53 protein-coding genes and 2 other annotated features (2 of these 55 running past the window's edge) are annotated in these 57,671 nt (G+C 35.3%); of the genes, 11 read left to right on the top strand and 42 right to left on the bottom strand.

The window, feature by feature from the left end; all coding sequences use genetic code 11:
- Positions 1-156, top strand: the 3' end of a protein-coding gene (locus tag IGJ27_RS01355) for a LacI family DNA-binding transcriptional regulator (RefSeq protein WP_178306233.1). Its footprint begins 867 nt before the window's first position; 156 of the gene's 1,023 nt are visible here — the last part of the coding sequence; its start codon lies off the left edge, out of view; its stop codon occupies positions 154-156.
- Between the two features lie 170 nt (positions 157-326).
- Here the strand turns inward: IGJ27_RS01355 and nhaC are convergent, their stop codons facing one another.
- From nhaC to dhaM, 10 genes are all read right to left on the bottom strand, one after another.
- On the bottom strand, positions 327-1,703 hold the full coding sequence (gene nhaC, locus IGJ27_RS01350; protein WP_081128227.1) for a Na+/H+ antiporter NhaC: 1,377 nt from the start codon (positions 1,701-1,703) through the stop codon (positions 327-329).
- A gap of 322 nt (positions 1,704-2,025) precedes the next feature.
- Positions 2,026-3,444 (bottom strand): tyrosine-tyramine antiporter, encoded by a 1,419-nt coding sequence (gene tyrP, locus IGJ27_RS01345; RefSeq protein WP_010720263.1) that lies wholly within the window; start codon positions 3,442-3,444, stop codon positions 2,026-2,028.
- Between the two features lie 513 nt (positions 3,445-3,957).
- Positions 3,958-5,832, bottom strand: coding sequence for a tyrosine decarboxylase (gene tdc, locus IGJ27_RS01340; RefSeq protein ID WP_010736916.1), 1,875 nt, complete (start codon positions 5,830-5,832; stop codon positions 3,958-3,960).
- Positions 5,833-6,121: 289 nt separating this feature from the next.
- On the bottom strand, positions 6,122-7,378 hold the full coding sequence (tyrS, locus tag IGJ27_RS01335; RefSeq protein WP_010736915.1) for a tyrosine--tRNA ligase: 1,257 nt from the start codon (positions 7,376-7,378) through the stop codon (positions 6,122-6,124).
- 94 nt (positions 7,379-7,472) lie between these two features.
- Positions 7,473-7,678, bottom strand: a binding site (T-box leader).
- Positions 7,679-8,052: 374 nt separating this feature from the next.
- A complete protein-coding gene (locus IGJ27_RS01330; RefSeq protein WP_081128230.1) occupies positions 8,053-8,709 on the bottom strand; it encodes an HI_0552 family protein in 657 nt (218 codons plus the stop codon).
- Between the two features lie 121 nt (positions 8,710-8,830).
- Positions 8,831-9,664: a hypothetical protein gene (locus IGJ27_RS01325; protein WP_081128232.1), complete on the bottom strand. Its 834-nt coding sequence runs from the start codon at positions 9,662-9,664 to the stop codon at positions 8,831-8,833.
- A gap of 107 nt (positions 9,665-9,771) precedes the next feature.
- Complete coding sequence (locus IGJ27_RS01320) at positions 9,772-10,863, bottom strand: hypothetical protein (RefSeq protein ID WP_178306235.1); 1,092 nt, start codon at positions 10,861-10,863, stop codon at positions 9,772-9,774.
- Positions 10,864-11,087: 224 nt separating this feature from the next.
- On the bottom strand, positions 11,088-11,690 hold the full coding sequence (dhaL, locus tag IGJ27_RS01315) for a dihydroxyacetone kinase subunit DhaL (RefSeq protein ID WP_010720270.1): 603 nt from the start codon (positions 11,688-11,690) through the stop codon (positions 11,088-11,090).
- 14 nt (positions 11,691-11,704) lie between these two features.
- Positions 11,705-12,688, bottom strand: coding sequence for a dihydroxyacetone kinase subunit DhaK (gene dhaK, locus IGJ27_RS01310; RefSeq protein WP_178306236.1), 984 nt, complete (start codon positions 12,686-12,688; stop codon positions 11,705-11,707).
- Position 12,689: 1 nt separating this feature from the next.
- Positions 12,690-13,085, bottom strand: coding sequence for a dihydroxyacetone kinase phosphoryl donor subunit DhaM (gene dhaM, locus IGJ27_RS01305; protein ID WP_178306237.1), 396 nt, complete (start codon positions 13,083-13,085; stop codon positions 12,690-12,692).
- A gap of 203 nt (positions 13,086-13,288) precedes the next feature.
- On the opposite strand from dhaM, the gene IGJ27_RS01300 reads away from it, so the two are divergent.
- Complete coding sequence (locus IGJ27_RS01300; RefSeq protein ID WP_010720273.1) at positions 13,289-13,609, top strand: putative heavy metal-binding protein; 321 nt, start codon at positions 13,289-13,291, stop codon at positions 13,607-13,609.
- A gap of 579 nt (positions 13,610-14,188) precedes the next feature.
- Here IGJ27_RS01300 and IGJ27_RS01295 read toward each other — a convergent pair.
- The 5 genes from IGJ27_RS01295 to pepV all read right to left on the bottom strand — a co-directional run bounded on the left by IGJ27_RS01295 (position 14,189) and on the right by pepV (position 21,103).
- A complete protein-coding gene (locus IGJ27_RS01295) occupies positions 14,189-14,716 on the bottom strand; it encodes a hypothetical protein (protein WP_237558465.1) in 528 nt (175 codons plus the stop codon).
- A gap of 71 nt (positions 14,717-14,787) precedes the next feature.
- Positions 14,788-14,982 (bottom strand): hypothetical protein, encoded by a 195-nt coding sequence (locus IGJ27_RS01290; RefSeq protein WP_096709693.1) that lies wholly within the window; start codon positions 14,980-14,982, stop codon positions 14,788-14,790.
- A 389-nt stretch (positions 14,983-15,371) separates the two neighbouring features.
- Complete coding sequence (locus IGJ27_RS01285; protein ID WP_373191490.1) at positions 15,372-16,640, bottom strand: hypothetical protein; 1,269 nt, start codon at positions 16,638-16,640, stop codon at positions 15,372-15,374.
- Between the two features lie 472 nt (positions 16,641-17,112).
- Complete coding sequence (locus tag IGJ27_RS01280) at positions 17,113-19,251, bottom strand: hypothetical protein (protein WP_373191488.1); 2,139 nt, start codon at positions 19,249-19,251, stop codon at positions 17,113-17,115.
- Positions 19,252-19,684: 433 nt separating this feature from the next.
- A complete protein-coding gene (gene pepV, locus IGJ27_RS01275; RefSeq protein WP_096709698.1) occupies positions 19,685-21,103 on the bottom strand; it encodes a dipeptidase PepV in 1,419 nt (472 codons plus the stop codon).
- 147 nt (positions 21,104-21,250) lie between these two features.
- On the opposite strand from pepV, the gene IGJ27_RS01270 reads away from it, so the two are divergent.
- From IGJ27_RS01270 to IGJ27_RS01260, 3 genes are all read left to right on the top strand, one after another.
- Positions 21,251-22,099, top strand: coding sequence for an NAD(P)H-hydrate dehydratase (locus IGJ27_RS01270; protein WP_161637967.1), 849 nt, complete (start codon positions 21,251-21,253; stop codon positions 22,097-22,099).
- Positions 22,100-22,101: 2 nt separating this feature from the next.
- Positions 22,102-22,533: an acyl-CoA thioesterase gene (locus IGJ27_RS01265; protein WP_014834326.1), complete on the top strand. Its 432-nt coding sequence runs from the start codon at positions 22,102-22,104 to the stop codon at positions 22,531-22,533.
- A gap of 132 nt (positions 22,534-22,665) precedes the next feature.
- Positions 22,666-22,833 (top strand): hypothetical protein, encoded by a 168-nt coding sequence (locus tag IGJ27_RS01260; RefSeq protein WP_010720280.1) that lies wholly within the window; start codon positions 22,666-22,668, stop codon positions 22,831-22,833.
- A 132-nt stretch (positions 22,834-22,965) separates the two neighbouring features.
- Here the strand turns inward: IGJ27_RS01260 and IGJ27_RS01255 are convergent, their stop codons facing one another.
- Positions 22,966-24,786 carry a DUF3329 domain-containing protein gene (locus tag IGJ27_RS01255; protein ID WP_178306240.1) on the bottom strand — a complete coding sequence of 607 codons (1,821 nt, stop codon included), beginning with the start codon at positions 24,784-24,786 and terminating at the stop codon, positions 22,966-22,968.
- Positions 24,787-26,723: 1,937 nt separating this feature from the next.
- On the opposite strand from IGJ27_RS01255, the gene IGJ27_RS01250 reads away from it, so the two are divergent.
- The gene (locus IGJ27_RS01250; protein WP_178306241.1) at positions 26,724-27,485 is read left to right on the top strand and encodes a hypothetical protein; all 762 of its coding nucleotides are present in this window, start codon (positions 26,724-26,726) and stop codon (positions 27,483-27,485) included.
- 33 nt (positions 27,486-27,518) lie between these two features.
- Here IGJ27_RS01250 and IGJ27_RS01245 read toward each other — a convergent pair whose 3' ends face one another.
- The 6 genes from IGJ27_RS01245 to IGJ27_RS01220 all read right to left on the bottom strand — a co-directional run bounded on the left by IGJ27_RS01245 (position 27,519) and on the right by IGJ27_RS01220 (position 32,655).
- Positions 27,519-28,673, bottom strand: coding sequence for an AbiH family protein (locus IGJ27_RS01245; RefSeq protein WP_178306242.1), 1,155 nt, complete (start codon positions 28,671-28,673; stop codon positions 27,519-27,521).
- Between the two features lie 629 nt (positions 28,674-29,302).
- Positions 29,303-29,662 (bottom strand): 50S ribosomal protein L20, encoded by a 360-nt coding sequence (gene rplT / locus IGJ27_RS01240; RefSeq protein WP_010720283.1) that lies wholly within the window; start codon positions 29,660-29,662, stop codon positions 29,303-29,305.
- Positions 29,663-29,716: 54 nt separating this feature from the next.
- The gene (gene rpmI, locus IGJ27_RS01235; protein ID WP_002289309.1) at positions 29,717-29,917 is read right to left on the bottom strand and encodes a 50S ribosomal protein L35; all 201 of its coding nucleotides are present in this window, start codon (positions 29,915-29,917) and stop codon (positions 29,717-29,719) included.
- Between the two features lie 71 nt (positions 29,918-29,988).
- Positions 29,989-30,513: a translation initiation factor IF-3 gene (gene infC, locus IGJ27_RS01230; RefSeq protein WP_010720284.1), complete on the bottom strand. Its 525-nt coding sequence runs from the start codon at positions 30,511-30,513 to the stop codon at positions 29,989-29,991.
- Between the two features lie 43 nt (positions 30,514-30,556).
- Positions 30,557-30,682, bottom strand: a sequence feature (ribosomal protein L20 leader region).
- 183 nt (positions 30,683-30,865) lie between these two features.
- The gene (locus IGJ27_RS01225) at positions 30,866-31,771 is read right to left on the bottom strand and encodes a magnesium transporter CorA family protein (protein WP_178306243.1); all 906 of its coding nucleotides are present in this window, start codon (positions 31,769-31,771) and stop codon (positions 30,866-30,868) included.
- A gap of 224 nt (positions 31,772-31,995) precedes the next feature.
- The gene (locus tag IGJ27_RS01220; RefSeq protein WP_025480454.1) at positions 31,996-32,655 is read right to left on the bottom strand and encodes a deoxynucleoside kinase; all 660 of its coding nucleotides are present in this window, start codon (positions 32,653-32,655) and stop codon (positions 31,996-31,998) included.
- 314 nt (positions 32,656-32,969) lie between these two features.
- Between IGJ27_RS01220 and mvk the strand changes: the two genes are divergently transcribed.
- From mvk to fni, 4 genes are read left to right on the top strand one after another with little or no spacing between them, the layout of a single operon-like run.
- Positions 32,970-33,917, top strand: a complete 948-nt coding sequence (mvk, locus tag IGJ27_RS01215; RefSeq protein ID WP_010720287.1) for a mevalonate kinase — start codon at positions 32,970-32,972, stop codon at positions 33,915-33,917.
- The gene (mvaD, locus tag IGJ27_RS01210; protein WP_081128251.1) at positions 33,910-34,887 is read left to right on the top strand and encodes a diphosphomevalonate decarboxylase; all 978 of its coding nucleotides are present in this window, start codon (positions 33,910-33,912) and stop codon (positions 34,885-34,887) included. The genes mvk and mvaD overlap by 8 nt, the downstream gene beginning before the upstream one ends.
- A 12-nt stretch (positions 34,888-34,899) precedes the next feature.
- Positions 34,900-35,985, top strand: a complete 1,086-nt coding sequence (locus tag IGJ27_RS01205) for a phosphomevalonate kinase (RefSeq protein WP_010720289.1) — start codon at positions 34,900-34,902, stop codon at positions 35,983-35,985.
- Positions 35,982-37,028 carry a type 2 isopentenyl-diphosphate Delta-isomerase gene (fni, locus tag IGJ27_RS01200; RefSeq protein WP_034699329.1) on the top strand — a complete coding sequence of 349 codons (1,047 nt, stop codon included), beginning with the start codon at positions 35,982-35,984 and terminating at the stop codon, positions 37,026-37,028. Before IGJ27_RS01205 ends, fni begins: the two co-directional genes overlap by 4 nt.
- A gap of 237 nt (positions 37,029-37,265) precedes the next feature.
- Here the strand turns inward: fni and IGJ27_RS01195 are convergent, their stop codons facing one another.
- From IGJ27_RS01195 to tgt, 4 genes are all read right to left on the bottom strand, one after another.
- Positions 37,266-38,324: a hypothetical protein gene (locus IGJ27_RS01195; RefSeq protein ID WP_178306244.1), complete on the bottom strand. Its 1,059-nt coding sequence runs from the start codon at positions 38,322-38,324 to the stop codon at positions 37,266-37,268.
- Between the two features lie 269 nt (positions 38,325-38,593).
- Positions 38,594-41,191, bottom strand: a complete 2,598-nt coding sequence (adhE, locus tag IGJ27_RS01190; protein ID WP_010736883.1) for a bifunctional acetaldehyde-CoA/alcohol dehydrogenase — start codon at positions 41,189-41,191, stop codon at positions 38,594-38,596.
- Between the two features lie 272 nt (positions 41,192-41,463).
- The gene (gene yajC / locus IGJ27_RS01185; RefSeq protein WP_010720295.1) at positions 41,464-41,853 is read right to left on the bottom strand and encodes a preprotein translocase subunit YajC; all 390 of its coding nucleotides are present in this window, start codon (positions 41,851-41,853) and stop codon (positions 41,464-41,466) included.
- A gap of 92 nt (positions 41,854-41,945) precedes the next feature.
- Complete coding sequence (gene tgt, locus IGJ27_RS01180) at positions 41,946-43,091, bottom strand: tRNA guanosine(34) transglycosylase Tgt (protein ID WP_010720296.1); 1,146 nt, start codon at positions 43,089-43,091, stop codon at positions 41,946-41,948.
- Between the two features lie 208 nt (positions 43,092-43,299).
- Between tgt and IGJ27_RS01175 the strand changes: the two genes are divergently transcribed.
- On the top strand, positions 43,300-44,001 hold the full coding sequence (locus tag IGJ27_RS01175; protein WP_010720297.1) for a DUF975 family protein: 702 nt from the start codon (positions 43,300-43,302) through the stop codon (positions 43,999-44,001).
- A 101-nt stretch (positions 44,002-44,102) separates the two neighbouring features.
- Here the strand turns inward: IGJ27_RS01175 and IGJ27_RS01170 are convergent, their stop codons facing one another.
- From IGJ27_RS01170 to IGJ27_RS01095, 16 genes are all read right to left on the bottom strand, one after another.
- Positions 44,103-44,228, bottom strand: coding sequence for a PepSY domain-containing protein (locus tag IGJ27_RS01170; protein WP_081248800.1), 126 nt, complete (start codon positions 44,226-44,228; stop codon positions 44,103-44,105).
- A gap of 49 nt (positions 44,229-44,277) precedes the next feature.
- Entirely contained in the window at positions 44,278-44,730 is a 453-nt protein-coding gene (locus IGJ27_RS01165) for a hypothetical protein (RefSeq protein WP_178306245.1), read from the bottom strand.
- Between the two features lie 291 nt (positions 44,731-45,021).
- On the bottom strand, positions 45,022-45,438 hold the full coding sequence (locus IGJ27_RS01160) for an Ohr family peroxiredoxin (protein WP_010736880.1): 417 nt from the start codon (positions 45,436-45,438) through the stop codon (positions 45,022-45,024).
- 250 nt (positions 45,439-45,688) lie between these two features.
- Positions 45,689-47,110: a flippase gene (locus tag IGJ27_RS01155; protein ID WP_010720300.1), complete on the bottom strand. Its 1,422-nt coding sequence runs from the start codon at positions 47,108-47,110 to the stop codon at positions 45,689-45,691.
- A 5-nt stretch (positions 47,111-47,115) separates the two neighbouring features.
- Positions 47,116-48,282, bottom strand: a complete 1,167-nt coding sequence (locus tag IGJ27_RS01150; RefSeq protein WP_178306246.1) for a nucleotide sugar dehydrogenase — start codon at positions 48,280-48,282, stop codon at positions 47,116-47,118.
- A gap of 3 nt (positions 48,283-48,285) precedes the next feature.
- On the bottom strand, positions 48,286-49,137 hold the full coding sequence (locus IGJ27_RS01145) for an NAD-dependent epimerase/dehydratase family protein (protein ID WP_010736877.1): 852 nt from the start codon (positions 49,135-49,137) through the stop codon (positions 48,286-48,288).
- Positions 49,137-50,282, bottom strand: coding sequence for a glycosyltransferase family 4 protein (locus IGJ27_RS01140; RefSeq protein WP_161652308.1), 1,146 nt, complete (start codon positions 50,280-50,282; stop codon positions 49,137-49,139). The genes IGJ27_RS01145 and IGJ27_RS01140 overlap by 1 nt, the downstream gene beginning before the upstream one ends.
- 16 nt (positions 50,283-50,298) lie before the next feature.
- Positions 50,299-51,375 (bottom strand): EpsG family protein, encoded by a 1,077-nt coding sequence (locus tag IGJ27_RS01135; protein ID WP_178306247.1) that lies wholly within the window; start codon positions 51,373-51,375, stop codon positions 50,299-50,301.
- Positions 51,372-52,412: a glycosyltransferase family 2 protein gene (locus IGJ27_RS01130; protein WP_010720305.1), complete on the bottom strand. Its 1,041-nt coding sequence runs from the start codon at positions 52,410-52,412 to the stop codon at positions 51,372-51,374. Before IGJ27_RS01130 ends, IGJ27_RS01135 begins: the two co-directional genes overlap by 4 nt.
- 5 nt (positions 52,413-52,417) lie before the next feature.
- Complete coding sequence (locus tag IGJ27_RS01125; RefSeq protein ID WP_178306248.1) at positions 52,418-53,404, bottom strand: hypothetical protein; 987 nt, start codon at positions 53,402-53,404, stop codon at positions 52,418-52,420.
- Positions 53,405-53,417: 13 nt separating this feature from the next.
- Positions 53,418-54,542, bottom strand: a complete 1,125-nt coding sequence (locus IGJ27_RS01120) for a glycosyltransferase (protein WP_010720307.1) — start codon at positions 54,540-54,542, stop codon at positions 53,418-53,420.
- Positions 54,543-54,549: 7 nt separating this feature from the next.
- A complete protein-coding gene (locus IGJ27_RS01115) occupies positions 54,550-55,242 on the bottom strand; it encodes a sugar transferase (RefSeq protein ID WP_096709714.1) in 693 nt (230 codons plus the stop codon).
- A gap of 34 nt (positions 55,243-55,276) precedes the next feature.
- Positions 55,277-56,044, bottom strand: a complete 768-nt coding sequence (locus tag IGJ27_RS01110) for a tyrosine-protein phosphatase (RefSeq protein WP_010720309.1) — start codon at positions 56,042-56,044, stop codon at positions 55,277-55,279.
- Positions 56,041-56,766 carry a hypothetical protein gene (locus IGJ27_RS01105; protein WP_228197237.1) on the bottom strand — a complete coding sequence of 242 codons (726 nt, stop codon included), beginning with the start codon at positions 56,764-56,766 and terminating at the stop codon, positions 56,041-56,043. The genes IGJ27_RS01110 and IGJ27_RS01105 overlap by 4 nt, the downstream gene beginning before the upstream one ends.
- Before the next feature lie 148 nt (positions 56,767-56,914).
- A complete protein-coding gene (locus tag IGJ27_RS01100; RefSeq protein WP_010720311.1) occupies positions 56,915-57,598 on the bottom strand; it encodes a class D sortase in 684 nt (227 codons plus the stop codon).
- Positions 57,591-57,671 carry the 3' end of an LPXTG cell wall anchor domain-containing protein gene (locus IGJ27_RS01095; RefSeq protein WP_223603460.1) on the bottom strand. Its footprint extends 498 nt past the window's final position, so the window shows 81 of its 579 coding nt (coding positions 499-579); its start codon lies beyond the right edge, outside the window — the gene reads right to left on this strand; its stop codon occupies positions 57,591-57,593. The genes IGJ27_RS01100 and IGJ27_RS01095 overlap by 8 nt, the downstream gene beginning before the upstream one ends.

Raw genomic sequence — 57,671 nt, 5'->3', positions numbered from 1 at the left:
AGTATCGATATCGATATTTCTGAATTAGGAAGGGTTGCAATGCAAAAATTATACGAATTGATCCACGATGAAATCAGCAGCGGTGTTCGTTTAGTCATTCCTCATCAACTCGTCAAACGAGAAACCGTCGTACCTCGCTTACAAGAAAAAAAATAAAACAACTGTTGAACACACAAATAAACTATTTGTAGTGTCTTCAGTTGTTTTTTTACTATACAGGTTCATTTTTTAAGAATCTACACTCTTCAAATAACTTTTTCATGAAAAAGAAACTGAGTATAAAAAGCTATTTCGCTTCTCGTTCTCAAACCTTGATGGTGCCTAGACTATTCACTGGTACGTTTTTTCATCTTTTGATTAAGCCAGAAACCACTCAAAATCGTAAAAATCGGTGCTAAGATCGAGAAGAAAGTAAATGGTAGATATTGTAATGCACTGACTTTCATCGTGCCCATAATAAAGGTACCACTAACTCCCCACGGAACGAGTGAATTAACGGTTGCTCCAGCATCTGCCAAAGTTCTAGTAAGATACTTTTTATTAACGCCCGCACGATCGAACGATCGCTTAAAGGTTTCGCCTGGTAAAATGATCGACAAGTACTGTTCGCCTACGATCAAATTGATCCCGATACAGCTTAATGCTGTAAAGCCAACCAAGCGAGAAGGCCGATCCATTTTTTCTCGCAATTCCTGAACAATCGTTTCCACAATCGTATATTTGATCAATAAGCCACCCAAAGCTAAAGCTAGAAGAATCAAGCTTGCTGAACCAAGCATACTAACAATTCCCCCTCTTGAAAGCAATTCATTGATTTTAGGGTCTGCTGTATGGGCAACATAGCCGTTCATTAAAATATTAGCTACTTTTGACATCGTTAAATGTGGTTGATTGATGAAGGAAAGAATGATCGCAGCAGTTGAACCAACTAGTAGTGTTGGAATCGCTGGAATTTTTTTAATCGCTCCACCAAACAAGATCACTAATGGGATCAACGTCCACGGAGAGATCCAGAAACCTGCTTTCATGTTTTGGATCATATCCGTGATCGCATGTAGATCCGCTGTGTGACTTCCATTCCCAAGAAAAACATAAAATAACATAGCAATTAAAAATGCCGGCAAATCAGTGTAACGCATTTGAGCGATATGCTCAAATAAATTTACTTCTCCGATCCCTGCCGCCAGGTTCGTAGTATCAGATAACGGAGAACAATTATTTCCTAAAAAAGCCCCCGAAACAACTGCTCCTGTCGTCATCGCATCACTAAAACCTAAAATATGACCGATTCCTAAAAAAGCAATACCGATCGTTGAAATCGTTGTAAATGAGCTTCCAACAGTAATCCCGACGATTGCACAAACAAGAAAAGCAGTCGGTAAGAAAAAGCGAACCGAGATCAATTGGAAACCATAAACCATGATCGTTGGAATCGTTCCAGATAAAATCCACGAAGCTACCAAAACACCAATCAATAGAAAAATCAAAATTGGAATGATCCCTGGAGTAATTCCTTTGACAATCCCATCATGAATCTCATCCCATGAGAAACCTCTAAATCGTCCATAAAATAACAAACACATGAAAGCAATTAGTATAGGAATATGCGGAGACAATTGAAATCCAATAATCAGTATTCCTAATATCGCCAACAATATGAATAAAACTGCCATACTTTCTTTCACAGATATTTTTTTATTCATCGTATCTTCTCCTATTTTTTTACAAAAAAAGCCCTACCTAAAAAAAAGCGTTCTTTTGGTAGGACAACTGGTCATAGCATCATTTTTTTGTTTTAGCGGATAGACGATGCTAATGACGATTATTTTCTCAAATCCGCTGAACCTTATGATTAGCGTTATTTTCGCAAAGGTTCCCTGATTAAAAAGCATACATTTGGCAAACCATGCTGTAACAGACATGAGCTACTTCTGGAACACCGTTTGTTAGGAATAAGGGACTGTGACAAGATTTTTGTCATAGCCCCCTTCCCTATTTACATTTTTTACTTGCTTCTTATTTATTCTATTCTTTTAAACTCTTTTCTACTTCGCTTCCCCAAGAATCATTTTTAAAACGATTGATGATCAAAGGAATGACAAACATAACGATTGCAATAACTGCTACCAATAATGCATCCGTCAAGGTAGATGTTCCTAAAGTGGATACAACTACTGCAATGATAGAGAAAATCAACATGCAGCTAACTACCCAAGCCATTCCATTTCCTTTTTTACCAATTCGATAAGGACGTTCTAAATCTGGATGGCTTTTTCTCATTTTGATCAATGAAACAGCAATCAAAATATAGACGATACAATAAATAACAGTTGTAGCATTTGTTAATGTTAAGAATACAGCACTGACGTCATCCATTACGCCGTAAAGTAAAGCGAATAATGAAATAACGATTGATTGAGTTAATACGACATTACGAGAAACACCATATTCATTTTCTTTATGGAATCCAAATTTAGGTGGTAAGAAACCTTCACGTGCTACTTGGATAATCGTTTTAGATGGTCCAGTTACCCATGCAGATAATTGAAGTAACACACCGATAAACACCATAAAGCTGAAGATGTTCCCAATAATTGTTGGTAAGCCAAGGATTTGGCAATAAATCAAGATTGGTTGCGTAATGTTTGCTAATTCCATTTTTCCATTTGGTACAACATTGGCAACTAACATTGCATTGATCACGTTCAATAAAACAAGACCAATCAACGCAATAAAGACCCCTTTAGTGTAGTTTTTCGTTGCATCTTTTAAACGAGGCATGTAAACAGAACTCATTTCGATACCAACAAAAATAAATGTGATACCTGCAAGATATTTCAATGATTCACTATGTTGTAAATCTGGGAAAGCTTTTGACCAAGAAAAATCTCCTAAGTAACCATTAGATACTAGACCCACTTTGAATGCGGCGAATAAACCAAGGACAAACATGATGACCACTGGGATATACACACCTAACCAAACGCCGATGTTCCCACCAACTTTGGCCATATCAAATTTCAAGTTCAAAATTGTAATGATCCAATAAATAACTAAAATACAACCTAGTACAAATAAATGATTATTGCCTAATTCTACGTTCCCGAATGTATTTCCTAATAATGGACCTAATGTTGATGCAACCATAACCATCCCTGGGAACATTTGAACCCAAAGCAACCAAGCAACAACAAATCCCCATTTACTTCCTAAGGCAGTTTTGACCCATAATTGTGGTCCACCTTCTTGTGGAAGCATCGTAGAAAGCTCACCAGAAACCATCGAAATAGGACCGGCAAAAAACAGTACGGCAAAAATTGAATAAAAAATCAATGTCCAACCAACGGCTGCTAAAGTCGGAATACTCCGAACTGTCGCACACAAAGCCATCGTCAGACCGACAAAGGTCCCAAGACCCATTTTACTTACTTGTGATTTACTCACTGTTGACACGCTCCTTGTTTTTTTTGAATAAAAAAACGTTGTCTTCAAAGTAATCCCAAGTCGCAAGACAAAAGCCAAGAGGTTGTTCCCCACAACTTTTTTAGTATAAAAACGATGCTTAGTGACTGGATTTTATTAGTTATTATTTGCTAAAAAAGAAAAATCTGAAATAGTCTTGTGTTCCATTCGCTGTATTTGTATTGAAGCTTTTCGATCTTTCTCTTCCTTCATACCAAATACCTAAAAGAGCGCAAGCTATTTCATTACAACCTCGGCTGTTTTGAACGGATTACTTGTATCGCTTCAAAGACAACCTGTAAAACAAAAAACACCTGAGCAGATAACAGAAGTGCTGAGCTCAGAAAAACCAGCAGAAGAATCTAAAAAATAACTTTTTGTATTTTAAAGATCCTTCAACTGTATTTTTCGATTGAGCTACCACCGTTTATTCGGTTTTATAGCATACAATAAAAGTGACTTCTACTTCTTATACTCAGAATGTTTTTTATTTTATTATTTTTCTTCGCTTGCTAGTAATTGATTTGCGTAGATTTTTTCTAATTTTTCTTGAAGAGCTGCTTTGATTTTTCCAGCATATTCTTCGAAGTTTTCTGCTTTATTCATGTATGGTGTCATTACACTTGCACGTAAAACAGTTACTTTTCCTGCACGGTTCCATTCTTCATCTGAGAAACCTAATTGGTTCACAAATTGTAATGGGCTGTTGCCATAATCTGGAATAGCAAAGTCAGTGTGTGATGTCAAGAATTCATTACCATAGATGCTACCTTTAACGTATGAAGAGTAGTCATAAACGTCATGATTCAATTTGTTCATTGCAACTAGATCGTCGTTGCCTTTTTCTTTAAATACATAGTCAACCATATTGAAATCTGGGTAAGTTAATGGATGTACTTCGATTTCTTTATCGCCAACTTTAAATGATAAATCTTGTAAGAAGTTATAGAAACGATGTGCTCCTTCGATTGAAGCTCCCATCAATTTACCATAACCAGTTACATTAAGTGGTAAGACATGATGTGCAGCCCAAACACTAGCAGCAGTTGCCCCTGCTTTTGAACCTTCTAAAATGTATGCACCAAGTAATGCTGGGATATCTGCGCCTTTTTCAAACACGTAAGTAGCAAAGTAAGAAATAACGTCGCGCATACGTACATCTTTGATGACGATCCCACCAGCTGAGTAAGGAACATAACCCATTTTATGTGGATCAATTGTTACAGATTCTGCTTCTTCAATTGCTTTGAAGGCACGGTGTACATCTTCTAAGATATAATCTTTGTTTTCTGTAAATACATGATGTTTTGCATGAACATCTTTTAATTCTTCAAATGGAATAAAGTTATTTTCTTCGTCTAAGAAAATGGAACGACCATAACCGCCGTAAGCAGCATCAACATGCAAGTAGAAGTAAATACCATCTTTTTCTAATACTCGACGTAATGCAACGATTTTATCGATACCGTCAATGGCTCCTTCTTCTGTCGAACCAACAACACCGACTACACCCAAGATTGGTGTTTTTTCAGCTGCTAGTTGACGAACGATTTTTTCAAGTTCGTTGATATCCATTCGATAGTTGTGATCAACTGGTACAGGGATTACTTGATCTAACCCGATACCGATGATATCAGCTGCTTTTAGCCATGAATAATGTTTCGTTTGTGGTACTAACCATTTTCCTAATTGTTGTAAATGTTTTCCGCTACGTGCAGAATGTGCTTTGATGTCATCAATTTTTTCTGGAACACTATCTAACAAGTCCATGATTTCTTTTGTAGACATGTTCATCAATTCCCAGTCACTTTTTCCTGAGACTAATTCAGGTGCAACTTCTTTCATTGCAAGTGGAAGTGATTTGATGTTACGTGCATACCAAAGACCTTCTAAGTTAGCTAAAGAACCATCAGCAACGATGTGTCCCCAGCCATCTTTATAGCCCATTAATTTCGCAAACTCTAGTCCTACTTCTTCTTCCATTTGACTTGTTGCTGGAGAAGATTCGTAAGCAACGTTGTTACCATTCCATAGCATTGCGAAATTATATGCTAGTAAAGATGGCATTAATGTTTCAGAGTTCATATGACCCCAATAACGTCCAGCTGTATGCCATGGTACTGAGTGAGTACGCATACGAGCTGAGATTTCAGATAAAACATCTTTTGTTTTATTGACTGTGTGCTCAAAACTTGCACTACTTTGTTCTTCTGGTGTAATAACTGGCATGTCTTGTGGCATGTAGTTTTGTCGCCAGCCTAAATGTTCATCTACTAAATCGTTCAACAAATCTTTATAGAGTTGGCCGTTCTCCGCTTTGTCTCCGATAAATAGTGCATTTAGGTTTAATTCATTTGACAATGATTCCATGTGAAACCCTCCTAAAAAATATTTAAATTTTGTCGAGCCCTACATTACACCTGTTTTTTATTTCTGTAAACTAAATCACAAGTGATTTTTTAATCATTTTGTAATAATTATCAATTGTGCAAATTGTTTACACATTTAAAAAAATTAAAAAAAACGAGGGAATTTACAAAAGTAAATTCCCTCGTAAAGATTGTATTAACGAGATCCCACGTCACCCTTTTAGGTTGGGTTTCAAAATTGGAATCTTGTAATAGAGTTGACCATTTTCAAGCCAAAAAATTACTAAATTCTAATCAACTACTTTGGCCAAAAAGTAATTTTTCTTACCCTTTCGAATAACCACAAACTTACCATCAAATTCCTTCGATGGATCTATGACAAAATTTAAATCGGTAACACGGTCACCGTTAATACTTATAGCTCCGTTTGAAACATCTTCACGCGCTTGACGTTTTGATGGTTCAATTTTTGTGGAAACCAATAATTCCACGATATTTTCAGGTTTACTTGAAATTTCAACGTTTGGCATTTTACCAAATCCTTGAGCGATCTCAGCTGCATTTAATTCTTTGATGTTTCCAGAGAACAATGCTTCTGTTATTTTTTGTGCTTCTTTCAAGTCTTCTTCACTATGAACGAATCTCGTCACTTCTTCTGCTAAACGTCGTTGTGCTTCACGTTTTTCAGGTTCAGTTTCAACTTTTTTCGCCAAATCTTCAATTTCTTCTTGTGATAAGAAAGTAAAGAATTTCAAGTATTTCACAACATCTCGGTCATCTTGGTTCAACCAGAATTGGTAGAACTCAAATGGTGATGTTTTCTCAGGATCTAACCAGATAGCGCCACCGGCAGTTTTACCAAATTTTGTCCCATCCGCTTTTAACATCAATGGGATCGTTAAACCGAATGCTTCTGCTTCTGGTCCTTCTAATTTACGGATTAAGTCTAATCCAGCTGTGATGTTCCCCCATTGATCAGCACCACCGATTTGTAGTTGAACATCATATGTTTTGTGTAAGTGTAAGAAGTCAATTGATTGCAAGATTTGGTAAGTAAATTCTGTAAATGAGATACCGACTTCCAAACGACTTGCTACGATATCTTTCGCTAACATCGTGTTAATATTGAAGTTTTTACCGTAATCACGTAAAAATTCAAGTAATGAGATTTTTGATAACCAATCATAGTTATTTACAAACGTGATGTTTGCATCTTTCCCAAATAATTTTCTCATTTGGTTAGATAAAGCATCAACATTATGTTGGACTTGTTCCATTGTTTGTAAGACACGTTCTGTCTTACGGCCACTTGGGTCTCCAATTGTACCTGTTCCGCCACCGATCAGAATGTATGGATGATGTCCTGCCAATTGAAATCTTTTCATCATCATAAATGGAATCAAATGTCCGATGTGCATAGAATCCCCAGTTGGGTCAACTCCGCAATATAGTGAAATACTCTTTTCGTCAACAAGTTCACGAAGTCTTTCTTCATTCGTTTGTTGGTTAATGGCATCACGCCAAGTTAATTCGTCGATAATATTCATGTTAAATCCCTCCGTATCATTTTATTGTGAAAGCAGGAACCTGCTATCATTCATACTAATTAAAATCAATAAAAAAAATCCCTTGGTTAACTAACCAAGGGACGAAATCTCGCGGTACCACCCATTTTATATGTTTCATTCAAAACATATCACTCAAACATTTAACGCTGTCACGTGACAAATCAATGCCAAAGGCTCCTAAAATGTAATTCGTCTTAAAGCTTGTACTAGTTCTCAGCAACCACTAGCTCTCTGAAACATTGGCTTTAATAACTACTGCGTTTTGATCATTGCCTGTTATCAAGTTAATATGTGTCTATCATAGAACGCTATTTTTTCTTTGTCAATAAAAAAGATAAAAATTTCTTTCTATACTTCTTCAACAATGGAATAAAACAGTAAAATCCGAACATTCTTTTTTTAAAATTATTTGCATCCAATTACCTAAAATAACTCATTGATCCCTTTATTTCATCCGTTTTTTCTAAGATGAATGATCCATTCAATGGCGCTCATTTGACCATCAAATGAAAATTTTAAAAATTTTTGAAGCTTAAGAAAATTTTATAAACTAGTATTTATCAACGACAAATTACTTCTTTTATTTTATTATTTTAACGTTTTCGATCATCTAAGCGATCAAATACCTCTTTCTCTCACCCTAATTAATGTTATTATTTCCCATTCAATCGAAGGTATAAAGGCATCAATTCCTGCATACCATCTAAAATCAACTTTTCAGCATCTTTTAATTCATTCGGATAAAAATAAAGCTTACCAAGTTGGAAGGTTTTATCCTCCATTGCTTTTTTTAATTCGATTTGTTTTTGCTTATCCGTCAAATAGGTGGCTAACGGCAGGTGATCCACCAGTTCATGTTCTGGTTGCGGCCAAATATAATACTCTTCAACTGAGATGTGCTTACTCCATTCCTTTAAAACCGTTAGTAGATGATTGAAGGACGAAATACTTCCTTGGCGTTCTTCACTTTTATAATGTTGAAACATCAAATAGATTTGAAATTGTTTTTTATTTAGCAAAGTAGCTAAACAAGCATTTTCCTGTTGGCGTCCTTCACTACGGTACGCACACCAAAAATGGCTTCTGAGATTCCAACCATTCGTCCAACTTTCGATTTTTGGTTTTCTCATCTGCCATTGCAAGGGGGTTGCTTTTGCCACTTGTTCATTCATTTTTTTCCACTTTTGCCAGTGTGTTTGATACCTCACCTTAAGCTGTACTAATTCTTCAGTAGTATAACTTTCTTTTAGCTGCTTAAAGGTATACATCGAACGATCAAACAATTCATAATCACTAGTTAATAAATCCATTCCGCCACTTCTTTCTTAACGATTTCCCTATCCTACATTGTAAAGACTATCAATGAGAGAAACAATAAAAATAGCAAGAAAAGAGTGAGCATGGAATTATTTCGGTGAAAATACTCGATAATCATCTTCCTTTATCATTTAGATCTTGTTTTGCTTGTGTAATTGGTTGTCTATTAACTGGATTCTGCTTTGTTGTCCCATTTTTCTGTACTTTGTCTTTTAATTGAGCTTTTTGTCGCTGTCCATTCCCTTGTTCTAATTCCATATGCTTTTCCAAAGAGGCGATCAGCTTATCTGTATATTCTATATCTTGTTTTACCAATCCTTTAAAACTATTAATCAAAGGCATCATTTTGGCAACCAGAAGTTGTGATTGACTCTGAGTAGTGTTTTCCAGTTGAACATTCAAATTTAAAAAACGCTCTCTTTCCTTGCTCACATCTTTCTTTAACTTTTCAAGACTTTTTGTTCCTAGAAGTTTTTTTCCTAATGCTAACTCAGCTTTTTGAGCGTCAATTTCTTTTTTCAACATATATTTTTGTAACCAATTCACACCTTTTGCTAATTTTTCTTCGTTTTTGTTCATACTATCCTGCAATTTATCGATTCGTTGAGTCAAATGAACTTTCATATTTTCCTGATCTCGTGGTTCTACGTCTAATTTTTTTGCATGATTTAAATAATTTAATCGATTCATCCGTTCTTTTTTCAAATAAGAAACTCGAGCATACTGCTTTTGTCTTTGCTTATCTAACTCTAGGATCGTTTTATATGTATGTAAAAATTCCTTATCCAATAGCATGGGAATTTCCATCTTTATACTCTTTTTTTTATTTCCATTTACCTCAGTTAATTGGTAAATCTTGGCATTTTTTTTAGATACTACTTCTTGTTCAACAAGCTGATAAATTTTTTCTTTTGTTTTAACCTCTTTTGCTTTTGGTAGTATTGACATTTTTTTACTCCTTATCATTTAGTAATCGAGATATTTCGAAAACGAATGCGTTGTGCCTAAACTTAGACGAAACGCATTTGGACAAACGAAACTTTCCAAACATATTACTAATTACGTGAATCGTGTTCAGGCGTTGATCTTTGTTGTTTCTCTGGTTGGCTTTGTTGTTTCCCTGGTTGGCTTTGTGGCTGCGTAACTCCTTCTATCAGAGTATATAATTCACGTGGACCATTTGTTTTTTGTTCATCATTTCTTTTCATTTCGGCTTGTACTTTATTCTGATATTCATGTAACTCCGCATTTAGTACTTGTGGGCGATGATTCTTGATATTTTCAAATCTCTGCTGTGTCTCTAAGAAATTTTTTTCGGTCGTATAAATTGAGCGAGCAAGTTCGCCTAATAGCGGTGCCACGTACGGAAATAGACTGGCTGATACTCTATTATTTAAATCTATAAAACCTTTCTTCACCATACTAAATTGTTCATTCATATTCAAATCAGAATATTCTTTCGTTATTTTATTTATCCATTTCTTCTTTATATTTTCACTATCAACCTCCCCACTCAAACTATAGCCTTTCCCATAAAGTGATGATAGATCAGACTCCAGTTTACCTTTTATAAGCTTTTGTTCATTTTCCAATGAACGCTTCTCTTTTTCCAATGCTCCTATTTCACCTGTAAAATAACTTAAAAATCTTCTAAACGGTGAAGCTTTGATCTTATCGATTTCATCAGTCTTCTCCTTGATTAGTACTGGTATTGCATTTAACCGATTCAATTTGTTATCCATGTTGTTTTTTTCACTAGTGTAGCTAGTCAATTCTACGCCTATCTCTTCTTCCAACGACTGAATTTTTATTTTTATTTTGTCTTCATCACTCTCTAAATTGTTTTGCATACTAATTACTGACCTCATGTCTTTATTTAGTTCAAAACACTTTTGTACTTCTTTTTTAGGAACAACTAATGATTCCTTATATGAACCAAAAGAATATTCGCTCATTAGACGTAGATCTGATTTTTCGTGTTTTTTCAACAGGTTTTGTTTGTTTTGTTCAATTGACGCAATTTTAGCTTGGTCGTTAGTGACATACGCTGCTATACATTCCTTTTTATATTTCTTAAATTTATCTTCCTGTTCCATTTCTAAACTAGATACTGTCGCATTTTTATTTTTGTTATTTAAATCCCCCATATCCGCTTATCTCCTTTATTACTTTAGTGTGTTAAGGATAACACGTGCGACAACTGTTATTTCTCCGACATTTTCTCAGTTTGGAAATTTTTGTTTTAAAATTGTTTATCCTTTGTTTTTTTGATTTGAAAGCAGATTCTCATAAGTGTTCTGGAATAGAAAAAAACTGACTTTTGTTCCCATTTTTACTGGTTAAAAAGTCAGCTATATAAATATTTTGTTATTTATGATTCTATATTAGTTAATAAAGTTTCAAAGAAAATAGCACTAGAAGCTGCTCCGGGATCGATATGGCCAATGGCTCTTTCCCCTAGATAAGAGGCACGTCCTTTTTTGGCTACTAAATCTTTTGTATGTTCCTTCGCTTCTTCAATCACTTCTTCTGTTAATCGATTATTCTTCAAGGCTTCAGTAACAGGTAACCAGACATCTAGCATCGTTTTCTCTTCTGCTTCTGCTTTCCCCCTAGCTTGAATCCCATTTTTTCCTTCTTCAATGATTTTCCCTAATTGTTCTTGTGATGTAATCACATCAATGTCTTTTGTAGCCTTCATCATATTCATAAAGGCAGAACCATATAATGGTCCAGAAGCACCTCCAACTTTTGAGATCATTGCCATCGAAAGAACCTTGAACGTGTCACTGATCGTTTTCGGTTGTTCTTTTTGAAACGCTTCTTGATAAGCCGTCATCCCTCGCCCCATATTATTGCCATGATCGCCATCACCGATCGGCGTGTCGAGCTCACTCAGATAACTTTTATTTTCATCGATTTTCTCTGTAAAATCCGTTAACCACGCTTGAATTTCTTTGACCGTTAGTTCCATTATTCTCCCACCTTCTACCACGAAATTGTGTGAACTTCACTTTCCAATGCTTCCTGCCATTTCTTAGTTGTTAGGTCAATCATCGTCAGAGATAATCCTTGCATGTCTAAAGAAGTCATAAAATCACCGACTTTATGAAATGTCACTTTGACTGCTTCTTGATCGAGTAATGATTGGACATCATTCATAAAAACAAAGAGTTCCATCAATGGCGTGCCACCCATCCCATTAACTAGCACTCCAACTTCTTTTGGTTTCTCTGGGTAGTCAGATAAAATTTTTGTTACTAATTCTTCAGCTAATACTTTAGCAGGTTGCAACTTTTCTCTACGATAACCAGGCTCGCCATGGATCCCTACTCCGTATTCGATCTCATCTTCGGCTAATTCAAATCCTGGCTTTCCTACTTCAGGAACCGTGGCCGCACGCAATGCCACACCAATCGTCTTGATCGCTGGAACTAGTCTATCTCCTAGTTCCTTCAATTCTTGCAAGGATGCACCTTTCCTAGCGGCATCCCCTAAGATTTTATGCACAAGAACTGTTCCAGCTACTCCACGTTTGCCAGCAGTATATGTGCTATTTTCCACCGCAATGTCATCATCCACTACAACACTTTCTACTTCAATCCCTTCCATAGCCGCCATTTCTTTAGCCATGTCAAAATTGAGTACATCTCCTGTATAATTCTTGATGATCAATAAAACGCCTTTTCCTTGATCCGCTTCTTTGATAGCTATCTGAATCTGATCAGGTGTCGGCGAAGTAAAAACATCTCCTAAAACTGCAGCACTCAACATCCCAGCACCAACAAAACCTGCATGCGCTGGTTCATGACCACTTCCTCCCCCAGAAACCAAGCCAACTTGTTCTACTTGATCATTTTTTGCTACTACTCGAGAATCAGCTACTTGGTGAATCATTTCTGGATAACTTATCACTAAACCAGACAACATTTCTTCTACGATCGTACTAGGATTATTCATGATTTTTTTCATTTCACGTCCACCCTTTCTTTCCCGCATTCTGTGCTTCCGTTAGTATTTGTTGAGGATTATCCGTGATACCTGCTGTGATCGCTCCAGCAAAAGCCCCTTCAACAAGTGGCGCATCCACAAGGTAGTATTTCTTTTGTTGGTCTTCATCCAACATTTCCTTGGCCATTTCAGCGTTCAAAACCGCACTCCCGATATCCGCAAACACAAAATACATGGCGGAATCAGCTGATTGGTTGATCGCATCGATGATTTTCATCGGATCAGAACCAATTCTTCCCTCTACTCCTCCTAAGGAAAAAAGTAACACATCTTCTGATTGTTGCATCTGTTCAATCATTTCTTTGAGTCCATCCGTTAACTGTTGACTATGGGAAACAAGTAAGATACTTTTTTTCATGCCATTTCTCCTTCTTCCTTTTGTGGTCATACCAAGTTTGCGCTTTCATTCTTTTGATCATCAACTACATTCTTTTGCATAGTTCCAGTATATAATAGAATGTCCATTTTTTGGAAATGATGCGCTGTAATTGACTAGCTAATTCCAATTGCGACTTAAGAAATAAATTTTGATATACTATTTTTAAAGAAAGGAGTGATCAAATGATCATTACAACAACAAACAACGTGGAAAATAAAGAAGTAACAGCATATAAAGGCATTGTTTTTGGTGAAGTCATTACTGGAATCAACGTATTAAAAGATATCGGGGCAGGATTTCGCAATGTTTTTGGCGGACGTTCAAAAAGCTACGAGGATGAATTGCTTGCTGCACGTGAAGAGGCCTTAGCAGAAATGCAAGAGCGTGCTCGATCATTAGGTGCAGATGCAGTCATTGGGATGAAAATGGATTATGAAGTATTGGGGAGCGATAACGGAATGCTAATGGTCACCTGTAGTGGGACAGCGGTGACAATAAACTAGTTCAGACATGAGGTTGTGAAAAGAGTGTCTTGACCTGAGCGCTCACCAAGTAAAAACTGCGACGAGTAATCGCAGGAGCATTAAGGATGAAAATCTCGAAACAGCTCCTCATGTTTTGAGATTTTTTGACTTATCGCCGAAGGTCAGCTCTTTGAACACCGTGAATCAGAGGTCGTGAAAACATCGGGTAGCTCTGATGACAATAAGAAAGAATTTTTTGAAACAGCTTCTCATGTTTTGAAAAATTCAGGCTTATTTCAAGGAGCTGATGTTTGAACACCGTTTATTCGTTTTTAGAGATACTAGAAGAGACTGAGATAGAACTCTCACTTAAAAAATATTCCGAACCTGTTCTACCAATACACCGATTCAAAAAACAGATGGATATAAAATAAGGTGTTTCCTAAAAAATATACGTAAAAACGTTAAATTTTAGGGAACACCTATGCTCTTTTTTCCTAAATTTAATTGATTATCCAAGTAAGATACTGCTATCTAATTATTTATGTACGTTGCTCTTTTCATCAATGGATTATTTTCTGTTTTACTATCTATGATTGCTGGCATTTCACCATCCGATTATCCTCTTGAAGTTCGATTCGTTTTATTGCTATTTTGCATTTGATCTTGTTTATCACCTCGGTTGCTGAGATTTTCTACCCGCTGTTGAGCATTCTCTTTTAGTTGGTTTATCTCTTGCTTTCTCACTAGAAGCTCTTCTTTAAATTTTTCATGTTTTCCTTTCCAACCTTGTACATTTCTTTCTAAGTCCTCAACCTTTTGCTCCATGACGTTTAATTTCCCACTAATTTTTTCAAGTTGTTCTCTTCTGTGTTTACTAACATCTCGTAGTCCCTTTGTCTTCACTTCAACAACGTCGTACTCTGCTGACAGTTCACTAAGTTTCGCTTTAGGAACGTTAATTTCACTTTTCACCTGATCACAGACAGCTATATTCTTATCTAAATTCCCAGTGACCATTTTTTCTAAGTTACCCTTCTGATTAATATCTTCAATCAGTTGATTATTCGTATTTTTAATATCCTCAGTAACTGTTTTTACATCCTGTGTTAATTTAGTTTTTTCTCCTGTAAAGATGTTAAACAACTTCCGTACAAAAGGATTGTTGAAATCAGTGACGGCTTGGTTCTTAGTAACGAGATCCGTATCTAGTTTTTTTATCTCGTATTTACCTCCCCAATAGATGTATCTACCTCACCTATTTCAGCTATTTGTTGATCGCCTTTTTGAACAGGCGATAGCTTTTGTTCTATTTGGCTAATCTTATCTTTAAATTGGGATTCAAAATTATTTACCTTTTTCTCTAAATCATCAATTAGAGGATTATCGAGTTGTTCTGATGCTGCAGCCATTCTCTCCAGAGTTTTTTGCTATGCTGATTTTATATTGTCTACTTTTTTTATGTCTTTAGAAACTTTTTCTTTAATTCTTTTATTGTTCTCTAATGCATTATTGTATTGTTTTTGTGAACCTTCAAAAGCTTTTTGATTCGGTATAGTTTTCTCATCTGTAAACTTTTTTTGCTTCTTTAAAATTTCCCTTTAGAGTTTCTAACTCCTGATCGCTGTACCGTGCGGTTGATGGTACTTGAGTAACTTTTTTTATCGTGACTTTCCATATTTCATTCCACTCCTCTGTTTTTCGTACTAACATATGTAATACAAGCGTATTATGAGTTTATTCATGTTATTTACTAATAATTTTTTTGTTTGAGAATTTTTGACGATGCCTTGCTAAGTTACTATGCCCTTGAATGTTTTTTACTATTAAGCTTCTGACCATTTTGCATGTTTAGTGAGTCCGGTTGATCCAAGTATATAGTAGCTTTTTGTTGTGCTTGATTAATCTTTTTACGGATTTTTTGAGGTTTCTTCGAGTTGTCGTTAATTAGTTTTCGGGCTTCAAGTTGTAGTGGTTCTATTCCATCCTTTAGCGTTGTCACCTTCCTAATGATTTCAGCATATACTTTCATTGCATAAGGTTTAACTGCTTTTACTTTTTCCCTTTCTACTTTATCTAACTCTTTTTTGAACATTTTTATTTCTTTTTCTAAGCCTTTTTTTACTTGTTTTGCAATTTCATCTGTAGATTCTATTGTCTTAAAACGTTCCTTAAGATCTTTCGGAAAGCGTGCCTTAAGTTCTTCTGGAAAACGTTCCCCAAGTTTTTCCTGAAAGCGTTCCTCAAGTTTTGCCTCAAAGCGTTTCTCAAATTCTGCCTCCCAATTCTTAGTTTTCAAGGTTGTTTGCTGTATGGGGTTCCTTGGTTGCTCTTTTTTTCCAGTAAAAAAATTAAGCAAGCGTTTGAAGAATGACGGTTTCTCACCAACTTTACTACTTAAGCTATCTACTAGATTGTTATTTACGGGTTCTAAGGAAGATGTCTTCAATTTACTAAGCTGATTCTTTCTTTCTTTTTTTATTTCTTTTTTTATTCCTTCTTTTATTTCTTTTATTTCTTCGATTTCTTCTTCTACTTCTTCTTCGATTTCTTCTTTTATGTCTTCTTCTGTTTCTTTTTTTATTTCTTTTAGTTCCTTAATAACATCCCTATTTGGAAACAAGTCTTTTATAATATTTTTTACTCTAGTCTCTGATTCCTTGATTTGTTGATCTATTTCCTCCTTTTGCTTCCGTGCGTTAGGACCGAACCCCTCGACTTCTGGATCTCGCTTACTATCGTCAATTTCACTTTTTGGTTTTGTTTCCTGTTTTATTTCCTGTTTCTTTGGTTTGGAAGGCATCACTTTATATTCTTTTAAAAATTTATCCACCAATTCAGCGTGTTTATTTTCTGCAGCTACATGGATACTCTTCGCAACCTTAAACTCATCTGAAAAAGGTTGATATGTTTCCATATGATCCAATACCTGCCATGCATCATTAACTTTATTTTGTTGTCGGTCAATTTCGTTTATAGCTTTATCCATCGCTTTTTTCTTTTCAGCTTCTGCGGCTACTTCTGCAGCTGATTGCTGAGTTATTCCTTCCTGAAAAACTGGCCTTCCCATTCTTATTTCACTCCTTCGTTATATTGATAAATTAAGCGTAACATGACAATAAAAACTTTATTTTTTAATAATTTCTTTGTTTGGAAATTTTTAAAAAAGTTTCATTCTTCTAGAATAAAAAGGCACTTCATCGTACCCTTAAAAATTCTGCGAGATCAAACTAACGTTTTTTGAAACAAGTAGTATTTAGTATCCTCTATCTGTACTTACTCGTCAGCATTTACCAATCGTTGACTTCACCTCCGAAAGCAAACAAAAAAATCAAGAAGATCAAAAGCAATTTTTGCTTTTCCATTCTTGATTTTAATGCCAATCCTATATTTTTCTTATTTACAGATTCAAAAGATGCTCCTTCAATAACAGACCACTTTTTTCTTCAGAAATCTCTTGTATCACTTGATACGTATATCATCTCTTAGTAAAACATCAGGCAAGATATCGCCACATATTAGAGAGTACAAAATTTTATTCTCTATAATGTATGTACTTCTCTGCCAATTGATTGATTCGTTTGGTTATGTACTTGTTGAGATTGCCGGTTGCGATTTTTGTTATTTTTTAACAACTCCTTATTCCAAGCATTCGTTACCAATATTCTAGGATTTTGATAATCAACAGATTTTTTCTGTGACTGATCCACTTTTTCTGAAGGTTCCTTATCTTTAAGTTCCAGCATCACCCAAAAACCCAATTGTTCTTTTATCTTTGGCTGTTGCTCCTTAATAAATTTTAAACTTTTCTTTATTTGAGCAGCTAGTTCATTATTAATCTTTGGTTGTTCTTCTCCTGTTGGATATTTATTTTTCAGCTGTTTCAACTGGCTTTTTAAATCTGCCAATTCATTGTTAACATGATCAACTTCCTTTCTCGCCTTGATAAAAATTCTCTCAGCCTGCTCATTCTTTTCTGTTTCAATCCTTTTTCGCTCAATGAGTTCCTTTATTTTATCCTTAAAAGTTGTCGATAACCCGCTTTTTTTGGCAGTGTACTTTTCTCTAGCTTTTATATGTTTTTTAGTAAATCGACTAAGAAATCGTTTTACTCTCGGCTGATCGCTATTAATTATTTTTTTCGTTGATTTTTCCCAATCCTTATGTATCTTCGTAATTTCTTGGGTAATATTTTTCACAGAATGAGTTGCCTTATCACGCTCTTGTATCGTTAAGTCATATAATTGTTTAAAGTCACTGGAAAAGATATTTTGAACTTTCATATCTAATTCGGTGCTTTTATGGACTAAATATTGATACAAACTAGGAGCATTTAATTCTTCAATACGTACATTTTTATTTCCCAATTCAGCCGAAAGTTGATTGGTAAAGATATTTTCTCTTTCATTCAAATGTTTGCTTTTAGCATTTTGTTCCCTTCTTTCATTTGTTTGATTTACTGTTTCGATTACTGTTTGATCTATCGCTTTGCTTATCAGACGAATAAATCCTTGTTGATCTTTACTTTGTTCTTGCTTACGGTATTCGTCTATTTTTTGCAGATTTTGTGTTATACCTCCCACGGTACCTTTAACTTCTTCTAAATTCTTCTGTAAATTTTCTATTTTTTTCGTTAAAGCTTCCCTATTTACCTCTTTTGGTATATTTTCCTTTACTATTTCATAATTCTGATTTAAATCATTCAAAGTGGATCCTATATTTGCACACTTTTCTTTCCACCCCTCAAATATTTCATTACTAGAGAAAACTTCATTAAGGATATTCTCATTTCTTGTGTAAACTGTTTGTGCTTCTTCTATTTTAGAAATCATAGTATTAATTGTAGCTTTTTTTGTATCTAACTCTGTTCGTAATTCAGCCTGTTCCTTAGTAAAAAAATTAATGATTTTTCTAAAGAATGACTGATCAATCGCTTTAATTTTCGAGTCTATTTGTTCAGCATCTGATTGTAGAGATAACTTTTCAAAATATCTATCCAAAAAATTTTCTTTGGCTTCATCACGTTCTCTTATACTATTTAAGATATTTTTAATTTCTTCGTCTAGTTTAGATAACTTTGTATGTACTTCTTCCTTTTTACTTTCTAACGGGCTTAATTTGTCGATAACTTCAGTTTCTACTGTCTCATAAAGAGAAGAATCTTTTTGTTTAAAAAATTCTCGTTCTTCATCTACTGCTAAACTACCTTCTTGGACTATTGATTGAGTTTCTTGCTTACTTTCTGGTATCCTCGCTTCTGCATGATTAGGAGAATGTTTTATTTTTGCACGTTCTCTTTTATCTTGAATTTCTCTATTTGTTTCTTCCATAATATGTAAATCCCACTTTGCTTTTAAGTAGTCATTCTCTACTTTTCTTGCTTTATCATTATGAGGATGGGTGGAATAAGCATCATAAGTTGAGAAGAGCTGTGCTACCAATTTTTTTTGCGCCTTCAATTCTTCACGACTATATTCCATATCTGTTGCTTTAATTGGGCGTCTTAGCATCGTTGCTAACTTTCCCTCTTCTTTTTCATGAATACGAGCTGCGTTTTTATAATTTTCTCCGTGAGGATAGGTAGCGTGACTATCCATTGTTTTATAGGCGTTCTCTACTATTTTTTTTTGCTTATCAATCTCTGCTTTTGTAAATCCTCTACCTTCTGCTATTTCTGTCATTAGATCCCCTTCTCTTATTTGATTAATAATCTGAATGTAACACAAATGTAGAGTTTTTTTAGCCAAAAATTTCTAAATAACAGATTTTTTGTTCTATGCTAATGATATTTATTCCTAGCGACTTTCTTTATTGATGAGAATCGCTGAACCAATAACTGTTTTTTATCTTTATCTCCTCATCATTAACTACAAATATTATTTTTTCCTTCATAAAAAATATCATTCATTTGTTTTTTTGAAACAATCTTCGATGTTGAATATTTAGAATATTATTTAGCAAGTAAAAAGGATGTGATTTTTCGCCCCATCAAGCAAAAAATCACATCCATATCATGTTAGAACATCTTTTTCATTCACTTTTCCAACGATTCTTTTCAAAAATTATCTTTTAGAACAAGGATATTCGCTGAATCAGCATGAGTTTCATTCACTATTACTTCGCCAAACGGTAGATGGCATCTGCATAAATGGCAGTTGCTCTGAAAAGGTCATCCAGACTCATAAATTCGTTGGCTTGGTGCATTGTATCTGTATAGCCTGGGAACATTGCGCCGTAAGCTACACCACGTTTCAATAGTCGGCCATAGGTTCCGCCGCCAATGATTTGTTCATAGCCTTTTTCGCCTGTATGGTCTTCATAAACTTGCAATAAAGTTGCTACCAATGGATCTTCCATTGGTACATAGTGAGGTTCCATGACACGTGCGCCACGAGTAACTGTTGCTCCTTCTGCTTTCATCGTTGTTGCAATGTCATTTTCTAAGCCGTCAACGGTAACCCCTTTTGGAAAACGGAAGTTCATGTTGATATAGTTATCTTCTTCTGACCCATTTTCTTTAAAGGCAAACAATCCAGCGTTCATGGTCAATTTACCCATTTTTTCGTCTTCATGGGCAACCCCTAATTTTTCTCCATAAAAATCTTCATGGACATAGGCTGCTGCTACATGGATGAATTGTTTAGCAGAACCGATAAATTCATAATCGTCTAAGAATAATGCTAAGAATGAACCGGCATTGATCCCTGATTGAGGACTTGCACCATGTGCGCCCTTTCCGATCAATTCGATTTTCACATAGGTATTATCCGCTTCGATCGAACCACTTACTGGGTTTGCTTCAACAAAACGATAAAAAGCTTCTTCCATTTGGATCGCAGCTTCTACATTTGGTACTTCAAGAGTCGCTGTTGCTGTTCCAGGCACCATGTTTTCACGTAAACCTGAAGTAAATGTCTTCAAGACATAATCTCCTGCGTTGTCTCCTTGGAAACGTAGTGCGAAAGAAACATTTCCTTTCTCACCATTGATGATTGGAAATTCTGCATCTGGAGAAAAGCCAAAGTCAGGTTCTTCTTCATGTTCAAAGTAGTAAGCCATGTCTGCCCAACCACTTTCTTCATCACTACCAACTACAAAACGAACTTTTTTGGATAATTCCAAGTCAAGATCTTTGATGATCTTCATGGCATAGTAAGCAGCCATGCTTGGTCCTTTATCATCACTAGAACCACGAGCAAAGATTTTCCCATCTTTGATTACTGGTTCATAAGGATCTGTATCCCAACCATCCCCTGCTGGTACTACGTCCATATGACCAAAAATACCTAAAGTTTCATCGCCTTCGCCAAGATCAATATGTCCTGCATAGTTATCAACATTTTTTACGACAAACCCATCACGTTCGCCATAAGCCAACATATGTTTTAGCGCATCTCGAGGTCCAGGTCCAAAAGGTGCATCAGGAGTTACTTTTGAATCATCCCGTTCACTGTTCACACGTAAAAGATTTTTTAAATCTTCAAGTAGTTCTTCTTTACGTGCTTCTACTTCTTTTTGCCAATCGATTGTCATAAAATCAATCCTCCACTCATTAAGTCTACCTGTCCATCATACCATAAATCCTGCCAAAAAAACGTGCAAAAAAATTTGTGGTTCCTTAGCCAAACGGTATTTTATTTAAAAATACTCAGTTATAATACAAGAAAGGAGGCGGAGAAATTGTTAATAGATAGCGATTTATTACAAAAAGTAATTCAACCACGCCCAGAAAAGTCACATAAAGGAACATTCGGTCGTACTGTCTTGATTGGCGGTAACCATCAATTTGGTGGTGCGATCATCATGAGTGCACTAGCGGCTGTACACAGTGGCGCAGGATTAACGACTGTTGCTACGGACCAGCGGAATCAAGCACCGCTTCACACCCATTTACCTGAAGCCATGTGCATCGACTGGCAAGAAAAAGAACAACTGTTAGCAGTGTTGGACACGGCAGACGTTCTATTGATTGGTCCAGGATTAGGGGACTCCTCATTGAGTTTAGAATTATTAGCATTCACTTTAGCACATCAAAAAAGCCATCAGTGGTTAGTGATGGACGGTTCAGCATTAACATTATTCGCTAAAGAAAATCTAACCCTCCATTTTCCCGAGCAAACCGTCATGACTCCTCATCAAATGGAATGGCAAAGAGTAAGCTCACTTAAGATCGATGAACAAACGCCTGAGAACAACCGCAAGCAGCAAGCCAAATTAGGCGCAACGATTGTTTTAAAAAGTCATCGAACCACGATCTACGGGCAACAAGAATGTTATCAAAATACTACTGGCTCTGCCGCAATGGCCACTGGAGGTACTGGTGATACATTAGCTGGTATGATCACTGGATTCTTGGCACAATTTCCTAAAAACGATGAAACAATCGCAGCAGCTGTCTACCTGCATAGTTTTATTGGGGATCAACTGGCAAAAAAACAATATGTTGTTTTACCGACACAAATCAGTCAAGCAATCCCTCAATGGATGCACTATTTTAGTCAGAAAAAAGATGGAAACAAGGAGTTCTAATGATGGAAAAATTTACTGGATACATGCGTGAGCCGTTTTACTATGAAACCGATCAAATGGGGATCATCCACCACAGCAACTATATCCGTTGGATGGAAGAATCTCGTGTTGCTTTATTGGATCATTTAGGTTTCAGCTATACAAAAATTGAAAAACTAGGAGTGATCATCCCTGTTTTAGAAGTCACTTGCCAGTACAAAGAAATGATTCGTTATGGTGAAACTGTTCGTATTTTGCCTAAAATCGAACAATATAGTGGCACAAGATTAAATTTTAGTTATGAAATCTACGGTTTAGATGACGGAAAATTACGAACAACTGGCTCTAGCAAACATTGTTTTTTACTCGCTGACAATCAGAAGTTAACCAAACTTGAACGGGTAAATCCTGCATTAGATCGCTTATTCCACGAGTATGCACAGTTGGATAGCTGAAGAATAGTATTTACCTCTTGTATTTTTTAGGATCTCCATTACGGATTTTCTTAAAAAAAATCAAAAAAGCTGCCTTTTTTCTTGTGTTGGCTTGATTCATCCGTATAATAAAATAAAAAGCAGGTGATCATCATGTATGTTGTGAAAGTATTGCACGGTTACATTGATAAAACAGGCTGCCGCACAAGAGAAAAAAATCCAGATAACTTATTGATTTTCAAAGAAAAAAAAGCATCAGAAGCTTTTGCTAAATCGATCGGAGGGCGTGTCAAACAACTGCACGAAGTACGCCCTGATTGAAATAAAACCTCAATCATTAGTTAGTCAACATGATTGAGGTTTTTGCTTGTCCAAAAAATTTCTTTAAAAAACGAGCTTACCAAAAAGAGTGATTCTTTTGGTAAGCTCGTTTTTCTTACTATTTTCTCTCTTCTATCTTGAGAGGGTTAGTTTATCACCAGTTAATTGAATATTAACAGCATCTACTATTTTTCCTTCTTTTGACAAAACAGCAATATTTATACCCGCTTTATTTCTTGCAACATTTATATCGCCCACTTTTATCGCAGCAAACTGTTGGTCAGCATACGGTGTAAAACTTGAAGATACTGAGATCTCTTTCCCATTGATTTCTTGGCTAACAGAATTATAGTTCTTTGTCTGTGAAAATTCAGGATTTTTTCCTAACAGACGGATACCCGAAAAATTCCAAGAACTTTCTGAATCCCCATTTTTAAACTCAGGGAACAGCTTACGGATCTCTTCAGCTAACTGTTGGTTCATTTGTGTCTTGTCTCCTGCACCTGCCATCACAACCAAATGATCAGTTTGACTTAATGCTTCAAAATAGGCGTTAGCATTCCAAATACTCATCCATTTGGGATCTCCCTGTTGATAGATTGTTTCCCAAGCCTCTTTTGGTACTGAATGAATGGACTCTAAACCAAAATATTTTGCATTCGCTCGATTGACTTGTTTCGTTATATCCGTTTTTACGTGGGATAGTCCTCCCGAGTAAGCAGTATGACCAGTTTGATTATAAATCGTAAAGTTGGCAATCACCGGATTCAAATTCCCTTGTTTTTTTTGCTCTCTGACGTAATGGTATTGTTGATTGATCTCTCTATAAGAAAGTGCTATGTCATTGACTCCTAAAGCAAAAGTAAATAGAAATTGGGTAATCAATACGCCACTAATCACCCCATAAAACGCTCCCTGGGTAGATTTCAACACTTTATCTGGCCATTCAAACGCCATCGCCATAATGATAAATAAAACACCACCAAAAAATGATCTTCCCCAATCAAGTCCAGCTGGTGAAAGAGATAATACATAGATCGTGGCTATCCCTGCAAAGAGATAGATATAGGATAGTCTCAACCATTCTTTGTGTTTACTAAAGAAAATTCCCAACACGATCAGAACCGCCATCAACACAAAAAGAGCTAAACTATTTTCATATAGCGTTTTTGTGATTGAAAAAACACCTGAATACAATTTCCGAGGTAAAGACCACTGGCTACGAGCAAAATAAGTAGCTCGAACAGCATTTCCAGGGGCTGTTACCATCATGAATAAGCCAAAAATTGCTCCTAACAATCCTGTGAACATCCATGGTCGTAAAGGCTTTTTCTTTTGATAATAAAAATAGAGGTAGCCAAGAACGATCAAGATCATCCCACCAGAAGTGTTTTCATTACACCAGCCAGCTAAGATTCCTAAAATGAGTAGCAATATGCTATTTACTATAGGATTAAAAGACAATTCTTGCTCTTTCTCATAATAGCGGTGGTAAAGAAATAGGAAACTGACAACGATGATACCACCCCATAAATAGTTAGCAGCACCAGTTTCCCATAAAATTGTTTGACCGAAAGCTGGGACAAATAACCATAAAAATACATTAATTAAAAAATATTTGAAGGAATAAAACGTAGTATTATCTTTTGTGGTCATTTTATAAATCAATAATGTCAATAAAACATAGATCAATGGATTGACCAAATTAAATACTGTTTTAGGCATCAACAAAAACAAACGTGCAATGATATGGACAACGGATCTTCCCGTCCAAGTCATATATTGTGTGTATTCATCATGTAAAATAGACGAAAAACTACTTGTTTTATACATATACTCAATATCATCCGCAATTAACGGTGTCAAAAAATTTAAAACAACCATGATAACATAGGCAGAAATAAGAACTAAAATTTTTTTATTATTGCGGATAGTCTCTTTTATTTGTTTCACTTCGCTCCTACTTTCTTCTTAAATTTTGCTATAAAAAGGGTTCCTGTGATTCACAAAGAAAATTATAGCATTTTTTGATTCAACTTACATTCTTACTTTTGTATTCGACTGCCACATAGATCAAATAAGGAAAAAACCATCAGTAATCATGAATGCGTGTTATGTACGAATACTCAAAGGACTAACCCTATTCTCCGACCCTGAAAAAGGGAGATGAAATCAAAGCACCTGACCTGTTCGTTATTCGAAATAAGACAGCATAAGCAAGATTATCGTAATAGCAAGAGGTCGTGAAAGAAGCGTTCAGCTCCGAGCGAATAAGAGAGGATTTTTTAAAATAGCTCCTCATATTTTAGAAAATCATCGCTTATTGTTGAGGAGTTGCTTCTTGAACGCCGTTTAGCAAGAGGTTGTGAAAGAAGTGGGGAGCTCCGATGACAATAAGAAAGAATTTTTTGAAACAGCTTCTCATGTTTTGAAAAATTCAGGCTTATTTCAAGGAGTTGCTTCTTGAACACCGTTTAGCAAGAGGTTGTGAAAGAAGTGGGGGAGCTCCGATGACAATAAGAAAGAATTTTTTGAAACAGCTTCTCATGTTTTGAAAAATTCAGGCTTATTTCAAGGAGTTGCTTCTTGAACACCGTTTATTCGTTTTTAGAGATACCAGAAGCGACTGAGGCAAGTTTTGGCTCAGTTCCCTGTCGTTAAAGATACTAAATAAGAGATAGCCTGCTATTTTTGAAAAAGTCTGGGTCAATTCTGGGACAAAAGAAAAGAGATTGTGAAAGTATTGGGGCTCCGAGACAATAAGAAAAACTTTTTGAAACACTTTCTCATGTTTTGAAACATTAAGGTTTATTTCAATGAACTGATGTTTAAACACCTTTTAAAGCAAGAGATCATGAAAGAAGCTTCTCTTCTTTCTGTTCACATTATTCTAATATTTCTCTTTACCAACATCATTTGACAAAGAGCCATTTTTTTGACTATTGTCTCAACCTCGTCCAAATTATTCTAAGATTTCTCTTTACCAATATCACTTAACAAAGTGTCCCTATTTAATCTAAAGGATTAAACTTGTCTAAACTTGCTCGAATTTCTTCCTATTCTAATCCGATGTAACGGATAGTAACTGCTTAACTAGAATGATTCAAAATCTTCATCAATATGGGAATATCCCAGAATTGGCGATAATACTTATATCCGAATATTTTTCGCATCGTGTGTATACCAATATAATTAAATTCTAAAGTATCTGCGACTCTTTGCAGGACTTTAGAATATCGATGAGTTCCTAACTCTTGTGAATGGATTGAAGGACGATAAAATAATTACTCAGATTTTCCATCATGATAGGTATTTAAATAATTAATAATTAGGCTTGTTAAGTTAGATAAATTTAATTCTCTTTGCTTAGTGTTCTTTCCTCAACAATAACTGTAGTTGTTTTATTTTAGACATCAGAAACTTTTAAATACAAAATATCAGGAATCCGCAAACCAGTAAAAATTCCTATTGTAAAAATCAGATGTTCGATTTTCCATGCCTTACTTTTTACAATTCTGATAAAACATCTAACATCACTTATTTATCTTTTATGAGTTTGACATTAATAATATTTCTTGTCATTTTTAGTATTTTAAAGGGATTATTGAATAATAATTAATGTATCCTTTTCAATCAGACAATCTGTTTAGAAATTGATAAATCAATATCTGAAAGGGATACTATTTATAAAAATATCCTTCTAACAAGGAATTTTATAACATCATTACTAGGAGGTTGCAAATTTGTAGAACACTCTTTATTTATAAATTTTTATCAGTTACAATTTTACTATAAAATCTGATTAAAAATTCTAAACTATAATATCAACTTATACCGTCTCTTCTAAACACTTGTTGTAGTAAATATAAAATTTAAGGAGTAACAAACCATTGAGCAAATTATATTCCAATCACTCTTATCTATCTAAGGTTTATAAACATAATACTTTACCCATACTGATAACTGAAGAATTTGACTTTTTTAGATGCGTTGAATTTAATTCAAGTTTTTACGGAAAAACTGTCAGTGAACTATTTCATGGTAATTTAAGAAATAGTAATATTTCAAATAGATATTCTCAATTATTTCCAAATCAAAAATTGTCTTATTGGTCAGACTGTTCAGATACTTCTCGCAAAGAAATCAAGAAACATGGTTCTAGTAAAAATATTCTTACATTCTGGGCATACGATGATTTAACAAGTACTTTTCCAACTCTCGATAATAAAGAACCTTTGATTATTGTCGATGGGATACGATTCGGTTTTGAAGAAATTTTAGAAAAATGTGATAATAATATTCCATTATCTAATGAAGACAATATCCTAATAAATCAAATAAATCATGAAAAACCAGATTGTATAGCATATAAATCTATGGTAACTGGAACAACTAATTTCTTATTTTTTGAAAAAGGATTTAAAAAACTAGCCCTAAGAGAAGTCACACTTAGAATGGGAGAATTAAAAGGCAATAATACAAACAGCATAATCTGTGCAGGTACATCTGACTATATGCCTTATCTAAAAAATTATGGACAATATTTTTCTCCTATAGCTAGAATTAAAATGAACGAAAAATATCTTAACTCCTCAGAATATAGGTCTCGTTCAGAAATAAAAGAATATTCTTTTGGTTTATTCAAAACCTAATCTATCAAACTTTTAAAAAGCCACCTAGTTTTTCTAGGTGGCTTTTTCAGATAATTTGTTATCTTTTGTTTCAAAATCAATGATATTGTCTTTTTTACTCTCAACTTGATTCAAATATTTTCTTAAATCAGCATTAACAATATATTGACTATTCGTCACAATATAGATTTGCTTTCTTAATTGAGATATTTTTTCATCTGATAAGTCTAAATTATCTAAATGAGATAAGAACTCATCTTCTTTTTTCTTTCTTCTTAATCTTACTTTTCTACTAGATAAATAACTAGGTTCTTTTTCATATAGATGAATAATTAGTTTTTTATTTTTAGCTTTTAACAAAACCTCAGCAATCTTTTCCCACCAATGTTTATCTGTTGAACCAATGGACATTCCAAAAATTACAATAATATCACTATTCTCAATAACATTTTCAGCGTTTCTACGTCTATACTCTCTAGAATTTGCGAGTGAGTCAGGTTTTAATAAATCATTTAAATCATCTCTTTCAAAAAAATCGGTTGCTAATTGGCTTTCATCATTCAATCCTAATGTTAAAAATCGGTCAATTACTCCATGCACATTGATAATTGCTTTGTTAAAATATTGACTAAAACTTGAACTATTGAAACTATTACCTTTTGTATTGTTACTAGAATTTTGAAGTACTATTTGTAAACTGTTTGTGTAGTTGAAAGATATGAACCGATAATTAAAATGACTATTAGTGTTTTCACTTAGCATAGATTTAATTTCATCATGTTCTTGTTCTAATACACCATTAAAAAATTTATCCATAGTAATAAACAGTATCTCTGAAAAATCCTCATTAATTTGAACATTATCTTGTATTTGAATACCTTTAAGATATTCATTTAAGTCTTCTCGCAGTGTTTCAAAATCGTCTAAAAATCTCTCGGCTATACTGGTTTCCTGATTTTCTTCTTTTAAACGTTTCGTAAATGCCCCCAACTGAAATTCCAAATCAGCCCAAGTTTCGATACTATCTTTGGATTTATAAATTTCAGAATAAATCATATTATCAATCTTTGAAACAAACTTTTCATCCATTTCTTGGGACAATTCTAAAGAATACTTTTTCTTTAAAATATATTCATAAAAATTAATATATGAAGTTTGTAACCCACATTGAATATCAAAGCCATTCCCCAGCAAAAAAGTTATATTCATTCAATCACCCTCAATAAGCTATCTACTTTAGTATACAATTAAATTAATAATAAAAAAAGAAGGATAGTACCATTAAACAATCTGTAATAGCGAAAATCCCCCAACTTTACTAACTTTTTTCTTAATATCTAATCTTATTAGAATTTTCTTTACTGATACCAAATAATAGTCTCAACTTTCTCCTATCCCATAAAAAGGAGATCTTTTGTGATATAAATCAAACAATACAAAAAGGAGATAACACAATCAAACTCATGTTCAATTACTATGTAGGCAGTAGCTAAAAATAGGAAGAAAATTAGAACCAACTATAACAAAAGAATGGATACAAATTATTGTCAGACACTATAAAAAGAAGACAGGGAAAGACCAAAAATTTATTACAATTCATGGTTTGATGTATATACATGTAAGTCTACTATCTTACTATAGTTATGATGAATAAATCTAAAAGAGATACAGAAATGTTTCATTCTAATGTGAAAACTATACTAAATGTATACACGCATTTAAATGATAAGCAAAGAGAACAAATCGTTGATAAGCTAATGGAATTTATGAGTTTAAATTAAATTTTAAATAACAAAAAACCCACTAATTAAAGTGGGCTTGTGGGTATTGAATACCCTTTATTTAGCTAAAGCATCTTTAGCTTGGTCAGCTAATGCAGTAAATGCTGCTGCATCGTGGACAGCTAAGTCGGCTAACATTTTACGGTTGATGTCGATTTCAGCTAATTTCAAACCGTGCATCAATTTTGAGTAGCTCAAGCCATTCATACGTGCTGCTGCGTTGATACGAGCAATCCACAATTTACGGAAGTCGCGTTTCTTTTGACGACGATCGCGATATGCGTAGTTGTATGAATTCATTACTTGTTCTTTTGCTGTTTTAAATAAAGTGTGTTTTGAACCGTAGTAACCTTTTGCTAATTTTAGCATTCTTTTACGACGTTTACGAGTGACTGTTCCACCTTTAACACGTGCCATGTTTAATTCCTCCTAATAAAAATAAATCTTCAAATTTCGATCTTTTTGTTTTTTTTATTTCATTTTTGCTAGTTGTTGGCGAATACGTTTGAAGTCGCCACTAGAAACCATGCTTGCTTTACGCAATTGACGGCGTTGTTTTTTAGTTTTACCGTGGAAACGGTGACTTGTAAACGCGCGGAAACGTTTTAATCCGCCTTTACCAGTACGTTTGAAACGTTTTGCTGATCCGCGGTGTGTTTTTTGTTTTGGCATGACTATATTTCCTCCTCAAAATCTTTCGTTATCCGACTATCGACTGTCCAACAGTCAGTGAGTCATTCAAATTACTTACTGTCGTTTTTCGGTGCCAGCGTCAAGAACATGCTGCGTCCGTCCATTTTCGCTTTTTGCTCAACTGTCGCAATATCAGCAGTTTCTTCAGCTAAGCGATCCAAGACTTTTTGACCAATTTCTTTGTGGGTAATGGCACGGCCTTTGAAGCGGATAGAAGCTTTCACTTTATCGCCCTTCTCTAAGAACTTACGTGCATTACGAAGTTTTGTATTGAAGTCATTCACGTCAATTGTTGGACTTAAACGAACTTCTTTAACATTGATCACTTTTTGTTTTTTACGCGCCTCGCGGTCTTTCTTTTGTTGCTCGAAACGGTATTTTCCGTAGTCCATGATTCGCGCAACTGGTGGCTTCGCACTTGGGGCAACTAACACAAGATCTAAATTTGCTTGTTCTGCAATTTTCAATGCTTCTGCTTTTGTCTTAACTCCTAATTGCTCACCATCTGAACCGATCAATCGTAACTCACGTGCACGAATGCCGTCGTTAACCATCATATCCTTTGCTATGGTCATTCACCTCCAAATATTATGAGAGAAAGAAAAGCGTACCGAATATTCGGCAATAAAAAAACGAGTTCTCTTCCAGAACCCGCACGTACTTCACCTAATTCAATAGATGAAAACTATCTAGCCCAGTGACTGAATCAACTAAGGCGAGAAGCGGGTGCTTCTGCTTTTATTTCTCAACTTCAATAGTATAGCAAATCTATATTTTTTTGTCAATCTTTTTCACTAGAGACTCTCGAAACATTCCCTAATCAGTTAATTACTTTAGTTATATACTTGTCCAAATAAAAAACTTTTAGCTATCGAAACACACCCTTCATCAGACACTCAACTTTTTTGGTGACCGTCTTCCTTGAAACTACCGAATCCTACGCCACAATGCGATCAGCATCCAAACTGACAATATCAGACTGATGAATAAGGCAATCCCCCAACCAAAGACAGAATGTGTAAAAGGCAATTGTAGATTCATACCGAAAAAGCCTGTCACAATGGTAGGAACAGTCAGAATCAACGACCAGACTGTCAAAAATTTCATCGTGTCATTTAAGTTGTTGTTCAACAAATTATTATACGTTCCCGAAAGTTGATCAAGGATCTGGGAGGCCAAATTGGTCATTTCCACTGCCTGCTTTGCTTCGATCAATGCATCATCCAATTGTTCCTTCTCTTTTTCAGTGAGCTTTCGATAAATCGCTAATGCTTTGATTTGTTCTAATAAAACTACATTTTGTTTTGTACCAGTCACTAGATAAACTAAACCAACTTCGAGGTCGGATAAAGCTAGTAAATTGCGGTTCGTAGTTTTTTCTCGCAACTTTTGGTTTAAGCGTTGTCGTTCACTATTCACTTCTTCAATCAACGGGAAGAAGGAATCTGAAATCAGAAACAGAGTACGAAAAAGTAAACTATATACATTTATCTCGGAATCTCGATCTAAGATTGAACGAATCAGGCGAATCACATATTCTGTATTTTGAGTCGTAAATGTAAATAGACCATTTTCTTTTAGAATAAATGCTACTGGACTTGTTTCATAGTGGTTTTCGATTTTTTGTTGATGAGGAACATTGGTGACTAAAAGTAAAATATCATCAAGAGTATCATATTCCACACGAGCACGTTCATTTTTGTCTAAAGAATAGGTAAGCATCTCATCACTAATGCCATACTCTTCCTTAAGATTTTTGATTCCCATTACATCATCTCTAGGTACGTTCATCCAAAAATTTTGATCAAAATTAAAAAAATGTTTTTCTCTCATACCGTCCCCTTCTTCCTGTGCTGATAGATTCATTAGGTATCTCACGACGATTCTTCTAAGTATTCTTGGCGAATTTACAAATCGTTAGCCCTTCCGACCGCTGTCTCGCTCTTAAAAATAAATAAGCCGATGAAAAGCGAAAATAGCTCTCCTATTTTCAATTTCTTCGGCTTAGCTATCGAAGTTAGATCTTGTCTTCTTTATACTATCATTTTTTATTGGACTCAAGAAACAAAGACTTCTTGACGAATTTCTGCTAACTTTTCTTCAATCATGTTCAGCACTTCTACTTTTGCTTGGGGATCTTCCACAAAATTGAATCGATCGCCATCAATTTGGATTTTGGGACTTTCATTGTACTCGTCATACCATTGATCATAGCGACGATTCAATTCTTTGTAATAATCATATAAGCTTGGATCGAAGGAAAGTTGTTCATATGATCGTCCTCTTTTTTCGATCCGTTCAAGCATCGTATCAAATGAAACACGAATATGGACCAATAAATCCGGATGTTTTTTATGTGCGGCATACGGCAACTCTTCCATCATATTTGCTAATAGCTCGTCATATACTCGAACTTCTGTTTCAGTTGCCCGACCCAAATCAGCATTCAAATGAAAAAGCAAAGAATCTTCATAGATCGAACGATCTAAAACATTGTTGTCTTCTTTCATTGCCTGCTTGATACTTTCAAAACGTTTATTCAAAAAATAGATTTGTAACAAAAACGCATACTGCTCAGGATTGGCATAAAATAAAGGCAATACCTCATTATCCTCGATTGACTCATAAAAAGCTCGACTTCCAAAGTGTTCAGCCATCATTTCTGTTAAACTTGATTTTCCAGCGCCAATGGTACCTGCTAAAACAATCACACTCATTAACCTCCAACTCACTTTATCACTAAATGTTGTGTCTTTTTCCAATTCTTTTTAAATATACCCCCAATATCTGGTGGTGTCAATTAGGAATAACAGGATATTTCCATTCATAAAATTCAATAAAATCTTAAGAAAAAAGAGGTTTTTCAACAGAAAACGTATTCTTTATTTTACTTCTGGGAAGGTTTTAGTAAAATAAAGATGAATTGTTTTTTGAACTTCTATGTTATACAATCTGTTCGTTAGCGCAAAGGATCCAAGGCGCTTTATTTTTTGCTCAAAAAAGTTATGGGAATAAAAGAAGGAGTTAGATTATGGCAAATTATGGCCAAGGGGAATCAAATGGTAAAATTATTCTGATGGGCGAACATGCAGTTGTCTACGGCGAACCGGCAATCGCTTTTCCTTTTCAGGCAGCAAAAGTAGTTGCTTCCTTGAATGAACACATCACTTCGTCAGGAGATCAGCTTGTTTCTTCCTACTATACAGGAATACTGCGTGATGCCCCACATTCGTTAAAAAACATCAAGCAGTTAGTATTCAACTTAAAAAAGGAACTGCAAATTGAGCAATCATTAGAGTTAACTATTCACAGCACTATCCCTGCCGAACGTGGAATGGGCTCAAGCGCTGCAGTAGCTACGGCAGTTACTCGTGCCTTTTACGATTATCTCGAACAACCACTTTCTCGCGAACAGCTCTTGACAAATGTTCAAATTTCAGAAAAAATTGCCCATGGTAATCCTAGTGGTATCGATGCTGCGGCAACAAGCAGTTTAGAACCAATCTACTTTGTGAAAGGACACCCGTTTGATTATTTCTCTTTAAATATCGACGCTTTTTTGATTGTCGCTGATACCGGAATCAAAGGTCAGACGCGAGCAGTGGTCAAAGACGTTGCTCATTTATTTGAAAAAGATCAGCAGAAAGTTGGACAAAAAATCCAACAACTAGGATACTTAACAAGGCAAGCCAAAAAAGCCATTGTTAAAAATAACCCCGAGCATTTAGCCCAAGCGATGAATGAAGCCCAACTAATTTTAAAAAATTTAACGATCAGCAACGATTTTCTTGATGTATTGATCGAAACCGCTAGAGATTCAGGCGCTTTGGGAGCAAAACTAACTGGTGGTGGTCGAGGTGGCTGCATGATTGCGCTAGCTCAAACAAAAACAAAAGCCCAAGAAATCAGCGAAGCCCTCTTACAAGCGGGAGCAGCTGCAACTTGGATTCAAGGATTAGGAGTACATACCTATGTTTAAAGGCAAAGCACGAGCATATACGAATATCGCCCTTATCAAGTACTGGGGTAAAAAAAATGAATCGTTGATTCTCCCGATGAATAACAGCTTATCACTCACATTAGATGCATTTTATACGGAAACTGAAGTCAGCTTTTCAGAAGCTTACACAGAAGACCAATTTTATTTAGATAATCAATTGCAAGATGAAAAAGCAACCAAAAAAATCAGTACTTTTTTGGATATTGCGAGAGAAAAAGCGGGTACCACGAAAAAAGCAAAAGTGATCAGCCAGAATTTCGTTCCGACTGCTGCGGGTTTAGCTTCTTCTGCCAGCGGCTTAGCGGCTTTAGCCGGAGCATGCAACGAGGCATTGAAATTAGGATTAGATGATCAAGCTTTATCAAGACTGGCTCGTAGAGGATCAGGTTCCGCTTGTCGGAGTATTTTTGGTGGATTTGTTGAATGGGAAAAAGGACACGATGATCAAAGTTCGTATGCTCATCCAATTTCCTCAGACGGTTTTGAAGATCACTTAGCGATGGTCTTTCTATTGTTGAATGAACAAAAAAAGGATGTCTCAAGTCGTGATGGTATGCGCCGAACGGTTGAAACTTCAAGTTTTTATCAAGGATGGTTAGATTCTGTCGAAGCCGATCTTTATCAACTAAAACAAGCAATCAAAACTAAGAACTTTCAACTTCTAGGTGAAACTATGGAACAAAATGGGTTAAAAATGCACGGAACGACATTAGCTGCTCGTCCGCCATTTACCTACTGGTCTCCTGATAGTTTAAAAGCCATGCAAGCGGTGCGGGATTTAAGAAATCAGGGTATTCCTTGTTACTTTACTATGGATGCTGGCCCAAATGTGAAAGTGCTAGTTCAAAAAGACCATCTAGATAAGGTCAAAACAACATTTAGTGACTTATTTAGTAGCCAACAAGTCATTTCGGCTTTTGCAGGTCCAGGAATGACGATTATTGAATAAAGGGAGATTTTTATGATTGAAGTATCTGCACCAGGAAAACTTTATATTGCTGGAGAATACGCAGTTGTTGAAACCGGACATCCGGCTATCATCGTAGCCATTGATCAGTTTGTTACTGTAACCGTTGAAACCGCACGAAAAGTCGGCAGCATCCAATCTGAGCAATATAGTGGCATGCCGATTCGTTGGACTCGGCGTGATGGTGAACTTGTCTTGGATATTCGTGAAAATCCATTTCATTATATCCTTGCTGCCATTCGTTTGACTGAAAAATACGCACGAGAAAAAAATATTTTACTTTCTTTTTATGACCTAAAAGTGACAAGTGAATTGGATAGTTCTAACGGACGCAAATACGGTCTAGGCTCAAGTGGCGCCGTAACTGTCGCAACAGTCAAGGCATTGAATATGTTTTATGCGTTAAATCTTACACAGATTGAAATTTTCAAAATTGCTGCACTAGCAAATTTAACGGTTCAAGATAATGGCTCTTGTGGAGATATTGCAGCTAGTTGTTATGGTGGTTGGATTGCTTTTTCAACCTTTGATCACCAGTGGCTCCAAGAACAAGAAAAACAACATACGATCGTTGAACTCATCGAAATGGATTGGCCTGGTTTATCCATTGAGTCTCTTCCGACACCGAAAGATCTGCGTTTACTGATTGGTTGGACTGGCAGTCCTGCATCAACTTCTGATTTAGTCGATCAAGTCCATCGCTCACGTAAGGAAAAAATGGTAGCCTATCAAAAATTTTTACAAGATAGTACCTTATGCGTTCATGAAATGATTAAAGGATTCAAAGAAAATAACATTGATTTGATCCAAGCTATGATCAGAAAAAATCGACAACTACTCCATGAGCTATCGTCAATTACGGGCGTATTGATCGAAACGCCTGCTTTAAATAAATTATGTAGCTTAGCAGAAGAATACGAGGGCGCAGCAAAATCATCTGGGGCAGGTGGTGGCGATTGTGGTATCGTAATCGTGGATCAAAAATCCGGTATCTTGCCTTTGATGAGCGCTTGGGAATTAGCAGAAATTACACCCTTGCCATTACACGTCTATAGTAACCAACGAAAGGAAAAAGGATGAATCGAAAAGATGAACATGTCTCATTAGCTAAAGCTTTTCATAGTAAACAAAAAAATGAATTTGATACGGTTCGAATCGTTCATAACCCCTTACCTGAAGTTTCCATGTCAGAGATTGATCTACATACGACTGTTGCTGGCTTAACTTTAGACTATCCTTTATATATCAATGCTATGACTGGTGGAAGTGAAAAAACTAAAAAAATCAACCATGATTTAGCGATGATCGCAAAAGAAACAAATTTAATGATTGCCACGGGTTCAGTCAGTGCAGCCTTAAAAGATCCTGCTTTAAGCGACTCTTACACGATTATGCGTGACGTCTATCCAGAAGGAAAGATCCTTGCCAACGTAGGAGCCGGCACCTCTTTAGCACGAGCAAAAGAGGCGATTGAACTATTTCAAGCCGATGCTTTACAACTCCATCTCAATGCACCACAAGAATTGGTGATGCCTGAAGGGGATCGTGATTTTTCCAATTGGAAAGAATTGATCAAAGAAATCAGCGAAGGCATTTCGGTTCCTTTGATCGTGAAAGAAGTCGGTTTTGGTATGACCAGAGAAACGATTGATGAACTAGCCGAGTTGGGGGTTCAGACAATCGATATCAGTGGCCGAAGCGGAACCAGCTTCACTCAAATCGAAAATGCTCGTCGCAAAAAAAGAGAGTTAGATTATTTAGTCGATTGGGGACAATCAACGGTTACTTCTCTGCTAGAGGCAAACGAAGCCCAACATCAAGTAGAGATTCTTGCTTCTGGTGGTATTCGCAATGCCTTCGACCTCTTCAAAGCACTTTGTCTTGGTGCCAATGCAGTAGGCGTTTCTGGAACGATCTTAACGCATCTCATGACACACGGCGTGGCAGAAACGATCCAACTAGTCCAACAATGGCAAGCAGAACTTCAACGGCTATTGACCATGGTAGGAGCTAAAACTATCCAAGAACTTCATCACCAACCCTTGATCTTATCTGGAACTACTAAAGATTGGTGCGAAGCCCGAGGAATCCCTCTGACCAAATATGGCACACGGAAGAAATAAACAAATCGATTCAACTCAAAAAGGTTGTCCAATCATCGAAAAGATGAATGACGACCTTTTTTGTCTACAAAAATACAAAGTTTTCTTAGAATGAGATTTTCTTATGGCGTTGACTCTATTTTATCCTTCACCAATCGCCTCATACGTTTGTTCTAGTTTTCATGCGATAAATAATAGGATATCAACTCTTTTGCATCTGATAAACAAAAATAAAACCTATGTATCTTTGACAAACGGCTATAATTCCATTCCTGGCATCATTGGCGGAGCGCTAGGTTTTATTATACCCATCCCCTTCCCTATCTCAGGATTACTCGTTTCACATACTTTCCCTAGTTCTTTGCTTATTAGATCAGTCAATTGTTTTTTCCCCTGCTGTTTTTCCTGAACTGCTGTTTCACGCTTAAAGTTATCTGGATTGGTTTGTAGATAACTATAAATATCTCTCCAACTCATCTGAAGATCTCGTTCTATTTTTTTTCGTTTTTTATCCACTTTACCACCACTAAATAGATTGAGCGTTTTTCCGCCAGGGTTAATCCTGAATCGTATAATTTTTTCTAGCTGCATAGATCTTTTAAGATATAAACGTATTATGACATAATAGTCTATTTTATTTTGATTAAAACAAGGATTCTTTACATTCCCTAATTTTTTTAACGTTTGATCTAGCTCCTTAAGATTGTGGAGATTATTTTTTAATTGTTGCTTTCGTTGTTTTTCAGTCAATTCTTTAGTAACCAGTTTTAGTTCTTTTGTTGTTACTTTTTCTTTTGCTGCTATATTTTTTTCGGTTGCTGCTTCCTCTTTTAGTTTGTCATCCTCCGGTGTATTTTTTTCATCTGCGCCAACTTTAGTGTTCACCACGTACTTTAATAAAGAATGATCGATCCATTTTTCACCTCTCCTACCAGTTAAATACTGCATTTCCTTCGTCAGTTTTTTTATCTCAGACTTGCAATTTTTGATTTCTTTTGCTATTTCGTTAAGCTCTTTTTTTTTGCTCTTGATCGTTTCACCATGTACTCGCTTGGTGCTTTTATATAATGCATTTTTTTTTGCTTTCACTGCGTTTTGAAGTTCCTGCTCACAATCTTCCTTTTTTTTAATTTGAGAATGCTTTTTCTTATACCAATCCTCTCTTTTCTTAGCCCGTTCTTCAATTTCTCTCTTTAGTTCATTTTTCAACTCTATGTATAGCTCAGTGCATTTGTGTACGTTTTCAAGTGGTTCTAAGTTTTCCCGCAATTTGACTTCTAATGAATCAACGGTTGACATCAATTGTTCTTTTCCCATATTTTCTTGATTTTTTGTTTTCTCAAATAATGGTTTTGTCATCCTAACAACTTCCTTTCTTTTTTCATTTTTACTTATCTAAAGTAACATGGTTCATTGGTCTTGATAAAACTACTTTTTCTAAAAAAGCGAATTAATCGTTTTTTTCTAACAAAAGAAATTCCTACGCTAGTTCTAACGGTATTGATCCCCTTTCCGACAAAAAAAGCCCCTCTTTCCAGATCATCTTTATCTGGAAAAGGGGCTTGATTAACTATACTTGTATTGAATTAACCATTATAAGCATCAATAATGATTTGTTTTAGCTCACTGATCAATGGCTCTTTTGGATTTGCTGTTGTACATTGATCTTCATAAGCAAGTTCTGCCATACGGTCAACCGTTGAATCTAAGGTTTCTTGTGTTACACCTTGCGCCTTCAAGCTCATATTGATTCCAACTGATTGTCCTAATTCATAAACTGCTGTTGCTAAAGCTTCAACTAATTCCGCTGTTGTTTGTCCTTTTAACCCTAAGAACTTAGCAATATCTGCATAGTCTGTATCTGCACGGAAGTAATCATATTTAGGGAACATTGCATGTTTTTGTGGATCTTTTGCATTATAGCGGATGATATGTGGTAATAAAATGGCATTTGTACGACCATGTGGGATACCATATTCTCCACCAATTTTATGCGCAACTGAGTGACAAATTCCTAAGAAGGCGTTCGCAAATGCCATCCCTGCCATTGTAGAAGCGTTGTGCATTTTTTCTCGTGATTCCATATCAGGAGTTTTCACTGATTTTTCTAGGTAATCGAAGACTAATTTGATTGCTTGTAAGCTCAATCCTCTTGTATAATCAGAAGCCATAACAGAAACATAAGACTCAATCGCATGAGTTAATACGTCCATCCCTGTATCTGCCGTGACAGAAGCTGGTACTGACATGACAAATTGTGGGTCGACGATTGCTACATCTGGTGTTAATGCATAATCTGCCAATGGATATTTCACATGTGTATCACTATCTGTGATAACGGCAAAAGGTGTTACTTCAGAACCCGTTCCTGAAGTTGTCGGAATACACACAAATTGTGTTTTTTCTGGTTTATCGATCTTATATGTCCGTTTACGGATATCTAAGAATTTTTGTTTTGCTCCAAAGAATGAAGTATCTGGGTGTTCATAGAACATCCACATTCCTTTAGCAGCATCCATTGCAGAACCGCCACCTAATGCAATCACTGTGTCTGGTTTGAAATCAGCCATCAATTTCGTTCCTGCATAGACTGTGTTTGTTGAAGGATTTGGCTCAACTTCTGAGAAGACTTCGATTTTCACATCATTCTTACGTCTTGATAGTACTTCACGAACCGTATCACAGTAACCAAACTGCACCATACCAGGATCACAAACGATCATGACACGCTCTACGTTTTCCATTTTTTCTAAATAAAGCAAAGAGTTCTTTTCAAAGAAGATTTTTGGTGGTAATTTGAACCATTGCATATTATTTCTCCGTTTCGCTACAGTTTTGACATTGATCAAGTTGATGGCACTTACATTTCTAGAAACAGAATTTTTACCATATGAACCACAACCTAAAGTTAGTGAAGGGATCATTTCGTTGTAGATATTTCCGATTCCACCTTCTGCTGAAGGAGTATTTACTAAGATACGGCAAGCTTTCATCCGTAGACCAAACTTCACATGTAGCTCTTCATCCTCTGAGTGAATCACTGCAGTATGGCCTAATCCGCCTAAGTTCAACATTCCTTCGCATAATTCAAAGGCATGTTCTGTATTGTTTGCTTTAACCATTGCAAGTACTGGAGAAAGTTTTTCACGTGAAAGAGGGTAATCCGCTCCGACACCTTCTAATTCAGCTACTAACATTTTTGTTCCTTCTGGAACTTTGATGCCAGCTAGTTTTGCAATGTCCATTGCAGAATGTCCAACGATTGCTGGATTTACTGCGTATTTACCTTCATTCATCACTGCATCTTCTAATTTTGAAAGTTCAGCTGGTTTCACAAAATAGACTTGATGTGCTTGGAATTCTGCTTTAACTGCAGCATAGACTTCTTTGTCAACGATTACTGCTTGCTCAGAAGCACAAATCATTCCGTTATCGAACGTTTTAGAAACGATCAAGTCATTCACTGCTCGTTTGATTTTTGCTGTTTTTTCAATATATGCTGGTACATTACCTGGTCCAACACCTAAAGCTGGCTTTCCTGTTGAATAAGCAGATTTTACCATTCCTGCCCCACCAGTAGCTAAAACAATTGCGATCCCTGGATGATTCATCAACATTGAAGTCGCTTCAATCGATGGATGTTCAATCCATTGAATACAATTTTCAGGTGCGCCAGCTGCGATCGCTGCATCACGAACGACACGCGCTGCTTCAGCAGAAGATTTTTGAGCACTTGGATGGAATGCAAAAACGATTGGGTTTCTTGTTTTCAACGCGATCATTGATTTAAAAATTGTCGTTGATGTTGGGTTAGTTGTTGGAGTTACCCCACAAACCACACCAACTGGTTCAGCAATTTCAATCAAGCCTTTTTGAACATCTTCATTGATGACACCAACTGTTTTATCGTGCTTGATGTTATTCCAAATATATTCAGAAGCATACATATTTTTGATCGCTTTATCTTCATAGATTCCACGACCAGTTTCTTCAACTGCCATTTTAGCTAACGGCATATGTTGATCTAATGCTGCCATTGCCATTTCATGCACAATATGATCTACTTTTTCTTGATCAAAGTTTTCCATCTCTTTTAATGCGACATTTGCTTTCGTTGCTAATTCATCAATCATTCCTTGAACATCAATAGTTTTTGGTTGTTCTTTCTCCATTACTTTAGCCATTGTCTTCCTCCTAATGGGTCATGGTTGTTTGTTAATTAATTCACATTCTCATCATACAACAAACCTTTTCAGATGTAAACCTTTATTGTGATTTTTTTCACAGTTTTTTAAATTTCGATTAAATCCTTTATTTATCAGTGTTTTTATTTATTATCCTAATGATCCAAAGTATTTTATCAAAAAAACAGTTTATTCAAAACTTAACAAAGTCAGAGATTTAGGATAAAAAAAGAGCCCGAGACACCGTCTCAGACTCAACTACTAAGCTTTACCTATTTGTTTTCTTTACTATCTTCAGGTGTTTCAACAGTTTCAGTAGCTTCTTCTTTCACTTCTACTGTTTCAGCAACTTTTGGTTCTGTTTTTTCTACCGTATTTACTGTCGAATCATTGGTTACGACAGTTCCAGGTTTAACCGTTTTGATGGCTGCTCGATCGTATTCTAGAAAAATCCCTTCACAATCTATAACGACTGTGCGTTTTTCATTGTCGATCTCTGAAACAACACCATGTAATCCGCCGATTGTAACTACTTCATCGCCTGATTTCATACTGTCTAGTAAATTTTGTCGTTCTTGTTGTTGTTTCTTTTGTGAACGTGACATAAAATACCACATTGCTAAAAGAGCAACGAACATGACTAACATTGGTAATGATCCCATTTTTTTCACCTCACTAACATGTATCTACACACTCAACTTTAGCAGAAAAAGGCGTGAGACACTAGTTTTTTACATAAATTTAGTGAAAAAGATTAGAAACTTTTGGCATTCTCTTTATTAAACCCATATTCCTCAAAAAAGGCTGCTCGAAATTCTAATAAATTGTCATCCATGATCGCTTGACGCACTTGTTTCATCAAGTTTAATAAGAAGTACAAGTTATGGTAAGACGTTAACCGTATCCCAAATGTTTCATCACATTTGATCAAATGACGAATATACGCACGTGTATAATTTTTACATGTGTAGCAGTCACATTTCTCATCGATTGGGCGGAAGTCATGTGCGTATTGTGCATTTTTCACGACTAAGCGTCCTTGTGAAGTCATACAAGTACCATTTCTTGCGATACGTGTAGGCAAGACACAGTCAAACATATCGACTCCTCTAATCACGCCATCAATCAATGAATCTGCTGCACCAACACCCATTAAATAACGTGGTTTATCCTCAGGAATCAATGGTGTTGTAAACTCTAACACACGGTTCATTTCTGATTTAGGTTCGCCAACAGACAAACCACCGATTGAATAGCCAGGGAAATCCATTGAGATCAAATCTTTTGCACTTTGGCGACGTAAATCTTCAAACCCAGCTCCTTGAATGATACCAAATAATCCTTGACGATCAGGATTCAGATGGGCTTTTAAGCCTCGCTCAGCCCAACGTGAGGTTCTTTCCACTGATTTTTTGACATAATCATAGCTTTCATCAAAAGGAGGACATTCATCGAAGCTCATCATGATGTCTGATCCTAATTTATTTTGGATATTAATTGCTTTTTCTGGTGATAAAAACATCCGAGAACCATTTAAATGATTTTTAAAATGGACACCCTCTTCTTCGATGTTACGCATATCGCTTAGCGAGAACACTTGAAAACCACCTGAATCTGTCAAAATCGGTTGATCCCAATTCATGAACTTGTGTAAGCCGCCTGCTTCTTCTACCAAGTCTTCTCCAGGTCTTAACCATAAATGGTACGTATTACTTAAAATGACTCCCGCACCCATTGCTTTTAATTCTTCAGGTGACATGGTTTTGACAGTTGCTAGTGTTCCCACAGGCATAAACATTGGTGTGGGAAATGTCCCATGTGGAGTGATCAATTCACCAAGACGGGCACCGGTATGTTTTTCTTTTTTGATTAAACGATAACGAATGGCAGGTTGTGTCATTCAATTCCCTACTTTCTCTATAATAATCGCATTGACAACTCCCATCATCATAATCGTTCTAACTCTTTTTTGCAAGGGTTCATTGGGTAACAGGTGTTTATTTAACCTTCATTTTTTAAAGAAATTATAATAACAGATAAAAGATAAAGAAAGCCAAATTGTTTCTTCTTTGTTATACTTATGGCATAAATAAAAAGGAGTGAAACTCATGCTATCTTCAAAAGAACTGAAACAACAAGCAAAAGACAGTTTAAAAGGACGCTGGGGACAAGCTGTATTATTGAATTTAGTCCCAACGTTAATCACAATTGCACTCATTATGATCATAGCTATTCCGACCGCTTTATTATTGGCTCATACCTATAATGATCCTGCAGCTGTCCAAGATATGGCAAACAATACCAACGGAGGTGCTGCTTCTAGCGGTGGTGGTATTGTGTCTGGTATTATCAGCGCACTATTTATGAGTGGGATCTCATGGACCTATCTAGATATCCTGCGTGGAACCAAATCGACCATCGAACCATTTAAAGATGCCTTTCGTGGTTTTACAGGATTATTTCTTGGTGGTGTGATTTTACTAGCTATTTTGATTTCGATCTTTACTACTTTATGGGCGTTATTATTCGTTATTCCTGGTATCATCAAAAGTTATTCTTATTCCCAAAGTTACTTCATTTACTATGATGTTATCACTGAAACAGGGGAAAAACCAGGAGTGCTCAATACGATCACTGCTAGTCGTAAATTAATGGATGGCTACAAAGGTAAATTGTTCTGGCTTGATCTATCCTTTATTGGCTGGCATATCTTAGCCATGCTAACTGCTGGAATTGGTTATTTATGGTTAAATCCTTATATTACAGCAACTAAAGCAGCTTTTTATGAACAATTGCCAAAAAACGTATAAAAATCAATGTCCAATGAAGCGACCCTCAAAAATTAGATTTTTGATCTAACTTTTGAGGGTCGCTTCACATGTTTCAGCCGCAGTCGCTTTTTTCATTTCGCTCACTTCTGCTCAGCTTTTAGAACTTCGCCAGTATACGCATCAACTTTGACTGTCACTTTTTTTATTTTTTCTTTAATAGTAATTGTCCAATACGATTTTCCTGATTGTCTTTCGAGATACCACATTACTGCTTTTCCTGTCCCAGTCGTTTTTTCAGCTACTTTTTCAGCTACTTCAGTAACTTCCGATAAACTTTTTAAGTTTTTGATATTGAACAGATCTGCGGATTGCTCGGTAGTGGCTTGTTCGTGTTTGTTTCGTCTGCGATGTACTTTTTTTTTTGATGTTCGCTGTTTTAGTTGAAATTCTTACGCTGCATTCTTTAGTTGCATCTCTACCAGTAATTTCGTAATAGTAAGGACCAACAGTCTGACTAACTTTCACAGAAGTAATCGCTTGATGAGGATAACAAGTCTGATAAGTTTCAAGTGCTTCTTTTAATGATACATTGAATTTTTCCGGCTCCTCAATTTCATCCGCAGATGTGGACGAACTAGAAACATTGGCAACCTTGATTTCTTTCGTTTCATTCCCATAATTTTCATAAGGATAATTAAAAACAAACATCACCAACATCCCCAAACTAAAACTAGTTAATACCGTTAAACACCATACAAACAACTTCATCTTTTCCGCTCCTTCACAATCAATTGTTAGATTCTTGAAATGAACGATTAATCGTTCTTTTTTTAGGAGTTTGAGGCTGGATGAATTGAATCCTCCAGCCTCATTGAGAGAATATAAGAGATAAAGCAAATAATATATCCCTATGTCTTTATTCTACTTAAATCTTTCATCTTATTTTTTTTATTTTTTTACCATCTAGTCATGAACAAATAAAAAAAAAACATATTAGAAAAGCTCCCCCATGGCTTTTCTAATATGTTTCATCATTACTTTTGATGGAAAGGAACGATTTTAGAAGTCAGTGTCACTGATTTCTAAATTTACTGTTACATTTCCACGCAAAGCTTTTGAGTAAGGACAAACTTGATCTGCTTCTTCAACAAAACGTATTGCTTCATCTTTCGGCATATCTTTGATAAAGACTGTCAAAAGAACTTCTATTGTAAAATCTGCCTCTCCATGATTCAGCAAGGCAACGTTTGCTTTTACTGAACTAGGTTGATTGATGTTCTTTCTAGATAAAACTAATTCTAAGGCACCGTTAAAACAGGCACTATAAGCTGCTGCAAAGAGCTCTTCGGGATTTGTTGCATCCGTGTTTTGGGTTCCAGGTGCTGCGACATCATACAAAAATTTTTTCTCTTGTGAATAAATTTTACCACTACGACCACCTGTATTAATAGTAGCTACCTCATAAATTTTGCTCATAAATTTCGCCCTCCAAAGTTGATTGTAAATATAGTAGTTGGCATCTAGGTAATTGGGTATCACATAAAAGGTTAGTGTATAGGAATGATTGGGTTGTTTACAAGAATAGTAAATTTTACCTGAAACCAAACTGCGTCTATTTACTTCTTTACTCTAAAGGATTATTCAACGTCATTTTTTCTTAAAAAAAAATACGAATCTACTCTTTATTGAAATTATTAAAAATTTTGAGCAAGGAAACTACTCGTGTTCAATTTTCTTTTTTCCATTTCCCTAAACCACTCAAAATAGGGTTATAGCCAAACAAAGACGTTAATAAAAAATAGATAGGGACGGCTATAGAAACTTGGATTAGATTAGTCAAAAAGGTAGGTGACATGCCATTTGTAATTATTCTTGTAACGAACCACATAATAATGGATGAACAAAAAATAACCAGTAAGTTTTTTTTCTTAAAGCTAAAATTTGTTTGATTCAAGAATGATTTTGTACGTACCACTGTTACAAAAATTTCTGCTAAAAGGTTTGAAAAAACCACTCCAAAAAAACCGATCCACGGTAACAAGATTAAATTAGATAAAATATTGATAACCGCACCAATTAATACAGATTTATTGTAAATTTTTACTTTGCCAATCGGTATCAAATATTGTCTAGAAATGGACATACCTAAGGGCATCACAACGATCAAAATAGAAAAAAGTGGAATAACTTTATTGATGAATAAGAATTCTTTCCCAAAAAACCAGGGAACTAATTTATCGTAAACCGTAAGCATCCCGAACATCGCTGGAACACTAAAATATAATTGTAAATGAATCGTCTTATCAATGATGTCCACCATCTTATTAATGTTTCCTTTGGCATATAACCCACTCATGTGCGGTAATAGCACCATATCAAGCGTTGTAATAACCGTGATAAATACCGTATTGATTGTTAATGAATTAGTGTAATAACCAACAGCTGTACTACCAATAAAAACACCCAATAAAGTCTTGTTTAGATTCGTATAAAGTAAAATAGCAACCTGTGGGATAAAAAATTCAAAAGATGATCGGATATGTCTAAAGCTATCTAAGAATGCTACCTTTTTAAAATTTATATGTTTATGAATAAATAGCCATGTCAATAGTTGAGATAATAAGGTTCCTACTGACTGTAGTAAAACATATAAAATCGTATCAGAAGAATCTTTAATCAAAAAGATAATTAAAATGAAAGTAACAAATTGAATTCCCAGATTGATCATGCTCGTTTTTCTGAAATCCTCGATTCCCATAAAAAACCACGAAATGTCAAACATAACAGCTATAATAGTGAGACTTTGTATATAGAAATAGATCTTATTACCTAAAAAAGTAGTAAATAACAAAAAAACTAAAAGTGTAATACATGTTAAAACTGCTTTTAATAAACAGATTTCCCAAAACGTTTTTGAAATATTTTCTTTACGATTATAAACTAATGCGATTTCTCGATTCCCATACATCGAGATCCCTAAACTAGCGACTAACACAAAATATTGAGTAATCGAATTGGTGTAATTAAAAATCCCTAATCCTCCAGGACCTAATGCTTTTGAAACAATTGGGACTGTAATGATTGGCATGATAATCTTTGTCAGTTGAAATAATGACTGATACCCAAAATTTTTAAGCACATGTTTCAATTCTATTAGTCCCTTCCAAATATATCTCGCGTATAGACTTTCATTTCTACATCTTTGAGTAACGGATCAAATCGATTGGCTAATATCACATCTGAATGCTTCTTGAACTCATCAATGTCCTTTATTACTTTAAATGTCGAAAAATGCTCCTTCTTCACTGTCGGTTCATAAATGACTACGTTAATGCCTTGATCTTTCAAAAGACGCATGATACTTAAAATAGATGAATATCTGAAATTATCAGAGCCCGCCTTCATTGTTAAACGATAAATCCCTACTACATCTGGATTTTTTTCCATGATACGATCTGCAATAAATGTTTTTCTTGTATCATTTGACTGAACGATGGCTTGGATCAGATCATTTGGCACGTGCTGGTAATTCGCTAGTAATTGTTTCGTATCCTTCGGTAAACAATATCCGCCATAACCAAAAGAGGGATTATTATAATAGTCCCCTATTCTTGGGTCCATTGAAACCCCCGAGATAATTTGAGCTGTATCTAATCCATTCATTTCAGCATAAGTATCAAGTTCATTGAAATAAGCAATCCTTAATGCTAAATAGGTATTAGAAAACAGTTTGATCGCTTCTGCTTCTGTTGAATCAGTTAAAATAACAGGAACATCTTTTATTCGAGTATTTTTTTTAAACATCGAAGCAATTTGTTGTCCTCTTTTCGTGTTTTCGCCTACAACGATACGAGAAGGATAGAGATTATCATACAATGCTTTTCCTTCCCGCAAAAATTCTGGTGAAAAAATAAAATCCTCTGATTGATATTTCTTTTTTAAATACTTAATATAACCTAAAGGAATCGTTGACTTAATGATAAATACAGCATCCGTACGTACTGCCTTTACCTTTTCGATTACTTCTTCTATGGAGGAAGTATCGAATAGGTTTTTTTCTTCATCATAATCGGTTGGAGTAGCAATCAAAATAAATTCTCCCCATGATGCTGCACTTTTGAAGTCTTGTGTAAAAGTTATTCCCAATTCTCTATTATTCAAAAATTCTTGGATCTCTTTATCTTCGATTGGGGAACAACCTTTTATTAGTTTCTCGATTTTTTTCTGATCGATATCATAAGCAACCACATCATTATTTTGGGCAAGCAACAATGCATTTGCTAGCCCTACATAGCCCATACCGAAAACAGATAGTCTCATTTCTTACACCTTACTTATTTTTTTATTTTTTGCTTGTTTTAAAATTTTTTGTATTTTTTTATTATCCCCCCATACAGCCTTAGAATCATATTTTCTATCGGGATAGGCACCATAATCCAAATGAATATTCAAGTGATTATCTGCAATGAATTGTTCGACACGTTCTTTTAATTTAACAGGATAACCTGAGCAAATATTAATGATTCCTGAGATTTCGTCTTGTTCAACAGCTGCTGCTACTTGAAAACAAAAATCATCATAGTCTAAAAAATCGTATTGGTTTTCCCCCATTGTAAAAGGAAAGTTTACCTCTTCTTCCTTGGCTTTCTCAATGATTTTTGAAAAAACCGAACTACCACCCGGTTGATTCGATACAATGTAATAAGCACGCAACCATTGAAATTTTTTATTGGTTTCTTTAGCCATAAACGAACTGAAATTTCTCAATGAATCTTTTGCAATACCATAGTAACTCATTGGGTGTGTACTAGTGAATTCGTTAATGCAGCCTTCATAAAATCCAACTTCATGCATCGATCCCATCACTACGATTTTATCGATTCCTGATAAGAAAAATTTTTTTAAAAATAGTGCATGATCGGATAAGTTTCTAATATGACTTTCTGCATTATGGATAAATCCATCTTGCCATGCAAGATGGACTAATACGTTCGGTTCACCAAAATAATGATACGGATCAGAAATATCAAAAAGATTTTCTTGATAGATAGTGGCTTCTTTATTTATTCGATTCGTTCTGACATCTGTCGCAATAACTTCATTTCCATCATTGATCAGTTGGTCTACAATTCCAGTTCCTAAATAACCGTTTGCTCCAGTTACTAATATTTTCATCAATTCTCACTCCCAAAATTTACTATTTTTTCTATTATTTTTTCCCATGAGAAGAGGTCGAGTAACACCTGATCCCCAACAGGGATACGTTTTTTTCCCAAAAATTGAAGCATTTCGTTGATTGAGATCGGTGAATCATCATCCTTTACTTGATAAATATTTTGTTTTACTGCACTAAAAAATGGTGTTTCGCCTGATGTAATCACTGGAATTCCTTGATAAAGTGCTTCGGATACTTTGATAGCTGTCTCAATATTGGCACCTCGTAGATGTAACTTTAATGTACCGATAGCCATTGAAGCTTCACCATAAAGCTGTTCTAATTCTTGACGATCTTTATACCCATGAAATATAACGTATCCTTGTAATCGGTAAGATGCTACCAGTTGTTTTAACTCTTCAATTGCGGGTCCCCCACCAACAATGTCAAAGAAGACCTCTGGTGCTATCTCATCTTTTGTCCGATAATAATATTCAAGTCCTTCAATTAAACGATCCAGCCCATGATAAGGATAAAAATTTCCAACAGCAACTACCCGATGTGTAGGCTGTTCTTCATTTTTCTGGTATAAATTGACTGGCAAATTATCCGGATCTACACCATTGTAAAAAGAAACCATCTTCGCCTTTTTTTTATTACTTGTCTTCGCCTCAATTACTGCAATCTTATTGCATTTTTTTTCATACAATCGATCACCTAAGTAATTCCATACTAGACTCAATCCACCCTTTAACTTATTGGGTGCTACATTCAATTGTTCTTTATAATAAGGATAAGTAGGAATTTCCATAATCGTTTGAATTGTTTTTTGCTGAGAGATACTTAGCAGTTCACTCATTATTTTTGTATAATATTGATCCCGAAAATAGAAATGAGTCCATTCTCTCGACAACAATAATTTTTTTGTTGCTATTTGGATATCTTTTATTTTTTGACGGTGATTCGTTGCATCACTCTTTGTTAATAAACTGTCGTGAATCATCTGCTTGTCATAAAACTCACGTACTCTTATTTCTTGTTTTTTAAAATAAAGTAACCAACATTGCTTTTTATGATTGCTCATATACTTTGCTTGGGAACAGTTCTTTTTAAAAATACCTTTATTTTCTTCTGCAGAAATCCCACTCAAAAATAAGATGCTCATTGTATTTTGTCCTTTCTTATAGCCATTCATTCTGATAAAATAGCGGATTAAAAATCCTTTCAGGTATAGAGATCGAAAAATAAGAAACATAAAACCAAGCCACAAGGTGAATAACTAACATCCCCCACAAAACGAGTTGATAATAGGTGACTTTTTTGTATTTATAACTAGCATTGATCACAGAAATATAAATCAAAGGCAATATACCTCTGGCTAAACGGTAAAATTCCACAGAATACCAAAGCAAAGGAATAAACATCAATAAAATCACCGAAGCATAAAACACATATTGTGAGAATAGTTTATTTTTTTGACTGATTGTACTTTTAGGAAATCCTAAATGTGCCCAGTATGCTAACCCCACATTCAGCAAGAAAAGAAAAATAACTTGTATCGAACCATTTGTTATTTTTTCAGTATATTGTTGGATTCTTCCGGAATTTGTTGAGAACTCTTCGATTAAATAATTCAAATAGGGAGGAGTTCCACTATAGATTACATAGATCAACTCCAGAAAAATTGCACCACCAACCATTAGTTGAATAAAAAACTTTTTGTTTTTTGAAGATAAAAATAAAAACGGTAGATAAAATAAACTGATCGTATGAAATAAGCTAGCGCTAATTATGCCAAAAAAATATTTTATTTTTTTATTTTCTACTAAATATGGAAATGAATAAATTACAAGAGATATCGCCACTAAATTCCTTAGTTGAATAGCATCAATAAAAAATAAAAATAACGTATAAATAATTATAAATAGATGAGTATTTACGCAATATTTTTTAACTGTCGCACCGATTAATAGGGTTGCAAATAAAAAGACCAACCCACGCATACCAAAGAGTCCTAAATTTAATTGTCGGCAAAACTGTGCAAAATAGTAAAAGCCGAATTCTGTCGCTTTATATTTGATACGTGCATCATCAAAATAAGTTGCTTTATAGTAGACCATGTCTGTATTTTCAGTACCACCTGCAAAAATCAATCCGAGGATCAAAACACTTAATAAGAGTAAATATTTATTGCGTTTATTTCTGAAAACTTCAATAAAATTAAGTATCAGTACAGCAAAATAAGCAACGATGATCATCCAGCAGACACCCTATTCAACATTTTTTTTATAAAACTGGTTCCATAAATCAACTGATTCAAGGTTCGATATCTCCGTTTTTCCATTAAACGACTCACCAGACATAAATAGTTTCTATAATACCGTGATGATTCTATGATTAAAGGTTTCTGTATTTTCTCTTTGGACAATAGTTGTTGGATATCTTGTAGCATCTTTTTTTGATTCGCTGTATTCATGCCGAATTGGGTATAGATATTCAACCCATGTCGTAAAAAATAAGTATAGCGATATTTTTGATAGTAGGGATAAACGCGTTCATTCCATTCAATTTCTCCAATTGTTTCTATAAATATTTGAAAATCTTTCACAGCTGAGGGATTATTTTTTAAAGAAGTACTCGTCAATTCACGTTGACTATATTGATAAACTACTTCGGGGACCAGCTGAATCGTTTGACATTTAGAAACATAGTTAAAATTGAATAAAGTATCTTCTTGCCCATAACGAAATCTTTCATCGAATTTCAAATCATACTCATCTATTATTTTTTTTCGGTACAAACAATTCCATAAATGGAGAAACGTCATTCGATGATCTAAATTAAACAAAGCATAAGCAATCTCTTTTTGATCCTTTAATTGCTTTTCTTCATAGGAGTAATCTATTTCAGACAAAAGCAGTTGTTTCTTATCAATCAACTGCATCGATTTGCCGCCTACGATCATATCTGCATCTCCGATTTTGTTAGACAAATAGACATAGATATTGGGATCAATTGCATCGTCTTGATCGATAAAACTAACAAATTCGCCTGTCGCATAAGCTAAACCTGTATTACGGGCTGCACAGATCCCCGCGTTTGTTTGATGAATCAATAATATACGTTCATCTTGTTGTGCAAATTTTTGGCAAATTTGATAACTATCATCTTGTGAACCATCATCAATCAAAATCAACTCGATATTTTTGTAGGGCTGATTCAATAACGCTTGGAGTGTATTTTCTAAATACAAGCTTCCGTTATAGATTGGAACAATCACGCTAATTCTCTTCAATTTTCTTACTCCTTTCCACTGAAGATCCGATCGAGCCAAGTGGATAATTGATAGTTTTTGTAAAGTTGATCATTTAGTAAATGGTAGTCTGTCTCAATAAAACGTTGTGGAATAACTGGCTTTTTTCGGTCAACTACGCAAATGTTATCAGGATGGTAAAAATCATAATTTTTCACTTCTGGATTTGTTGTAATCAGTTTTCTTCTCATTCCATGTGTCTCAATCGTACGCATCGTGAGACCTGATTGATTTGCTAGCTCTAGATCCAAAATAATTTTGCTCTCTTTAACCACTTCATTAACGATTGTTTGCGGAAGTGGTTGATAGATGAATTCTTCTTTTTTGGCTGTTGCGAGTGTCTTAGTTCCATATTTGTAATAATAAAAATGCCAGATAGAAGGAAGATATAGTTTGAAATAGTAGCTATATTGTTTTTTCTCACAAAGTTCTTTTACTTGATTGATAAATGAGTAACGCATGCTATGACCGAATCCCACAAAAGAAAAAAGATAGGTTGGCTCTTTTTTGTTTTTCTCATCGGAATTTATGTAGAATAATGGCAAAAAAATTAATTCTGCGTATTTCTTGCAGTCTTTCGCATCAAAACTATATAAATAATTAAAATAATCAAAGTATCTAGTCACTTGTGAAAATGTAGCAATTGAATCCCACAAATAGGCTAATTTAGGGATCGGTCCAACAATATCGGTCACCTCTTTGATGAACTTTTCAGGAAACAGTACTGGATTGATAACGAAAAAGTAATCATAATTTTCTTGTCCTATCGCTAATAAAATTTGCTTCAGATAACTCTCTCTTAAGGTATTGAACTTTGTAGAAAGTTTCATTTTGAGGTGTGAGTCCGAAGGGATCGCATTATAATACGTCACTTTTGCGCCTTTTCTTTCTAATTCTTCGATGATCAGCTGTGGATAATCGTAAAATTTCCATGCAATAAACAATATTTTTTTATCCTTTAAGCGTTTGTCCATACTATGCCTTCTCTCAATTTTCTCCGTTGTACTGTTTTGTAATCTCTCGAATCATTTGATTTAATGAATAATTTTTTTGATAGATCGCTATTATTTGTTGTTTGTCACAGCTATGCTCTGCATTTAGGATTGCTCGTGCAAATGAGTGAGGACTATCTGTATTTAATAAGCAACCACCTGTTTGTTCAATAATTTCTTCTACTCCTGTCACCTTTTTGCCAATAATCGGAACACCAGCGCGAATCGCTTCGATCAAAGAATAAGGCAACCCTTCATATCTCGAAGTGATCAAATAATGATCATACCCTGCAACGATTCGTTCACTATCCGTTCTTTCTCCTAATAAATGGACATTTCCCGTCAAATCGTGCTTGATTAAAAATGCTTTGACTTCTTTGAATAGTGGTCCATCCCCTGCCCAGACAAAATGATAATTAGGGTCTTGTTGAATGACTTCTTTTGCTACTTCCATAAATAAAAAAGGGTCTTTTTGAAAAGAAAGACGTGCGTTGTTACCAATAACAATATTCGATTCCTTCAACCCTAGAGATTCTTTGATCGTTTTTTTAGAAGGAAAGTCGATTGCAGGCAATCCATTGCGGATGACTATAAATTTGGATGGGTTATCAAGGTGTAATTTTATACCTGCCATTCGTTCTTCTTCAGATACATTAAACGTCTTCTTCGTTGCATACCTACTTAGCATCTTCTCTATCCAAATAAATAGTGTCTTCTTAGATTGCTTAAATTCCGAAGATAAGAAAGAATACGCATGTGGTGTATAAAAAACTTGCTCAATACGATTTCTTTTAGCAGCTATTCGCCCTAGCGCACCGGCTTTCGAACTATGACAATGCACAATATCCGGTTGAATTTCTTTCATTTGTTGTTTCAAGAAGCGGTAAGTAACATAATCATTTTTCACATCGACATTTCTAGTAAAGGTAGGACAGGGAATAAAGGTAGCTCGATCTTTTAACTGCATATATTGATCAGAAAAACAGTGATCCATTTTTTTTGTTCCATGAATAAAGTAAAGATCAAATTCTTCTTGGTCTAATTGTTCAATCAATTGAACGATATGTTTTCTTAAGCCGCCTTCCATTGATTCACTCAAGAGCAAAACTTTTTTTTTCATTTCCCTATCAACACGCTCCTTCAGGACGCAAAATAACAAAAAATGTACGATAGATGATTTTGAAATCAATATAAATACTTCGCTTTTCGATATATTCTAAATCTAGCATCACCATTTCAGAAAAACCGATATTGCTACGCCCGTTAATTTGCCATAAACCGGTACAACCTGGTTTGACCAATAGTCTTTGCTCATCATATTTCGTATATTGCGAAACCTCCCTTTGTAAAGATGGACGAGGACCAACTAAACTCATTTCACCTTTCAAAACATTCCATAGTTGTGGTAATTCATCTAAGCTTGTTTTACGAATGAATCGTCCAAATTTTGTTACACGTGGGTCATCTTTCATCTTGAACATCGCCCCTTCTACTTCATTCTTGCTCAGTAGCGTTGGGAGCTTTTTTTCTGCATCGACACACATCGAACGAAATTTATACATTTTGAATAACTGCTTATTTTTGCCTACTCGGTATTGGGAAAAAATGATTGGTTTTCCCGGCTCTTCCAGATATATCCTAAGAGCAATCCAAAGTAAGAGAGGTGATAAAACCACAAGGCCAATAAAGCTAAAAATAATATCAATGATTCTTTTAGAAAGTTCATATAATTTTTTGCGTTTCAGCTTCACACGATAAAATTGGACTCTCGAGCCAAAGCCCTCTTGAAATTTTTTCGTAACCTCGATATTTTCACTCATCCCATTGCCACCTTTCTTTATCGAATGGATCAAATCAACGAAAGAAACTAAATCGACGATGTTTCACTCTTTGATAAGTAAACGGCTCAATTTTGTTTTCGTATAGGATATCCATCGGCATTTTCTTTAATGATTTAACTTTTTCATTACCATAATCTTTTTGAATGATGTGATATGCTTCTTTTAAATAAAAATTCCTTTTTTCTAAACTATGGGCATCGGAAGCAATCATTTGAACCATATTTAATTGAATCATTGTTTTGGCAGTCTTTTGGATTTTTCGTCCAAACAAACCGACGATACTTGGTGCCGTTCCTTGAGCTAGCGCCCCCATATCTAAGAAAGGCAACAGTTTATTCGGATCATTAATGAATATCCTATTTCTTTCTGGGTGGACGATGATTGGTATATAGCCTTTAGCAATTAATTCAAAAAAGAGCTTTGTTGCATAAAGGGGAACGTCATTCGTCGGGAACTCTATTAGTAGAAACTGTTTTTGCTGCCCAAAACCAATAATTTCTCTTTTTTCTAAATCTTCTATCAACGTACCAGTAATACGATTTTCTTGACCTACGAGCAATTTCAGTTCAATATTGTTACGATCAAATTCAGTTTGTAATTTTGCTACTTCATTGGCTACATTCGTAGCGGGATTCAAAAATCGCCCATTCTTATGATGGGGGGTACACATCAAATGTGTGATTCCTTGTTCTCTGGCTTTCAACGCCATTTTGAGACTTTCATCGATGGTTTTCGGCCCATCGTCAACTCCTGGTAAAATATGACAATGTAAATCGATCATTTTTGAGCCCCACCTTTATTGATAACGACCTTTCTTTTTATCTCACTGATTACATACATTCCAATAGCCATAACCACAGCAAGTATCCCTGCATATATAAATGTTTGGACGAAAGACAATAAGTACCCCCGTACAAAGTAATAAACACTTTCCGTTAAAATACCGATCCGATCAATCACACCACTAAAATAGATCCATGTGGGTAATAATAGGAGTGTTCCGCCAGCGCCTAAAAACATCAAGGCGACAAATCGGAATTTTTGATGTGACCAATGAATGGTATGGAGCAATAGCAGAAGTAGGCAAACCAAGATCACACCATTTCCAATAATCAATTGATTCAGCAACGGCTTAAATTGCTTCACTTTATTCACATAGTTAGCTAAAAATGGAATTTCTAACGATTTTTCGGTTGCTTCGATCGAAGAATCCACTAGCCTATTGATTACTTGTTCTTTGTCTTTCGTTACTTGTATGTTTTTTGTTTGAATATAGTGATTTAAATGTTGTTGGATTTTCTCTTTGATTTCTTCTTCTCCAGATAAATCGTATGTTTTCCTCATATAAAGGCTAGTTACATACTTTTTGACATTAGTTTGGACAAATGATAACGAGACAATCTCTTTTAACTGATTCGCCGGGACATTGCTACCTCTTCCAATATCTTGAATTTTCTCGTTAATTTCTTGTTGAACTAATTTTGTATATCGAGAATTTTCCATTTGCTTGCTCATGAAATTAGGATTTGCTAAGGTTACTCTGATACAAAGCAAAGACAAAAAGCAAAGACATGCAACCGAGCAAATATAGGTCAAAAATAAGCGTGCTGTTTTCTTTCTTAAACCTTTCTTCATGCCGACTATCCTTTGTTTATTTATTTTCATTGATCATCGGTCCTGCATGTAATTTTGCAGTTACAAATAATCGTTGATCCGTTAAGCCAATGCTGTCGATCGGATAACAGGTATATAGTATTAATTTGGCATTATTTCTTTGACGAATCTCCTGCTTTATCTGAGCATCATGTTTATTGGCTACTCTTACTTCTTCTACCTCATATTGATAGCTACCGTAATTCGTTTGGATTGTTATAATCTCTTGCGCTTTGATGTTAATTAACTTGCCAAATGAATCACTATTATGCCCAGCAATCAATGTAGTTCCTATTTCTCCTGGAAAAGTGGAACCCATATATTGTCCCGCGCCTTTTCTTAAAATAGTTGCTGAATCGCCAAAATATAATGGTGTTTTTAATTGGATCGAAGGGACAGATATCTCTCCATACAATTGACCATAATGAGGAAATTGAATTTTACTAGAAGAAATCTCGCTTTCTCCATTCGTAGAAAGTTGTTTGATAGCTTCTTTATGATTGTTCTCTTTAAATGTGGGTGCCTCTGCAAGTAACAATGTCTGGATAGAGGAGGTAACAAAGTGAATGACTGGTTTGCCAATCACATAAATCAAAGAATAATTGATGACCAAAAAAAGAAACGCCAACAGACATCCGTTAACTATTCGATTTAGACCTCCCTTGATTCCTCTCTTACTCACTTCTACGTGCCACCCAATATGCGCCTCCAGCCAACATCAATACAGCACCTAAAGCCACATAGCTCGTGGTATA

It is taken from the genome of Enterococcus sp. DIV1726a, assembly GCF_051710985.1.
GTDB lineage: Bacteria > Bacillota > Bacilli > Lactobacillales > Enterococcaceae > Enterococcus_B > Enterococcus_B hirae.
The sequence above is the reverse complement of the archived record's forward strand: the minus strand, read 5'-3'. Positions and strand labels throughout refer to the sequence as shown.

What these genes read in the sequence shown, in the direction of transcription:
- IGJ27_RS01265 (WP_014834326.1), top strand. Translation starts at nt 22,102, where the DNA reads ATGGAAAAATTTACTGGATACATGCGTGAGCCGTTTTACTATGAAACC.
- rpmI (WP_002289309.1), bottom strand. Translation starts at nt 29,917, where the DNA reads ATGCCAAAACAAAAAACACACCGCGGATCAGCAAAACGTTTCAAACGT.
- IGJ27_RS01175 (WP_010720297.1), top strand. Translation starts at nt 43,300, where the DNA reads ATGCTATCTTCAAAAGAACTGAAACAACAAGCAAAAGACAGTTTAAAA.
- dhaL (WP_010720270.1), bottom strand. Translation starts at nt 11,690, where the DNA reads ATGGAACTAACGGTCAAAGAAATTCAAGCGTGGTTAACGGATTTTACA.
- adhE (WP_010736883.1), bottom strand. Translation starts at nt 41,191, where the DNA reads ATGGCTAAAGTAATGGAGAAAGAACAACCAAAAACTATTGATGTTCAA.
- IGJ27_RS01165 (WP_178306245.1), bottom strand. Translation starts at nt 44,730, where the DNA reads ATGAAGTTGTTTGTATGGTGTTTAACGGTATTAACTAGTTTTAGTTTG.
- IGJ27_RS01120 (WP_010720307.1), bottom strand. Translation starts at nt 54,542, where the DNA reads ATGAAAAAAAAAGTTTTGCTCTTGAGTGAATCAATGGAAGGCGGCTTA.
- IGJ27_RS01205 (WP_010720289.1), top strand. Translation starts at nt 34,900, where the DNA reads ATGATTGAAGTATCTGCACCAGGAAAACTTTATATTGCTGGAGAATAC.
- pepV (WP_096709698.1), bottom strand. Translation starts at nt 21,103, where the DNA reads ATGACAATCGATTGGCAAAAAGAAGTAGAAGCACGTAAAGAAGAACTA.
- IGJ27_RS01170 (WP_081248800.1), bottom strand. Translation starts at nt 44,228, where the DNA reads ATGTGGTATCTCGAAAGACAATCAGGAAAATCGTATTGGACAATTACT.
- IGJ27_RS01300 (WP_010720273.1), top strand. Translation starts at nt 13,289, where the DNA reads ATGATCATTACAACAACAAACAACGTGGAAAATAAAGAAGTAACAGCA.
- dhaK (WP_178306236.1), bottom strand. Translation starts at nt 12,688, where the DNA reads ATGAAAAAAATCATGAATAATCCTAGTACGATCGTAGAAGAAATGTTG.
- dhaM (WP_178306237.1), bottom strand. Translation starts at nt 13,085, where the DNA reads ATGAAAAAAAGTATCTTACTTGTTTCCCATAGTCAACAGTTAACGGAT.
- IGJ27_RS01125 (WP_178306248.1), bottom strand. Translation starts at nt 53,404, where the DNA reads ATGGACAAACGCTTAAAGGATAAAAAAATATTGTTTATTGCATGGAAA.
- nhaC (WP_081128227.1), bottom strand. Translation starts at nt 1,703, where the DNA reads ATGAATAAAAAAATATCTGTGAAAGAAAGTATGGCAGTTTTATTCATA.
- IGJ27_RS01135 (WP_178306247.1), bottom strand. Translation starts at nt 51,375, where the DNA reads ATGATCATCGTTGCTTATTTTGCTGTACTGATACTTAATTTTATTGAA.
- IGJ27_RS01280 (WP_373191488.1), bottom strand. Translation starts at nt 19,251, where the DNA reads ATGACAGAAATAGCAGAAGGTAGAGGATTTACAAAAGCAGAGATTGAT.
- IGJ27_RS01110 (WP_010720309.1), bottom strand. Translation starts at nt 56,044, where the DNA reads ATGATCGATTTACATTGTCATATTTTACCAGGAGTTGACGATGGGCCG.
- IGJ27_RS01195 (WP_178306244.1), bottom strand. Translation starts at nt 38,324, where the DNA reads ATGGGAAAAGAACAATTGATGTCAACCGTTGATTCATTAGAAGTCAAA.
- rplT (WP_010720283.1), bottom strand. Translation starts at nt 29,662, where the DNA reads ATGGCACGTGTTAAAGGTGGAACAGTCACTCGTAAACGTCGTAAAAGA.
- mvk (WP_010720287.1), top strand. Translation starts at nt 32,970, where the DNA reads ATGGCAAATTATGGCCAAGGGGAATCAAATGGTAAAATTATTCTGATG.
- IGJ27_RS01220 (WP_025480454.1), bottom strand. Translation starts at nt 32,655, where the DNA reads ATGAGTGTGATTGTTTTAGCAGGTACCATTGGCGCTGGAAAATCAAGT.
- IGJ27_RS01330 (WP_081128230.1), bottom strand. Translation starts at nt 8,709, where the DNA reads ATGGATTTATTAACTAGTGATTATGAATTGTTTGATCGTTCGATGTAT.
- infC (WP_010720284.1), bottom strand. Translation starts at nt 30,513, where the DNA reads ATGACCATAGCAAAGGATATGATGGTTAACGACGGCATTCGTGCACGT.
- IGJ27_RS01290 (WP_096709693.1), bottom strand. Translation starts at nt 14,982, where the DNA reads ATGGCTGCAGCATCAGAACAACTCGATAATCCTCTAATTGATGATTTA.
- fni (WP_034699329.1), top strand. Translation starts at nt 35,982, where the DNA reads ATGAATCGAAAAGATGAACATGTCTCATTAGCTAAAGCTTTTCATAGT.
- IGJ27_RS01150 (WP_178306246.1), bottom strand. Translation starts at nt 48,282, where the DNA reads ATGAGACTATCTGTTTTCGGTATGGGCTATGTAGGGCTAGCAAATGCA.
- IGJ27_RS01140 (WP_161652308.1), bottom strand. Translation starts at nt 50,282, where the DNA reads ATGAGCATCTTATTTTTGAGTGGGATTTCTGCAGAAGAAAATAAAGGT.
- IGJ27_RS01145 (WP_010736877.1), bottom strand. Translation starts at nt 49,137, where the DNA reads ATGAAAATATTAGTAACTGGAGCAAACGGTTATTTAGGAACTGGAATT.
- IGJ27_RS01105 (WP_228197237.1), bottom strand. Translation starts at nt 56,766, where the DNA reads ATGGAAAATTCTCGATATACAAAATTAGTTCAACAAGAAATTAACGAG.
- yajC (WP_010720295.1), bottom strand. Translation starts at nt 41,853, where the DNA reads ATGGGATCATTACCAATGTTAGTCATGTTCGTTGCTCTTTTAGCAATG.
- IGJ27_RS01115 (WP_096709714.1), bottom strand. Translation starts at nt 55,242, where the DNA reads ATGAGTGAAAATATCGAGGTTACGAAAAAATTTCAAGAGGGCTTTGGC.
- IGJ27_RS01260 (WP_010720280.1), top strand. Translation starts at nt 22,666, where the DNA reads ATGTATGTTGTGAAAGTATTGCACGGTTACATTGATAAAACAGGCTGC.
- IGJ27_RS01245 (WP_178306242.1), bottom strand. Translation starts at nt 28,673, where the DNA reads ATGAATATAACTTTTTTGCTGGGGAATGGCTTTGATATTCAATGTGGG.
- mvaD (WP_081128251.1), top strand. Translation starts at nt 33,910, where the DNA reads ATGTTTAAAGGCAAAGCACGAGCATATACGAATATCGCCCTTATCAAG.
- IGJ27_RS01225 (WP_178306243.1), bottom strand. Translation starts at nt 31,771, where the DNA reads ATGAGAGAAAAACATTTTTTTAATTTTGATCAAAATTTTTGGATGAAC.
- IGJ27_RS01320 (WP_178306235.1), bottom strand. Translation starts at nt 10,863, where the DNA reads ATGGGGGATTTAAATAACAAAAATAAAAATGCGACAGTATCTAGTTTA.
- tgt (WP_010720296.1), bottom strand. Translation starts at nt 43,091, where the DNA reads ATGACACAACCTGCCATTCGTTATCGTTTAATCAAAAAAGAAAAACAT.
- tdc (WP_010736916.1), bottom strand. Translation starts at nt 5,832, where the DNA reads ATGGAATCATTGTCAAATGAATTAAACCTAAATGCACTATTTATCGGA.
- IGJ27_RS01285 (WP_373191490.1), bottom strand. Translation starts at nt 16,640, where the DNA reads ATGGGAAGGCCAGTTTTTCAGGAAGGAATAACTCAGCAATCAGCTGCA.
- tyrS (WP_010736915.1), bottom strand. Translation starts at nt 7,378, where the DNA reads ATGAATATTATCGACGAATTAACTTGGCGTGATGCCATTAACCAACAA.
- IGJ27_RS01160 (WP_010736880.1), bottom strand. Translation starts at nt 45,438, where the DNA reads ATGAGCAAAATTTATGAGGTAGCTACTATTAATACAGGTGGTCGTAGT.
- IGJ27_RS01325 (WP_081128232.1), bottom strand. Translation starts at nt 9,664, where the DNA reads ATGTCAATACTACCAAAAGCAAAAGAGGTTAAAACAAAAGAAAAAATT.